Origin of the sequence: Actinomyces sp. B33 (assembly GCF_028437565.1) — a bacterium.
GTDB lineage: Bacteria > Actinomycetota > Actinomycetes > Actinomycetales > Actinomycetaceae > Pauljensenia.
Map to the genome: position 1 here is coordinate 57672 of NZ_JAMRYR010000006.1, position 55052 is coordinate 112723.

At 72.3% G+C, this 55052-nt stretch carries 54 protein-coding genes, 2 tRNA genes and 1 other RNA gene (1 of these 57 only partly in view); 16 read left to right on the plus strand and 41 right to left on the minus strand.

The genetic code is table 11. The features are described from left to right. Positions 1-171, plus strand: partial view of a TetR/AcrR family transcriptional regulator gene (locus tag M3T53_RS09440; protein ID WP_272434276.1) — the 3' end only. It extends 447 nt beyond the left edge of the window; the window shows 171 of its 618 coding nt (coding positions 448-618); its start codon lies off the left edge, out of view; its stop codon occupies positions 169-171. Positions 172-272: 101 nt separating this feature from the next. Beyond that, positions 273-1061, plus strand: a complete 789-nt coding sequence (locus M3T53_RS09445) for a hypothetical protein (RefSeq protein ID WP_272434277.1) — start codon at positions 273-275, stop codon at positions 1059-1061. Positions 1062-1259: 198 nt separating this feature from the next. Here the strand turns inward: M3T53_RS09445 and M3T53_RS09450 are convergent, their stop codons facing one another. From M3T53_RS09450 to tadA, 5 genes are all read right to left on the minus strand, one after another. Further along, the gene (locus M3T53_RS09450) at positions 1260-2015 is read right to left on the minus strand and encodes an iron ABC transporter ATP-binding protein (RefSeq protein WP_272434278.1); all 756 of its coding nucleotides are present in this window, start codon (positions 2013-2015) and stop codon (positions 1260-1262) included. After that, the gene (locus M3T53_RS09455) at positions 2012-3073 is read right to left on the minus strand and encodes an iron chelate uptake ABC transporter family permease subunit (protein WP_272434279.1); all 1062 of its coding nucleotides are present in this window, start codon (positions 3071-3073) and stop codon (positions 2012-2014) included. Before M3T53_RS09455 ends, M3T53_RS09450 begins: the two co-directional genes overlap by 4 nt. A 1-nt stretch (position 3074) precedes the next feature. Next, positions 3075-4085, minus strand: a complete 1011-nt coding sequence (locus M3T53_RS09460; protein ID WP_272434280.1) for an iron chelate uptake ABC transporter family permease subunit — start codon at positions 4083-4085, stop codon at positions 3075-3077. An 11-nt stretch (positions 4086-4096) separates the two neighbouring features. Next, positions 4097-5131, minus strand: a complete 1035-nt coding sequence (locus tag M3T53_RS09465; protein ID WP_272434281.1) for a siderophore ABC transporter substrate-binding protein — start codon at positions 5129-5131, stop codon at positions 4097-4099. A gap of 198 nt (positions 5132-5329) precedes the next feature. Continuing rightward, on the minus strand, positions 5330-6019 hold the full coding sequence (gene tadA, locus M3T53_RS09470; protein ID WP_272434342.1) for a tRNA adenosine(34) deaminase TadA: 690 nt from the start codon (positions 6017-6019) through the stop codon (positions 5330-5332). A 79-nt stretch (positions 6020-6098) separates the two neighbouring features. Between tadA and upp the strand changes: the two genes are divergently transcribed. Further along, a complete protein-coding gene (gene upp, locus M3T53_RS09475; RefSeq protein WP_272434282.1) occupies positions 6099-6737 on the plus strand; it encodes a uracil phosphoribosyltransferase in 639 nt (212 codons plus the stop codon). Between the two features lie 79 nt (positions 6738-6816). Here the strand turns inward: upp and M3T53_RS09480 are convergent, their stop codons facing one another. From M3T53_RS09480 to M3T53_RS09510, 7 genes are all read right to left on the minus strand, one after another. Then, positions 6817-7614 (minus strand): AIM24 family protein, encoded by a 798-nt coding sequence (locus M3T53_RS09480; protein WP_272434283.1) that lies wholly within the window; start codon positions 7612-7614, stop codon positions 6817-6819. Positions 7615-7764: 150 nt separating this feature from the next. Beyond that, entirely contained in the window at positions 7765-8652 is an 888-nt protein-coding gene (locus M3T53_RS09485) for a sulfurtransferase (protein ID WP_272434285.1), read from the minus strand. A 331-nt stretch (positions 8653-8983) separates the two neighbouring features. After that, the gene (locus M3T53_RS09490) at positions 8984-9835 is read right to left on the minus strand and encodes a MetQ/NlpA family ABC transporter substrate-binding protein (RefSeq protein ID WP_272434286.1); all 852 of its coding nucleotides are present in this window, start codon (positions 9833-9835) and stop codon (positions 8984-8986) included. A 203-nt stretch (positions 9836-10038) separates the two neighbouring features. Continuing rightward, a complete protein-coding gene (locus tag M3T53_RS09495) occupies positions 10039-10794 on the minus strand; it encodes a methionine ABC transporter permease (protein ID WP_272434287.1) in 756 nt (251 codons plus the stop codon). A gap of 2 nt (positions 10795-10796) precedes the next feature. Next, positions 10797-11789: a methionine ABC transporter ATP-binding protein gene (locus M3T53_RS09500; protein WP_272434288.1), complete on the minus strand. Its 993-nt coding sequence runs from the start codon at positions 11787-11789 to the stop codon at positions 10797-10799. Positions 11790-11953: 164 nt separating this feature from the next. Further along, positions 11954-12391: a fluoride efflux transporter FluC gene (locus M3T53_RS09505; RefSeq protein ID WP_272434289.1), complete on the minus strand. Its 438-nt coding sequence runs from the start codon at positions 12389-12391 to the stop codon at positions 11954-11956. Further along, the gene (locus tag M3T53_RS09510; RefSeq protein WP_272434290.1) at positions 12388-12927 is read right to left on the minus strand and encodes a CrcB family protein; all 540 of its coding nucleotides are present in this window, start codon (positions 12925-12927) and stop codon (positions 12388-12390) included. The genes M3T53_RS09505 and M3T53_RS09510 overlap by 4 nt, the downstream gene beginning before the upstream one ends. Positions 12928-13011: 84 nt before the next feature. On the opposite strand from M3T53_RS09510, the gene gluQRS reads away from it, so the two are divergent. Both gluQRS and M3T53_RS09520 read left to right on the plus strand, forming a co-directional pair. Further along, a complete protein-coding gene (gluQRS, locus tag M3T53_RS09515) occupies positions 13012-13989 on the plus strand; it encodes a tRNA glutamyl-Q(34) synthetase GluQRS (protein WP_272434291.1) in 978 nt (325 codons plus the stop codon). Between the two features lie 238 nt (positions 13990-14227). Then, positions 14228-14602 (plus strand): hypothetical protein, encoded by a 375-nt coding sequence (locus M3T53_RS09520; protein WP_272434292.1) that lies wholly within the window; start codon positions 14228-14230, stop codon positions 14600-14602. A gap of 125 nt (positions 14603-14727) precedes the next feature. On the opposite strand, the gene M3T53_RS09525 is transcribed toward M3T53_RS09520, so the two are convergent. The 6 genes from M3T53_RS09525 to M3T53_RS09550 all read right to left on the minus strand — a co-directional run bounded on the left by M3T53_RS09525 (position 14728) and on the right by M3T53_RS09550 (position 19503). Next, positions 14728-14800 (minus strand) — tRNA-Arg (locus M3T53_RS09525). Between the two features lie 105 nt (positions 14801-14905). Then, positions 14906-15979 carry an aldo/keto reductase gene (locus M3T53_RS09530; protein WP_272434293.1) on the minus strand — a complete coding sequence of 358 codons (1074 nt, stop codon included), beginning with the start codon at positions 15977-15979 and terminating at the stop codon, positions 14906-14908. 53 nt (positions 15980-16032) lie between these two features. Continuing rightward, positions 16033-16128, minus strand: an RNA gene (ffs, locus tag M3T53_RS09535) — signal recognition particle sRNA small type. A gap of 89 nt (positions 16129-16217) precedes the next feature. Continuing rightward, positions 16218-16301, minus strand: a tRNA-Leu gene (locus M3T53_RS09540). A gap of 83 nt (positions 16302-16384) precedes the next feature. After that, positions 16385-17245: an energy-coupling factor transporter transmembrane component T gene (locus M3T53_RS09545; protein ID WP_272434294.1), complete on the minus strand. Its 861-nt coding sequence runs from the start codon at positions 17243-17245 to the stop codon at positions 16385-16387. Beyond that, positions 17242-19503, minus strand: coding sequence for an ABC transporter ATP-binding protein (locus M3T53_RS09550; RefSeq protein WP_272434295.1), 2262 nt, complete (start codon positions 19501-19503; stop codon positions 17242-17244). The genes M3T53_RS09545 and M3T53_RS09550 overlap by 4 nt, the downstream gene beginning before the upstream one ends. A 223-nt stretch (positions 19504-19726) precedes the next feature. Here M3T53_RS09550 and M3T53_RS09555 point away from each other — a divergent pair, with 223 nt between their 5' ends. The 3 genes from M3T53_RS09555 to M3T53_RS09565 are packed head-to-tail and all read left to right on the plus strand — an operon-like array spanning position 19727 to position 23728. Continuing rightward, on the plus strand, positions 19727-21154 hold the full coding sequence (locus M3T53_RS09555; RefSeq protein ID WP_442866951.1) for an SLC13 family permease: 1428 nt from the start codon (positions 19727-19729) through the stop codon (positions 21152-21154). 1 nt (position 21155) lies between these two features. Beyond that, positions 21156-23261 carry a sensor histidine kinase gene (locus tag M3T53_RS09560; RefSeq protein WP_272434297.1) on the plus strand — a complete coding sequence of 702 codons (2106 nt, stop codon included), beginning with the start codon at positions 21156-21158 and terminating at the stop codon, positions 23259-23261. After that, positions 23258-23728 carry a response regulator gene (locus M3T53_RS09565; protein WP_272434298.1) on the plus strand — a complete coding sequence of 157 codons (471 nt, stop codon included), beginning with the start codon at positions 23258-23260 and terminating at the stop codon, positions 23726-23728. Before M3T53_RS09560 ends, M3T53_RS09565 begins: the two co-directional genes overlap by 4 nt. On the opposite strand, the gene M3T53_RS09570 is transcribed toward M3T53_RS09565, so the two are convergent. The 3 genes from M3T53_RS09570 to M3T53_RS09580 are packed head-to-tail and all read right to left on the minus strand — an operon-like array spanning position 23725 to position 25681. After that, a complete protein-coding gene (locus M3T53_RS09570) occupies positions 23725-24237 on the minus strand; it encodes a DUF523 domain-containing protein (protein ID WP_272434299.1) in 513 nt (170 codons plus the stop codon). The genes M3T53_RS09565 and M3T53_RS09570 overlap by 4 nt on opposite strands. Then, positions 24234-24884 carry a hypothetical protein gene (locus M3T53_RS09575; RefSeq protein ID WP_272434300.1) on the minus strand — a complete coding sequence of 217 codons (651 nt, stop codon included), beginning with the start codon at positions 24882-24884 and terminating at the stop codon, positions 24234-24236. The genes M3T53_RS09570 and M3T53_RS09575 overlap by 4 nt, the downstream gene beginning before the upstream one ends. Before the next feature lie 11 nt (positions 24885-24895). Further along, positions 24896-25681, minus strand: coding sequence for an NADPH-dependent oxidoreductase (locus M3T53_RS09580; RefSeq protein WP_272434301.1), 786 nt, complete (start codon positions 25679-25681; stop codon positions 24896-24898). 335 nt (positions 25682-26016) lie between these two features. Here M3T53_RS09580 and M3T53_RS09585 point away from each other — a divergent pair, with 335 nt between their 5' ends. After that, positions 26017-26436 carry a hypothetical protein gene (locus M3T53_RS09585; RefSeq protein ID WP_272434302.1) on the plus strand — a complete coding sequence of 140 codons (420 nt, stop codon included), beginning with the start codon at positions 26017-26019 and terminating at the stop codon, positions 26434-26436. Positions 26437-26524: 88 nt separating this feature from the next. On the opposite strand, the gene M3T53_RS09590 is transcribed toward M3T53_RS09585, so the two are convergent. The 4 genes from M3T53_RS09590 to M3T53_RS09605 all read right to left on the minus strand — a co-directional run bounded on the left by M3T53_RS09590 (position 26525) and on the right by M3T53_RS09605 (position 29724). Then, positions 26525-27286 (minus strand): amino acid ABC transporter ATP-binding protein, encoded by a 762-nt coding sequence (locus tag M3T53_RS09590; protein WP_272434303.1) that lies wholly within the window; start codon positions 27284-27286, stop codon positions 26525-26527. Then, a complete protein-coding gene (locus M3T53_RS09595) occupies positions 27286-28158 on the minus strand; it encodes an amino acid ABC transporter permease (protein ID WP_272434304.1) in 873 nt (290 codons plus the stop codon). Before M3T53_RS09595 ends, M3T53_RS09590 begins: the two co-directional genes overlap by 1 nt. Positions 28159-28252: 94 nt before the next feature. Next, positions 28253-29131, minus strand: coding sequence for an ABC transporter substrate-binding protein (locus M3T53_RS09600; RefSeq protein ID WP_272434305.1), 879 nt, complete (start codon positions 29129-29131; stop codon positions 28253-28255). A 140-nt stretch (positions 29132-29271) separates the two neighbouring features. Beyond that, complete coding sequence (locus M3T53_RS09605; protein ID WP_272434306.1) at positions 29272-29724, minus strand: cupin domain-containing protein; 453 nt, start codon at positions 29722-29724, stop codon at positions 29272-29274. Positions 29725-29966: 242 nt separating this feature from the next. On the opposite strand from M3T53_RS09605, the gene M3T53_RS09610 reads away from it, so the two are divergent. Further along, a complete protein-coding gene (locus M3T53_RS09610) occupies positions 29967-30797 on the plus strand; it encodes a formate/nitrite transporter family protein (protein ID WP_272434307.1) in 831 nt (276 codons plus the stop codon). Between the two features lie 46 nt (positions 30798-30843). Here the strand turns inward: M3T53_RS09610 and M3T53_RS09615 are convergent, their stop codons facing one another. Together M3T53_RS09615 and M3T53_RS09620 are read right to left on the minus strand one after the other, a co-directional pair. Continuing rightward, a complete protein-coding gene (locus tag M3T53_RS09615) occupies positions 30844-32142 on the minus strand; it encodes an amidohydrolase family protein (RefSeq protein WP_272434308.1) in 1299 nt (432 codons plus the stop codon). 25 nt (positions 32143-32167) lie between these two features. Next, complete coding sequence (locus M3T53_RS09620; RefSeq protein ID WP_272434309.1) at positions 32168-33763, minus strand: adenosylhomocysteinase; 1596 nt, start codon at positions 33761-33763, stop codon at positions 32168-32170. Positions 33764-34038: 275 nt separating this feature from the next. On the opposite strand from M3T53_RS09620, the gene M3T53_RS09625 reads away from it, so the two are divergent. Then, positions 34039-34920 carry an HAD hydrolase family protein gene (locus M3T53_RS09625; protein ID WP_272434310.1) on the plus strand — a complete coding sequence of 294 codons (882 nt, stop codon included), beginning with the start codon at positions 34039-34041 and terminating at the stop codon, positions 34918-34920. A gap of 268 nt (positions 34921-35188) precedes the next feature. Here the strand turns inward: M3T53_RS09625 and M3T53_RS09630 are convergent, their stop codons facing one another. Beyond that, on the minus strand, positions 35189-35887 hold the full coding sequence (locus tag M3T53_RS09630; protein WP_272434311.1) for a hypothetical protein: 699 nt from the start codon (positions 35885-35887) through the stop codon (positions 35189-35191). A gap of 148 nt (positions 35888-36035) precedes the next feature. On the opposite strand from M3T53_RS09630, the gene M3T53_RS09635 reads away from it, so the two are divergent. Together M3T53_RS09635 and M3T53_RS09640 are read left to right on the plus strand one after the other, a co-directional pair. Next, positions 36036-36557 carry a peptidylprolyl isomerase gene (locus M3T53_RS09635; protein WP_272434312.1) on the plus strand — a complete coding sequence of 174 codons (522 nt, stop codon included), beginning with the start codon at positions 36036-36038 and terminating at the stop codon, positions 36555-36557. Positions 36558-36657: 100 nt separating this feature from the next. Further along, a complete protein-coding gene (locus M3T53_RS09640; protein WP_272434313.1) occupies positions 36658-37512 on the plus strand; it encodes a rhomboid family intramembrane serine protease in 855 nt (284 codons plus the stop codon). A gap of 368 nt (positions 37513-37880) precedes the next feature. Here M3T53_RS09640 and M3T53_RS09645 read toward each other — a convergent pair whose 3' ends face one another. Next, positions 37881-38144, minus strand: coding sequence for a cell division protein CrgA (locus M3T53_RS09645; RefSeq protein WP_272434314.1), 264 nt, complete (start codon positions 38142-38144; stop codon positions 37881-37883). Positions 38145-38266: 122 nt separating this feature from the next. Here M3T53_RS09645 and M3T53_RS09650 point away from each other — a divergent pair, with 122 nt between their 5' ends. Genes M3T53_RS09650 through M3T53_RS09660 form a run of 3 tightly spaced genes read left to right on the plus strand, consistent with a single transcriptional unit; the run spans position 38267 to position 40019 of the window. Next, a complete protein-coding gene (locus M3T53_RS09650; protein ID WP_272434316.1) occupies positions 38267-39079 on the plus strand; it encodes a DUF881 domain-containing protein in 813 nt (270 codons plus the stop codon). Further along, on the plus strand, positions 39072-39842 hold the full coding sequence (locus tag M3T53_RS09655; protein WP_272434317.1) for a class E sortase: 771 nt from the start codon (positions 39072-39074) through the stop codon (positions 39840-39842). The genes M3T53_RS09650 and M3T53_RS09655 overlap by 8 nt, the downstream gene beginning before the upstream one ends. A gap of 18 nt (positions 39843-39860) precedes the next feature. Further along, positions 39861-40019 (plus strand): hypothetical protein, encoded by a 159-nt coding sequence (locus tag M3T53_RS09660; protein ID WP_272434318.1) that lies wholly within the window; start codon positions 39861-39863, stop codon positions 40017-40019. Positions 40020-40433: 414 nt separating this feature from the next. Here the strand turns inward: M3T53_RS09660 and pknB are convergent, their stop codons facing one another. The 12 genes from pknB to M3T53_RS09720 form a co-directional block, all read right to left on the minus strand. Continuing rightward, complete coding sequence (gene pknB / locus M3T53_RS09665) at positions 40434-42443, minus strand: Stk1 family PASTA domain-containing Ser/Thr kinase (protein ID WP_272434319.1); 2010 nt, start codon at positions 42441-42443, stop codon at positions 40434-40436. Beyond that, positions 42416-44185 carry a serine/threonine-protein kinase gene (locus M3T53_RS09670; protein ID WP_272434320.1) on the minus strand — a complete coding sequence of 590 codons (1770 nt, stop codon included), beginning with the start codon at positions 44183-44185 and terminating at the stop codon, positions 42416-42418. The genes pknB and M3T53_RS09670 overlap by 28 nt, the downstream gene beginning before the upstream one ends. Further along, positions 44182-45636 carry a peptidoglycan D,D-transpeptidase FtsI family protein gene (locus M3T53_RS09675; RefSeq protein WP_272434321.1) on the minus strand — a complete coding sequence of 485 codons (1455 nt, stop codon included), beginning with the start codon at positions 45634-45636 and terminating at the stop codon, positions 44182-44184. Before M3T53_RS09675 ends, M3T53_RS09670 begins: the two co-directional genes overlap by 4 nt. Then, entirely contained in the window at positions 45633-47024 is a 1392-nt protein-coding gene (locus M3T53_RS09680; RefSeq protein ID WP_272434322.1) for an FtsW/RodA/SpoVE family cell cycle protein, read from the minus strand. Before M3T53_RS09680 ends, M3T53_RS09675 begins: the two co-directional genes overlap by 4 nt. Continuing rightward, positions 47024-48331: a PP2C family protein-serine/threonine phosphatase gene (locus tag M3T53_RS09685; protein WP_272434323.1), complete on the minus strand. Its 1308-nt coding sequence runs from the start codon at positions 48329-48331 to the stop codon at positions 47024-47026. Before M3T53_RS09685 ends, M3T53_RS09680 begins: the two co-directional genes overlap by 1 nt. A 1-nt stretch (position 48332) precedes the next feature. Continuing rightward, entirely contained in the window at positions 48333-48833 is a 501-nt protein-coding gene (locus tag M3T53_RS09690) for an FHA domain-containing protein FhaB/FipA (RefSeq protein ID WP_272434324.1), read from the minus strand. Further along, a complete protein-coding gene (locus tag M3T53_RS09695) occupies positions 48830-49534 on the minus strand; it encodes an FhaA domain-containing protein (RefSeq protein ID WP_272434325.1) in 705 nt (234 codons plus the stop codon). Before M3T53_RS09695 ends, M3T53_RS09690 begins: the two co-directional genes overlap by 4 nt. A 286-nt stretch (positions 49535-49820) precedes the next feature. Beyond that, positions 49821-50783, minus strand: a complete 963-nt coding sequence (gene nrdF, locus M3T53_RS09700) for a class 1b ribonucleoside-diphosphate reductase subunit beta (protein WP_272434326.1) — start codon at positions 50781-50783, stop codon at positions 49821-49823. A 107-nt stretch (positions 50784-50890) separates the two neighbouring features. Continuing rightward, the gene (locus M3T53_RS09705) at positions 50891-51733 is read right to left on the minus strand and encodes a hypothetical protein (RefSeq protein WP_272434328.1); all 843 of its coding nucleotides are present in this window, start codon (positions 51731-51733) and stop codon (positions 50891-50893) included. A gap of 245 nt (positions 51734-51978) precedes the next feature. Continuing rightward, on the minus strand, positions 51979-53292 hold the full coding sequence (locus tag M3T53_RS09710; protein WP_272434329.1) for an alpha/beta fold hydrolase: 1314 nt from the start codon (positions 53290-53292) through the stop codon (positions 51979-51981). Between the two features lie 161 nt (positions 53293-53453). Continuing rightward, positions 53454-53783, minus strand: coding sequence for a branched-chain amino acid transporter permease (locus M3T53_RS09715; RefSeq protein WP_272434330.1), 330 nt, complete (start codon positions 53781-53783; stop codon positions 53454-53456). Then, a complete protein-coding gene (locus tag M3T53_RS09720; protein ID WP_272434331.1) occupies positions 53780-54577 on the minus strand; it encodes an AzlC family ABC transporter permease in 798 nt (265 codons plus the stop codon). Before M3T53_RS09720 ends, M3T53_RS09715 begins: the two co-directional genes overlap by 4 nt. Positions 54578-55052 lie beyond the last annotated feature (475 nt).

The window sequence follows — 55052 nt, forward strand, 5'->3', positions numbered from 1 at the left end:
GCCGAGCAGATCGAGGCCGCCATGGCGATGATGTACGGCATCGCCGTCATGCGCTACCTCGTGCGCCTCGAACCCCTCGCCTCCATGCCCCGCAAGCGCCTCATCTCCCAGGTCGCGCCGATTCTCCAAGAGCGCATCGATCGGATCTTCGCCCACGCCCACCGCCCATGAACCGCCGACTCGCGGCACATCGCCGCCCCAACGGGACTCGAAAGGAACGCACACCTGCAATAATCCTGGGCACCCGACCGGTTCCTCTTCGAAGGATGATGATGAACACCACCCCCGCGACCCTCGACCTCGTCGACATGTTCACCGCCCTTGGAAGACTGACCCCCGCACAGCAGTCCCTCTTCCGTCAGATCGGATCGCACCACGAACCCGTGACCGTCTCCACCCTCGCCCGCGAGCTCAGCCTGCACACCTCGTCGATCCGCGAGACCCTCGACGGACTCCTCGACTCCCGCGTCGTCATCGCCCAGCCCCTCGCCCCCCGCGGGCGGGGCCGCCCCGCCGTCGGCTACACGACGACCCTCCCCTCCGACCCCCTCTTCCCCGTCTACACGATCCACCACCTGTCCAGCGCCCTCTTCGCCTGGCTGCGCGACGCCCACCCCGACGACGCCGAGGCCTGCGCCTACGCCATCGGCGAGCAGTGGGCCCTGAGGGCGATGGCCTCCCTGCGCCTGACCGACCTGTCCGAACTCGACGAGCTCCCCGACGGATTCGACCTCCCCCTCCACCTCAAGGAGGTCCGCGGGTTCCTCAGGATGCTCGGATTCGGGGCGGTCCGCGTGAGCGACTCCCCCAAGGCCCTGCGCCTCCTCGCCTCCCCCCTGCGCGGCGGCCAGTGCCCCGAATCGCTCGTCGAGCAGATCACGCTCGGCCTCGTTCAGACGGTCTTCCGCCACGCGGTCGGTCCCTTCGCCCAGTGGAGCACCGTCCTCGATCAGGACGAGGCCGGGCCGACCATCGTCATCACCATCCCGCCCGACCCCGGCCATTACAGGGACGAGGAGAATCCGAGCTTGGCGCCGGCCGCACCGCCTGCGGGCCAGTAGTCCCCCGGATCCTCGCGGCGGCCCCGATCCGGCGCCGGCCGCACTCCCGCAAGAGCCCGCGCCGCCTCGGGCCGCCGCGCCGGGGCCTCATGCGGATGCGCAGTCGCCGATGCTTCTGCACGCCCGACGGCGTTCGGGGGCGCACCTGGGCCCAGATTTGGGCAATGTCATTGGTGGTGGGCGTTCGGGGTCGCAGCCCTAGCAGTAGCAGGCGACGGGGCCGTCGGGGCCGTCGATGACGCGCACGCGGGTCTCGAAGATGTCGGTGAGGACGTCGTCTCGCATGATCTCGTCCGGGGTGCCGACGTGGACGACGCGCCCGTCCTTCATCGCGCAGATCCGGTCGGCGTAGCGGGCGGCGAAATTGATGTCGTGGAGGACGACGACGATCGTCCGGTCGAATTCGACGGCGGCGCGCGCCAGGTGGCGCATCATGTCGACGGATCGGGCGATGTCGAGGTTGTTGAGCGGCTCGTCGAGGAGCACGTAGTCGGTCTCCTGGCACAGGACCATGGCGACGTAGGCGCGCTGGCGCTGCCCGCCGGAGAGCTCGTCGAGATAGCGGTCCTGCAGGCCGGTCATCCCCAGGAAGTCGATGCACCGGGAGATGACGGCCTCGTCGTCGGCGTTCAGGCGCCCGCGCGTGTGGGGGAATCGTCCGAATCCGACGAGCTGGCGGACGGTCAGCCGCGAGACGTAGTGGTTCTCCTGCCGCAGGATCGACACGACCCTGGCCAGGTCGGCGGACTTCGTCCGGGCGACGTCCATGCCGGCGACCTCGATGACCCCCTCGTCGATGCCCAGGAGGCGCCCGATCATCGTCAGGAGCGTCGACTTGCCGGCGCCGTTGGGGCCGACGAGGGCGGTGATGCCGCCGCGCGGGATGTCGAGGGCGACGGGGCCGATCCGCACGGTCTCGGAGTAGTTCTTGGCGGCGTCGCGGAGGCGGATCACAGGCGGCCCTTCGTGAGGACGACGGCGATGAAGGTCAGGCCGCCGACGAGTTCGATGATGATGGAGACGACGCCCTGGGCGTCGAAGACGTGGTTCATGATGAAGTAGGCGCCCGCGAGGACGGCGACCGCCAGGGCGACGGACATCGCGAAGATCCTCCGGTGGTCGTAAGTCGCGGAGAACTGGTGGGCGAGGGTGGCGACGAGGAACCCGAGGAACGTCATGGGGCCGACGAGCGCCGTCGACGTCGCCATGAGGATCGACACGAGGACGAGGACGACGACGCTCGTGCGCCGGTGGTCGACGCCCAGGCCGATCGCGGCGTCCCGGCCCAGGGCGAGGACGTCGAGACGACGGGTCATCAGGGCGAGCCCCGTCGCGCACGCGAGGACGAGGGGGACGGCGACGGGGTAGTACTCGGCGTCGGCGTTGGCCACCGACCCGAAGAGCCGGGCGGTGAGGACGTCGAACTCGCTGGGGGTCAGGAGCCGCTGCATGAGGGAGGACACGGATCCCAGGCCGGTCCCCAGGACGACGCCGATGAGGAGCATCGCGTGAAGGGAGGCGCTGCGACTGGTCAGGAGCCACGTGTACAGGACGAGGCACATGGCGACCATGAGGACGAGGGTGACGAGGAAGGTCTCGATGGTACGGGCGGCGGTCAGGCCGGAGACGCCGAAGAAGAAGACGGTGGAGGTGTGGATCGCCCGGTAGAGGGACTCGAACCCGAGGATCGACGGGGTGATGATCCGGTTGGCCGCGACCGTCTGGAAGGCGACGGTCGCCATGGACTGGCTGACGGCGACGACGCCGATGGCGACGACCGCGATGGCGCGGCGCTTGGCGATGAGCCAGAATCCGCGGGTGCCGGGCTCCATCGGGTTGTTCCAGACGAGCAGGCCGACGCACATGACGAGGCCGACGAGGGCGACGGCCGAGAAGATCAGCCACCACCGTCGCGAGGCGGCGCGGGTCGGGAAGGCGCCGGACGAGGGGGGCCGGGGCTCGGGCCGGTCGGCGCGGGCGGGGGGCGCCGCGCAGGGGGCGAGGGCGGTCATGTCAGCCCCTCCTCGTGCGCAGGAGGACGAGGCCGAGGAAGACGGCGGCCCCGAGGACTCCCAGGACGACGGCGACGGGGATCTCGAAGGGGGAGATCGCGGTGCGGGCGATGAGGTCGCAGGCGGTGACCAGGCCGATCCCGCAGACGCCGACCCATGGCAGGTTCGAGCGCAGGTCGTCGCCTCGGAGCATAGAGACGATGTTGGGGACGACGAGGCCGAGGAACGGCAGGGAGCCGACGACGACGGCGACGACGCCGGTGGCGATGGCGACGAGGCCGGTGGCGGCCAGGACGGTGAGCCGGTAGTTGAGGCCGAGGCTGGTGGCGATGTCCTCGCCCAGGCCGACGGCGGTCAGCCGGTCGGCGAGGAGGACGACGGCGACGACGACTCCGGCGACGATCCACAGGATCTCGTACTGGCCGGTGTACACGGAGGTGAAGGACCCCTGGAACCAGATCCCCAGGGATTGGAGCATGTTCGTCTCCAGGGCGACGAAGGTGGAGATCGCCGAGACGACGGATCCGAGCATCATGCCGACGATGGGGACGAGGAGGGAGGAGCGCAGGGAGAGGCGGCTCAGGAGGAGGAAGAAGAGCATGGTCCCGACGAAGGCGGCGACGACGGCGCCGACCATGCGGGTGTGGACGGAGGCGCCGGGGGCGATGGCCATGACCGTCAGGAGGCCCAGGCCCGCCCATTCGGTGGTCCCGGTGGTCGTCGGCTCGGCGAATCTGTTCTGGGTGACGAGCTGCATGATGATCCCGGACATCGACATGGCGGCGCCCGACAGGATGAGGGCGATGGTTCGCGGGACGCGCACGCCGAGGAACAGTTCGCGCCCGGCGTCGCCGGTGAGGATCGAGTACTCGCCGGTTGCCAGGCTGACGAGGAGGAGCGCGACGACGACGAGGGAGGCGACGGCCAGGCCGGGGGTCAGGAGGCGGGCGCGGGTGCGCCCGGGGCCGCTCGCGCGCGGCTCCGGGCGCACCCGCGTCGGTGACGACGTCATCGGAAGGGGTCTCAGCGCTGGGCGCCGGCGGCTTCGAAGGCGTCGGCGAGGGAGTTGAGGATCTCCGTGTAGGTGATGATCGATTCGTTGGTGTAGGTGTCGGCGGGGGCGACGATCACGTGCTGGTCGGCGACGGCGGACACGCCGGACAGGGCGGCGTTGGCGGCGATGACGTCGGCGGCGGGGGTGTAGCCGGCTTCCTCGGCCTTGATGGCGCCGTCGCGGTCGAGGACGAGGATCCACGCGGGGTTGGACTCGGCGATCGCTTCGACGGAGATGTCGTCGCCGGTGTGGGAGTCGGTGCCGGCGGGGACCTCGAGGGCGGGGGTGAGGCCGAGGAGGTCGAAGAGCGGGCCCCACGTGCGTCCGACGGACGGCGCGACGTAGCCGATCTCGCCGCCGGAGACGTTGACGGCCATGACGGTGGAGGAGCCGTCGTAGGCCTTCTTGGCGCGGTCGAGGGCGGTGGTGAAGTCGTCGACGAGTGCGGCGGCCTCCTTCTCCTTGCCGAAGATCGTCCCGAGGGCCTCGACTTGGCGGATGAGCTCGGCGTCGAGGGGCTCGCCCTCGCGGGGTTCGAGGTCGATGAGGGGCGCGTCGGTCAGGGAGGCGATGGCCTCGTTGTGCTGGGTGAAGCGCTGGCCGGAGATGATGAGGTCGGGCTCGGCGGCGACGAGGGCCTCGAGGTTGGGCTCGCGGTGGGTGCCGATGTTGGCGACGTCCTCGCCGGAGTAGGCGGTGATCGTCTTGGGGATGAGGTTCTGGGGGGCGGCGACGAGCGGGACGCCCCAGGAGGCGAGGACCTCGAAGGTCCGGTTGTCGAGGGAGGCGGCGCGTTGGACGGGCAGGGCGATCTCGACGGTACCGAGGTTGGACTCGATGGTGGCCGAGGCCGGGGCAGCGTTCGAGGCGGAGGACTGGGCGATGGCCTCGGCGCTGCTCTGGGCGGCGGAGGGGGCTGCGGCGTCGCCTGCGCCGGAGCAGCCGGCGAGGAGGAGGGCCAGGGCGGCGGGGGCCGCCAGGAGCGACGCGGTTCTGCCGTTCATCGTATTCCTTCGGTCGGTCGGCGTCGGGGGCGCGATCGGCTCGACACCGGTTCAGATTAAGAGCCTAGGCTTACCTAAGCGAATATGAACATACAGAACCCTGCAAAATCGAACAAGCAGGAGACGCGAATGAGCGATTGACGTCACACACAGCCCTCGTTGCTCCTATCACGAGGTCTGCCTTCGGGCCGATCGAGCCTACGAGCGGCGCCTGCGCACGGGGATCCCGGCGACGACGCGGGCGGGTACCGCGGTGTCCGCGGTTGGCGAGGGGAGGACTCCCGACGGATCCGCCTCGTCCTGGAGGCCAGTCGTTTCCTCGACGGGCTGCCCGCCGTGCGACGGATCGTCCGCCCACCGCGACACGACCTCGAAGCGCGGCTCGTCGACCGGGGCGCTCGCCAGAGCCGCGCGCCCCGTCGCCTCGGACGCCGATTCCCGGCGCGACTCGAAGAACGCGGTGAGCTGGACGGTGGCCTCCTGCCCGAGGACCCCGCCGACGACCTCCACCCGGTGATTGAGGCGCGAATCATGGAGGACATCGCGCAAAGAGCCCGCGGCCCCGGCCTTCGGATCCCACGCGCCGAAGACCACCCGGTCGACGCGCGCCGCGATGGCCGCCCCCGCGCACATCGTGCACGGCTCCAGGGTGACGACCAGGGTGCAACCGACGAGATTCCACCGCTTGAGAGTCCGCCCCGCCTCGCGCAGCGCGACGATCTCCGCGTGCCCGGCCGGATCATGATCGGCCTCGCGCACGTTCCACCCCTTGCCGACGATCCTCCCCAGGGAGTCGATGACGACCGCTCCGACGGGCACATCACCGGACTCCCGGGCGCGATTGGCCAAGAAGAGGGCGCGACTCATCGCCTCGCGATAACGGTCCATGGGGGGCACGTGACGAAGTGTAATCGGACCCCGGCCCCGTCGGGGCCGCCGCGCCGGCCCCACGCGGTAGCCTTGACCCATGCGCCTTCACATCGCCGACCACCCGCTCATCGCCCACAAGCTGACCGTCCTGCGCGACCGCACGACGCCCTCGGCGACCTTCCGCCAGCTCGTCGACGAGCTCGTCACCCTCCTCGCCTACGAGGCGACCCGCCACGTTTCCGTCACCGACAAGCGGATCGACACGCCCGTCGCCCAGACCGTCGGCGTCCAGCTGTCCGAGCCGCGCCCCCTCGTCGTCCCCGTCCTGCGCGCCGGCCTGGGCATGCTCGAGGGCATGACCCGCCTGCTGCCGACCGCCGAAGTCGGCTTCCTGGGGATGCGCCGCGACGACGACACCCTCGAGATCGAGACCTACGCGAACCGCCTGCCCGACGACCTGTCCGGCCGCCAGTGCTTCGTCCTCGACCCCATGCTCGCCACCGGGCACACCATGGTCGCCGCCACCGACTACCTCTTCGAGCGCGGCGCGAAGGACGTCACCTGCGTGTGCCTGCTCGCCGCCCCCGAGGGCGTCGCCACCCTGGAGGGGGCCGTCGGCGACCGGGCCGACGTCACCGTCGTCGTCGCCGCCGTCGACGAGCGCCTCAACGAGAAGTCGTACATCGTCCCCGGCCTGGGGGACGCGGGCGACCGCCTCTACGGCATCGTCGACTGAGCTCCCCGTCGACCCATTCGGGGGAGGGCCGCCGGAACTTTTCCGGCGGCCCTCCCCCGAATCATCGGGTCGTCCCCGATCAGGCGGTCGTCACGGCCGAGACCAGCGCGCTCGTCGGCCCCACCGGCGAGAGGGCGACACGGCCGGTGCCCCGGTAGACGTTGACGAGTCCCTCGCCGCTCGTCATCGAGCCGATGATGCTGCGCGTCGATCGCTCCACGGTGAACTGCAGGCCCGGCGACCACATGACGGCCAGCGGCCCGTCGATCTTGAGCTCGTCGTCGGTCAAGTCGACGTACACGAGCTCCTGCGCCGGGACGGCGCTCTCCAGGGCGACGACGCCCGCGCCGAAGAGACCGAGGTTGAACAGGCCCTCGCCGCCGCCGATCGCCGACGACAGGTTCGAGCGGGCGATGACCTTCTGCTGGACCCCGCCCTCGCACGCGAGGAACATCCCGTCCTCGACGACCAGGCCCCCTCCCCACTCGGCCAGGTCGACGAGGAGCAGATGGCGGGTCGTCGGCTCGAGGACGACGAGGCCCGTGCCCGTGTACTCGGGCTTGACGGCGCTCTCGCCGGTGACGGCGCCCCGGAACATCTTCCCGACGAAATCGCCGGCGCCCTTCACCCCGGAACTGGCGCCGACCCGGCCGACGGTCCATTGCATCGCTCCGGCCTGGACGACGGCCGAGCCGCCGGTGAGCTCGATGAGGAGCTGGCGGCGGCGCACGTTCATCTGCGATTCGAAGAACGCCTGCTGGGCCGAGGCCGAGTCGACCGACAGGTCCTTGGTGAACTCGACGACGGAGAAGCTCCCCCTCCTCGCGATGACGTCGATGTCGTCGTTGTCCGTGAAGTTGTGGATCTGGAAGGGCACTGCGAACTCCTTGTCCTCGTGGCGGGCTCCCCTGGCCGCTGTCGTGACCGAACCTACCAGGCCGGGCCGCGCCCCCGGGGCAGGGCCCGGCCGATGATGGGAGCCGGGTCGGCGGGGCCGGTCGCCACGGCCGCCGCGCCCCCGGTCCCGTCAGCCTCGCGCGGCCTCGGCTCCGCGACCCCCCTCGCCCGTCTCGACGCCGCGCGCCGGATCGGTGATCCATTCGCTCCACGAGCCCGCGTAGACGGCCGGGGAGGGAACGGCGCCGGATGCCTCGGCGGCCAGGGCCGCGTGGCACGCCTGGATGCCCGAACCGCAGTAGACGCCGACCTCGACCCCGGCCACCGCCCCGACTGCGGCGAAGCGCTCGGCGAGGACCGGGGGCGCCAGGAAGCGCCCGGCCCCGTCGACGAGGGAGGCCGCGGGCAGGGAGCGCGCGCCGGGGATATGCCCGGCGACCGGGTCGATCGTCTCGTCCTCACCGCGGAATCGCGCGGCGGGCCGCGCATCGAGGAGGACCCCCTCCCGGGCGATGCGTGCGGCGCCCTGCGCATCGACGACTCGCAGGGCCCCCTGAGCGGCCCTGAAGTCCCCGGGAGCCGGGAGGGATTCGCCGGTGTCGACGGGGCCGCCCGCACGAGTCCACGCGGACCATCCGCCGTCGAGGACGCGCACGTCGACGTGGCCGGCGCGGCGCAGGAGCCACCAGGCCCGGGCCGCGGCGATGGACAGCCAATCGTCGTAGACGACGACGGGGCGGTCGTCGCTCACCCCGGCGGCGCGCATCGCCTCCTCGAAGACCCCCGGGTCGGGCAGGGGGTGGCGGCCGGTGACGCCGGGGACGTGCGGGGCGGCGAGCGCCGTGTCCAGGTCGACGTAGGCGGCGCCGGGGATATGGCCCGCGAGGTACTGGGCGCGCCCGTCCTCGTCGGAGGCGGGGCCGGGGTAGCGGACGTCGAGGAGGACGGGGCGGGGCCCGTCCGCCGAGTCGAGGAGGGCGGCGAGGTCGTCGGCGTCGATGAGCGCAGCGGTCTGCATGCCCCGGATTCTAGGGCTCGACGAGCGGGGGCGCCCGGCCGTCGGTCGGCCCCTGGATTCGCGCAGCGCGGGCCCAGGCAGAGGCGCTGCTTTGGCTCGCCCCGATCGCGTCCCGGCGGCCGCGCGCACGCTCCCCTCGTACTCGTCGATTCGTGCTCATCGATCTGCGCGAACGCCGCCTGCACGCTCCTCGAACGACACGGTCCTCGCGCCCCCGGTGATCTCCGGGAGTCGCGAGGACCGGTAGAACCCGGCGATCAGCGACGGGCCCCACTCGAAGAGGCGGATCCGGCGCCGACCCGCTCGTCCCCGACGGCGGCGCCGACTCCGATCAGAACGCCGGGATCACGGATCCGTCGGTCCAGGTCTGCTCGATGTACTGCTTGACCTCGTCGGAGTGGAGGAGCTTCTCCAGCTCGGCGATGGCGGCGCTCTTCTCGGAGCCGGCCTTCCACGCGAGGATGTTGACGGAGGGGTTGTTCTCCGGGGATTCGGTGACGAGGGCGTCGCCGGACAGGGACAGGCCGCCCTCCTGGGCGTAGTTGCCGTTGATGACGGCGGCGTCGACGTCGGCGAGGGAGCGGACGAGCTGCGGGCCGTCGACCTCGGTGAAGGTGAAGTCCTTGAGGATCTTCACGTTGTTGACGTTGGCGTCGGAGCCGTCCGCGGGCAGCTCGACGAGCCCCTGGTCGGCAAGGACTTTGAGGGCGCGCGCCTGGTTGGCGGTATCGGAGATGATGCCGATGGTGCCGCCGGCGGGCAGTTCGTCCAGGGACGCGATCTTGTTGGAGAAGACGGCGAGCGGCTCAAGGTGGATGCCCTTGCCGGCCTCGAAGTCGTAGCCGTTCTCCTTCTCCTGGATCTCCAGGTAGGGGACGGTCTGGAAGAAGTTGGCGTCGAGCGACCCGTCCTCCAGGGCGGAGTTCGGCTGGATGTAGTCGGAGTACTCGACGATCTCCAGGTCGAGGCCGGCGCCGGCGGCCAGGGTGTCGTCGATGTACTGGAGGATCTTCGCGTGCGGCGAGGGCGACGCGCCGACGGTCAGGGTGACGAGGTCGCCCGAGGCGGCGTCGGGCGCGGCCGGGGACGCGGCGTCAGGGGAGGAGCCGCCCGAGCAGGCGGACAGGACGAGGGCGAGGGCGGCGGCGGCCGAGACGGCGCCGAAGGAGCGGATGGAGCGCATGGGTCTTTCCTTTTCTGCGAGTGTCGGACCCTCATGGGCCTCAACCGGATGCCCCCATTGTCGGCGGGCGCTCCGGGTCGGCGCGAGCGACGACGGGTGCCGGGATTGTGTAACACGCCGCCGGCCGGGGCCGCGTCAGGGCCGCGTCCGCGCGGGGCGGCGCCCCCTCCGAGCGGGCAAGACCGGCTCTAAGCGGCGGGATGTCAGCGGTGATCGACCGCCCGGGCGATGACGTCGCCGATCATCTGGACGACCTGGACGATGACGACGATCGCGATGACCGTGGAGATCATCACATCGTCCTGCCAGCGGTTGTAGCCGTAGTTGATCGCCATCTGCCCCAGGCCGCCGCCGCCGACGGCGCCGGCCATCGCCGAGTACCCGATGAGGGTGATGGCCAGGGTCGTCGTCGACTGGACGAGCATCGGCATCGCCTCTCGGACCTGGACGCCCCACCGGATCTGCCGGTTGGAGGCGCCCATCATCTGCGCGGCCTCGATCTTGCCGGCGTCGACGGCGAGGATGTTGGACTCGACGAGTCGGGCGAAGAAGGGGACCGAGAGGATGACGAGGGGGACGACGGTCGCCTGCCACCCCAGGGAGGAGCCGACGATGAGCCGGGTGATGGGGATCAGCATGATGATGCCGATGATGAAGGGCAGGGAGCGGATGATGTTGACGATGAAGCTGATCGTCTCGTAGACGGGCCGGTTCGGGGTCAGGCCCGTCTTGCCGGTCTGGACGAGCACGAGGCCCAGGGGCAGTCCGAGGAGGACGGAGAACGCCGTGGAGAAGCCCATCATCAGGAGGGTCTGCCCGATGGCGGGGAGGAACTGCTTGGTGAGCGCCGGGTTGTCGAGCCACGTGGGGTCGTTCTTGCCGGCGGCGACGAGGCCGCCCAGGTGGGAGGCGGCGTCGACGAGGACGGGGGCGGCGTCGTGGAGGATCGGCAGGATCATGCTCACAGGCTCCTGACCTCGGCGTGGACGTGGTGCTCGCGCAGCTGCGCGATGATCTTGTCGGCGTGGTAGGCCGGGACGGACAGGGCGAGGCGCCCGACCTGGGTCGTGCCGAGGGACTCGAAGGTGCCGGCGGTGACGTCGGCGCCCATGGAGGCCGCGAGGTTGAGGACGGTCGCGCCGGTGGGGACGCCGGGATGCGACGTGAAGATCACGTCGAGGAGGGTCGAGTCGGGGCGCAGGTCGGCCTCGTCGACGCTGGGGGCGGGGACGAGCTCTCGGGCCAGGGGGCTGGTCGGGTCGGAGACGACCGATTCGACGGTCCCGGTCTGGATGACGCGGCCGTGGCCCAGGAGGGTGACGGAGTCGCATATCTCCCGGACGACGGCCATCTCGTGAGTGATGATGACGACGGTGACGCCGGCGACGTCGCGGACCTGCCGGAGCAGTTCGAGGATCTGCCGGGTCGATTCGGTGTCGAGGGCGGAGGTCGGCTCGTCGCACAGGAGGACGGCGGGCCGGTCGGCGAGGGCCCGGGCGATGCCGACGCGCTGGCGCTGTCCGCCGGAGAGCTGGGAGGGGTGGGAGCCTCCGCGCCCGGCCAGTCCGACGAGGTCGAGGAGCTCGTCGACGCGCTGCGAGATCTGGTCCTTCGGGACGCCGGCAAGTTTGAGGGGGTAGCCGATGTTGGCGGCGGCGGTACGGGCGTCGAGGAGGTTCGCGGATTGGAAGACCATGCCGATGCGCCGCCGGGCCTCGCGCAGGTCGCGTCCGCCGAGGCGGGCGAGGTCCTGCCCGTCGACGACGACGGATCCGTCGGTGGGCCGTTCGAGGGCCGTCAGGCAGCGGATCAGCGTCGACTTGCCGGCGCCGGACTGGCCGACGATCCCGTGGATGGAGCCGCGTTCGACGTGCAGGGTGACGTCGTCGAGGGCGACGACCTCGGCGCCGCCGGTGACGGGGTAGACCTTGCGGACCCCGTTGAGGTCGATCATCTCGCTCCTCCGGACAGTGGCGCCCCCGGGTCCGGGGGCTGGTGCCGTCCAGCATAGGGGCGGCGGGAATCCGCCCCAAATCATGTGTTACACGGCCTCGCATCCTGGGATCGGCGCTCGTGGGGATCCGTCGTACCGGCGACCCGCCCGCGAGCCTCGTCCTCTCACAGGCCCGCCCCGACCCCGATCCCGGCGAGGCCCGCCCCGACCGCCAGCGCCCACCCGCCCACGAGCAGCCCCACCGAGGCCGGGCGCCTTCCCCGCTCCCACAGGGAGCGGGCATCGGCGACTGCCGTGGAGAACGTCGTGAAACCGCCGAGGAACCCGGTGGACACGAGGGCGGAGCCGATCGGGTGGTCGGCGAGCGCCCCGGAGGCCAGTCCGACGAGGAAGCACCCGACGACGTTGACGACGACGATCCCCAGGGCCGAGGGCAGCGGATCGGGATGGTCGTCACCCTCCCGGCCCCCGCGCCCCCCGATGCGGGCGTCGACGATCCGGGCGACACGCGAGCCCAGCCTCCACCGGGCGAGGGCTCCCGCCGCGCCCCCGACGGCGACGAGGAGGGAGAGGACCACGGGCGAGTCGACGAGCCCACTCATCGCCCGCCTCCCTCGGGAGCGCCTTTCGACCGGGCGGCGCGCGGCCCACGGTCGCGCCCCCATCGGACGAGTCGCGCACCCCATCCGGCGGCGGCCGCGCCGATGAGGAGCAGGACGAGCGACTGCCCCAGCCCCCAGGCCAGACGGGCCCCGGAGGCCGCACGGCCCTCGTCCGACACGGCGCCGACGACCACCGTCCCATAAGTCGTCAGGGCCCCGGTGAATCCCGTGGCGGCCAGCAGCCGCAAGCGGCTGAGCGCCGCCGACTCCCGATGCTCCGCGAGCGCCTCCAGGACCGCGCCCAGCAGGAGCGCCCCCACGAGGTCGACGACGACAGTCGACCACGCCACGGCCCACGCGCCGTCCCACGGGCGGGCGGCGGCCGCGGCGTCGAGTCCTCCGCGCAGGAGCGCCCCGAGCGCGCCGCCGGCGGCGACGAACGCCCACGGGGGCGCGCCCGCGATCCTCCCCGCCCGGTCCTGCGAACCGGGCGCCCCCGACGACGAGGCGGGGCTTCGGGGCGCGGGGGCGTTCACCCGCTCAGGGTACGACCCCTCGGCCTCCTCCACGCGCGCCCGCCGCGCCCCCGGTCGCGACGGCCCGACTCCTACACTGGCCCCATGCCCCCGCTCCCCCACCGGTCCGCCGACGGCGCCGACCGCCCTGCCGCGGCACCGGCCTCGTCCATCGGCGCCGGGCGCTTCGCCCCCTCGCCCACCGGCGACCTCCACCTGGGGAACCTGCGGACCGCGATCCTCGCGTGGGCGTGGGCGCGGCTGACCGGCCGGCGCTTCGTCATCCGCATCGAGGACATCGACCCCGACCGCTCCGGCAGCGACACCGCCGCCCGACAGCTCGCCGACCTCGCGGCCGTCGGCCTCGACTGGGACGGCGAGCCCCTGGTCCAGACCGGCCGCGCCGACGCACACGAGGCCGCCCTCGCCGACCTCGCCGCGCGCGACCTCGTCTTCGAGTGCTACTGCACGCGCCGCGACATCCGCGACGCCGCCTCCGCCCCCCACGTGCCGCCCGGGCACTACCCCGGCACGTGCCTCGACCTGACCGACGCCGAACGCGACGCCGCCCGCGCGCGACTCGCCGACGCGGGCCGTTCCCCCGCGCTGCGCCTGCGCGCCCCCGCCCCCGAGTGGACGGTCGTCGACGAGCTGCACGGCGAGTGGACGGGGCCCGTCGACCACTTCGTCGTCCGACGGGCCGACGGGGTGCCCGCCTACAACCTCGCGGTCGTCGTCGACGACGCCTTCCAGGGCGTCGATCAGGTGGTCCGGGGCGACGACCTGCTCCCCCAGGCTCCCGGCCAGGCGGCTTTGGCGACGCTGCTCGGAGCCCCGGTCCCCGTGTACGCGCACGTGCCGCTGGCGGTCTCCCGGTCGGGGGCGCGCCTGGCCAAGCGCGACGGGGCCGTCACCCTGCCGCAGTTGGGGGCCGCCGGGGCGGGCGCGAAGGAGGCCGTCGGGCTCATCGGGCGCTCCCTGGGCGTCGAGGGCGCGGCGTCGGCGGCCGACATCGCCGACTCCCTGGGGGTCGAGGGCCTGCGGACGATGAGCCTGGCGCCCTGGGTGGTCGTGCGGGGCTGAGCCCGCGGCGCTCATCGGCGGCTCGATGAGCAGCTCGGCTCCACTCGTCATGGGGGAACGGACACCGGACGCGAACGAGGCGCCCGTCGGGGAGCGCCTCGTGTCGAGTCGGCGGCGGATAGGCGATGCGACGGGAGGAGCATCCAGCCGGATCGCCGTGCGGCGGGACGGCACGCACCATCGCCCCTCCTCGCCGCGACCGGGGATGTCGGCGGACGGGGCATGGCAGACTGTGAGCGTGGACATCATTCAGAAGCTCTTCGGCTACAAGGAGCCGACCCTCATGGTCATCGAGTCCGAGCGCTGGCTCGACCTGGCCCCGTCGGCGGATATCGACGCCGCCGTCGAGAAGCGGTGTCGCAAGGAGGGATGGACGGACCACCGCGAGGAGCCGGGCCACGAGTTCCGCTGCATGGCGATGATCCAGGGCGGCGGCATGACGGGCGTCCTCGAGATCCACAGCCTCGGACTGGTCCTGGCGACCCTGTCGCGCGAGGAGTCGGAGCCGGCCATGGCCCAGATGCGCGAGGACAACAACCTGCGGGCCACCGGGGTGCGCGCCCGCGGGCTGCTCGATGCGGACGGGCGCTGGCGGATCAGCCTCAACCTGTGAGCCGGCGCCGCGCCTCACTCGCGCGCGGGACGATTCCTTGAACAGGGCCGGGTCGCCCGCGGACGCCGAAGAGGCCGGAGAAACGCAGAACCCCCGCCGGTGGATCGCACCGAGGGGGGCCGCTGCGCGCCCGAAGGGACTCGAACCCCCAACCTTCTGATCCGTAGTCAGATGCTCTATCCATTGAGCTACGGGCGCATCGCCGTGTGGCTGAGGACAACTGTACGCGGAATGCCCCGTCAACACCAAAACGGGCCCTGGGCGATGAGTCACACGGACCCGGCGCCCAGGGCGAGCCGTCGTTCAGAAGGTGACCGCCGCCGCCCGCGAGTGCTCGTCGATGACGGCCAGCTCATCGTCGGAGAATCCGAGCTTTTCCAGCGCGCCCACCGAGTCGCGCAGCTGCCCGGCCGACGAGGCGCCGACGAGGACCGTCGTCACCCTCTCGTCGCGCAGGAGCCAGGCGAGCGCCATCTGCGCGAGCGTCTGCCCCCGGTCGGCGGCGAGCGCGTCGAGGGCGCGCAGGTGCTCGATGCGCTCGTCGGTGAGGACGCCGATGTCGAGGTAGCGCTGCTCGGAGGCCCGGGACCCGGCGGGGATGCGGGTCTGGCCGAGATACTTCGAGGTGAGCAGGCCCTGGGCGAGCGGGCTGAAGACCGCCATGCCCAGGCCGAGTTCCCCGCAGGCGTCGAGGAGGCCGTCCTCGACCTCGCGGAAGAGCATCGAGTAGCGGGGCTGGTGGATGACGAGGGGCAGGCGGGCCTCGCGGGCGAGCTCGACGGCCCGACGGGTCTGGTCGGGGTCGTAGGAGGAGATGCCGGCGTACAGGGCCTTGCCGGAGCGCACGGCCTGGTCGAGGGCCCCGATGGTCTCCTCCAGCGGCGTTGTCTCGTCGAAGCGGTGCGAGTAGAAGATGTCGACGTAGTCGACGTTCATGCGGCGCAGGGACTGGTCGAGGGAGCTCAGCATGTACTTGCGCCCCGACCCTCCGGCGCCGTAGGGGCCCTCCCACATGTCGTAGCCGGCCTTGGTGACCAGGACGAGCTCGTCGCGGTAGGGCTTGAGGTCGTGGGCCATATGGCGCCCGAAGTTCTCCTCGGCGCTGCCGTAGGGGATGCCGTAGTTGTTGGCCAGGTCGAATTGGGTGATGCCCAGGTCGAAGGCGGTGCGGATGATGTCGCGCTGGCCGGCGATCGAGTGGTCGTCGCCGAAGTTGTGCCACAGTCCCAGCGAGATCGCGGGCAGGTCGAGGCCGGAGCGCCCGCAGCGCCGGTAGACGGCCCCCTGGGCGCGGTAGCGGTCGGGGTCGGCCCTCCACACGGGGTCGAACTGCTGCTGGGGGATGGGGGTTCCGAGGTCATCGGCGGTGGACGTCATCGTCTCTCCAGGGTGCGGGGCGCGGACCGACGCGGTGCGGCGCCGTGGGCGGATGCGAGGATCCTCCGCGCACCCGGCAGCGCACCCTTATCCTTGCTGCCTTCCGGCCCTGGGGAGGTTCGGATGATACCGTCACGCGGAGGATCGGTTCTTAGTCTACACGGTCGGCGCGACGCTGGGCGCGGCGGCCCCGGACAACAGAAGCGGGAGGCCGTGTGGGCCTCCCGCTTCCTGCTCGTGCGCGAGGGGGGAGTTGAACCCCCACTCCATCACTGGAACACGGACCTGAACCGTGCGCGTCTGCCTATTCCGCCACTCGCGCGTGCCCCGAAATCCTACGGCCCCGACCGCGCGAGCGTCAAACCGGCGGAGGGACGGCCCGGCCGCGCATGCGCCGGGAGCCCTTCATCCCCAGACGAGGATCGCCGCGGACGCGGCCGCGCACGCCGCCGACACGACGAGATCGCGCCATCCCGCGCCCACCGGTTCGCGCTCGATCGGCCCGAGCCCTCCGCGCATCGACATCGCCCTGCCCGTGTCCGCCGCGCCCCGCGACGCCGCCGACAGGGCGGCCGTGACGATATCGACGCCGAGCCGGATCGTCTCCCCGGGCGAGAGTCGAGCGAGCCTGCCGCCCAGGCGCAGTTTCACCGTGTCGGTGACCGCCGTCGTCTGATCGCGCAGGACCGGCAGCGCCCTAAGCGCGTGCCGCATGATCCGGGCCCACTCGTCGACCGGGGCGCCGACGAGGCGCAGCGGCCCCAGGAGCCGGTGGAGGGCTCCGGCGAGCCTCGTCGTCGGCACCGTCCACAGGATCAGCGACGACCCCCACAGGATGACGAGCGCGACGAGGCAGGCCCGGACGAAGATCCAGAAGCCGCCTCCGAGGGAGGCGCCGATGAGGGCTCCGACGAGGCCCGCCCAGAACCAGGCGGGCGGGCGGGGCGCGGCCCGCGGGGGGACGCGCGCGAGGAGGGTCCCGGCGAGCAGGAGGGAGCCGACCGCGCCGAGGGTCGTCCACGACGGGCGGATGAGGGTCAGGGTCGTCAGCGCCGTCCACCAGGCGATGAGCGTGCCCGCCCAGGCGCGCGAGAGGAACGACTCCCAGGGCAGCGGGCGCGGGACGGCGAACCCGGTCGGGCGTCGCGGGCGGCGTCGGGCGGCGCGCCCGGCGGCCTCCGCGGGCCCGGCGGACCCGCTCGTCGGGGCGACGGCGGGCGCCGACTCGGCGGGGGCCGAGCCCGAGTCGGAAATCCGGGGCGTCATCGCAGCACCCCCTGGTCGAGGTTCATCCGCTCGTCGCACAGGGCGCCGAGCCCGTCGACGTCGTGGGAGATCACGAGGACGGACAGTCCCGCTCGTCGCCGGTCGACGAGGGCGTCGACGAGGAGGGCCCGGGAGTCCTCGTCGAGCCCGGCCATGGGCTCGTCGAGGATGAGGGCGGCGGGGTCGCGGGCGAGGAGGCCGGCGAGGGCGACCCTGCGCATCTGCCCGCCGGAGAGCTCGTCGATGCCGCGCGAGGCGAGGGCGGGGTCGAGGCCGACGAGGCGCATCGCGTCGGCGACGATCCCGTCCCGCTCGTCGCCACGGCGCGGGTCGCCGGCCCCGCGGGGACCGGGACGGGAGGATCCCGGTCGGCGCCCGCCCGGGCGGCGACCGGTTCGATTGCCGACGGCCGCCCCGAATCCCGCCGCCGACAGGATGTCGGAGCGCACCGAGGGCCGTTGGAGTTGGAGGCGGGCGAATTGCATCGACAGGGCGACGTCCCCGATTCGACTGGTCATCGGGTCGCCGCCGAGGGTGCACGACCCCCAGGTGGGGGCGAGGAGCCCCGCGGCGATGCGCGACAGGGTCGTCTTGCCGGAGCCGTTGTCGCCGGTGATGAGCAGCCCGCAGCCGGGCTCGAGGATGAAGGTCGCGTCGTGGAGGACGTCGTGGCGCCACGGGGTCGACACGTCGTAGGCGTGGGCGACGCGGTCGACCCACAGGGCCCCGGTGCGGGCGGGGCGGTAGGCGGGCGCCCGGAGCCGGTCGTCGGGGGCCGGGGATCCCGCCGGCGCGAGGGCCCCGTAGCGCGGGGAGGGCCGGGGGTCGGCGGCGGTGGGGACTACCGGCGCCGCGGGAGCCTCGCGAGGGTCGGTCGCGGGCCCCGCCGCGCCGTCGGGGGCGTCGGAGTCCGACACGATGCGCCCCGCCGCCATGCGGATCAGCCGATCGGCGCCCGCGGCCTCGGAGGGGTCGTGGGTGATGTGGACGACGGTCGTCCCCCGTTCGGGCAGGCGCGCGAGGACGCCGATGAGATCGGCGCGGCCGGCGCGGTCGATCATCGCGGTCGATTCATCCGAGATCAGCAGGGCGGGCCGGCGCACGAGCGCCCCGGCGAGCGCGAGGCGCTGGAGCTGGCCGCCGGACAGGTGACGGGTCAGGGCGTCCTCCCGGCCGTCGAGGCCGACGAGGCGGAGGACCCCGTCGAGGTCGACGCCGTCGCGCTCGTCGGGGGCCAGGCCCCACAGGACGTCCTCGGCGACGGTCTCGCCGAGGATCTGGAGCTCGGAGCGCTGGGCGACGAGGGCGGTCCCGCCGACCTCTCCCAGGCGCGCCGCTCGGCGCCCGGCGCCGCCGGGCCTGCGGATCTCCCCGCTCGTCGGGTCGGCCCCGGCCAGGAGGAGGGCGAGGGTCGATTTGCCGGATCCGTTGGGGCCGGCGATGACGGTGAAGGACCCCGCGTCGATCGTCAGGTCGACGCGGTCGAGGGCGGGAGCGGCGGCCCCGGGGTAGGAGAAGGAGGCGGCCTCGAGGCGCAGCGGCAGCGGCGGGTCATCCCCCCGATGGGGCGCGGCCGGAGCGGCAGACTGGGGGTCGGGGACCGCGTCGGCCCGGTCGCCGACGAGCGGGTCCCATCCGGTCGCCAGGTCGATGCGCGCGAGGACCGCGCCGACGAGCCAATGGGCGACGAGGACGAGGAGGGCGAGCGAGACGAAGGAGACGACCGGCACCCACAGCCACCAGTGGTCGATGAGGGAGGAGACGAGGCCGGAGGCCCGGGAGGCCGACTCCTCCAGTCCGGGGACGCGGGCCAGGAGGGACAGGTAGCCGTCGATGGAGGTCCTCGCCGATTCGAGGGAGAGGGTCCGCAGGTCGTCGAGGAGCCAGAGGAGGCCGGTGCCGGCGGCGGCGCCGAGGCCGGCGATCCCGGTCGTCGCCAGGGCCAGGCCCGTCCTGCCGACGCCCGCCCGGTGGAGGGCGCCGATGACGGCGCCGACGACGGCGGCGACCGCGGCCGAGCGCGCGGTCATCGCCCCGCCGACCGCGAGGGCCATGAGGACGGTCGTGGCGAGGGCGGCGACGGCGGCTCTGGGGCGCATCCTTACGGCGATCATCGCCAGCGGGACGGCGGAGGCCGCGCGGATGAAGAGCCCGAAGACCGGGGTGACCGAGCTGATGAGCCCCAGGGCGACGGCCAGCGCCGACAGGGCGCCGCAGGTGGCGATGTCGATGGGCCCCAGGCCCGGCCGTCGTGTCATGGCGCCAGGGTGCCACAGCGCCCCGGCCGGGTCGATTCCGGGCGGCGCGGAGGGCGAGCCTCCGTGTGTCAAGACGCGGGCTGTCGATTCCGGACGGATCCGAGAGGGCCCGGGTCGAACCACGGGCGGCGAATGTGATTCATGACATAGGATGGGATCTGTTGGCAACCGCGACGACGAGGTCCTGCACCCCATGGCACACGCACCCAAGAGCCAGTTCACGATCAATTCGCGCTCCGCTCAGACGATGACGACCCGTCAAAGGCGCGACCACCCGACGATCAGCCCGGTCAAGCTCGTCGGCCAGATCGGCGGCGCCCTCGTCGTCCTCCTCAGCCTCTTCATCGAACTGCCCGGCCTGGACGCCGCCGGCACCCGGATGTTCGGCATCTTCCTGGCCGCGATCCTCCTGTGGGTCACCGAGGCCATCCCCCTGGCGGCCACCGCCGTCCTCGTGATCTTCCTCGAGGTCCTCCTCGTCTCCAACAAGGCGCTCCTGCCCGTCGCCGAGGACGCCCCCGCGTACACGTCGTTCTTCGGCGCGCTCGCCAACCCGGTAATCATCCTCTTCCTCGGCGGTTTCATGCTCGCCGACGGCGCCGCGAAGTACCGGGTCGACCGCGCCCTGTCCGCCGTGCTCCTCAAACCCTTCCTCGGCAAGCCGCGCCTGACCGTCATGGGCGTCATGCTCATCACCGCGATCCTGTCGATGTTCATGTCGAACACGGCGACGACCGCGACGATGTTCGCCGTGATGATGCCCGTCATCATGGGGCTGCCGGAGGGCCGGGCCCGCACCGGCATCGCCCTGTCGATCCCCGTGGCCGCCAACGTCGGCGGCATGGGCACGCCCGTGGGCACCCCGCCCAACGCCATCGCCCTGGGGGCCCTCGACGCCGCGGGGATCTCGGTGACCTTCCTCGACTGGATGCTCGCCGCCGTCCCCCTGATGCTCATCGTCCTGGCCGTGTCCTGGGCGTTCATCTCCTGGCGCTACATCCCCGCCGACGCCGCCTTCGACATCGACACCTCCGCCCGATTCGACACGAGCCGCAACGCGAAGATCTTCTACGTCACCTCGGTCGTCACGATCCTCCTGTGGATGACCGAGGCCCTCCACGGGATCTCCGCGAACATCGTCGGCTTCCTGCCCGTCGTCGTCCTCCTCATCTTCAAGGTGATGAGCGGCGACGACCTGCGCGCCCTCGACTGGCCCGTCCTGTGGCTCGTCGCCGGCGGCATCGCCCTCGGCTCGGGCGTCGGCGCGACCGGCCTCGACGCGTGGATGCTCGGATCGATCCAATGGTCCGCGATCCCCGGCGTCCTCCTGATCCTCGTCCTCGCCCTCGTCGGCTGGGTGACGTCGAACGTCATCTCCCACTCGGCCTCCGCGAACCTCCTCGTCCCCATGGGCATGGGTCTGGCCGCCACCGTGTCCACGTCCGCCGCCGAGATCGCCATCGTCCTCGCCCTGGGCTGCTCCCTGGGCATGTGCCTGCCGATCTCCACCCCGCCCAACGCGATCGCCTACTCGACGGGCACCACCCCCACGCGGGAGATGGTCGTCGTCGGCGTCGTCGTCGGCCTCACCGGCATCGTCCTCCTCGCATTCGTCGCCCCCCTGACATGGGGCCCCCTCGGGGTGGTCTGAGATGCCCGAGGCGGGACGGCCCGGGCCGTCCCACTGGTGGACGCGGGGCCTGGGGGCCAGCCGCGACGAGGAGGTGTGGAGCCGGACCGACGTCCGCCGCTCCGGCCACCGGCCGGGTCACCACGTCCACGTCCTCGTCATCGGCGACGACTCCCACGGGATCGCCCACGCCCTCGCCGAGGACATGGCGGAAGCCTTCCCCAACCTGTGCCTCGACCGCATCTCCGGGCCCCACCGCCTCGGCGAGTACGACGCGACCCTGGGGCCCGACGACCACGTGGTCCTCGCGATCGCGACCTGCGAGGTCGCCGACATCGACGAGACGATCCGCCTGACCGACTCGATGCCGATCCTCGCGTTCACCCGGTGGCTCGTCGTCACCGACCGCCCCTCCCACACCGACCTGACGCGGGCCACCCAGTCGGGCCGACTCGCGTCGGTGACCAACGCGCCGTGGAGCGTGCCCCTGCTCATCGGCCAGTGCTACTCGACGATGGTCCGCCACCTGCGCGGCGAGGGGCGCTCGACCGACCAGATCATCGCCCTCATCGGGGACCCCCCGCCCAGCGCCGTCCAAGGGCCCCTCGTCGAGGGCCTCGGGTTGAGCGAGCACCAGGTCGTCCTCGACCTCCTCGCCGGCGTCGAGAGGGTCCTGGGGCGGCGGCCCCGGATCGTCGTCCCCGCCGGGACGCGCCTCGTCGCCCAGGGGGAGCCGGTCGCCGCCGTCCACCTCGTCCTCGACGGGGACGTGTCCCTCCACCGGGACTCGGCCCGCGGGGAGGTCCTCGCCCACCACGCCAGCTCCGGCCCCCTCATCGGCCTCGTGTCCCTGGCCCGCGCGGAGGAGGCGTTCTTCACCGGCGTCACCACGTCGGAGACGACGCTCGTGCGGCTGACGACCGAGCAGCTCCAGATCGCCCTCCACGAGGACCCGTCCATCGGGTCGACCCTGACGGCGCTGGCGATCCGCTCGTTGACGCGCCGCCTGATGAGGGCCGAGGACCTCCACCTGGAGAACGCGATGCTCGCCGACGACCTCGAGGAGCAGAAGGAGCAGCTGGCGGGGGCCCTGGAGGACCTGCGCCGGACGCGGGCCGAGCTCGTCGACCGGGCGCGCTTCGCGATGCTCGGCGAGCTCAGCGCCGGGATCGCCCACGAGCTGAACAATCCGGTGACGGCCCTCACCCGGTCGGCCGAGCACCTGGCCGAGGATGTCGACGCCCTCCTCGGGTCCTCGTCGCAGACCTCCCGGGCCCGGCGGGCGATGACCCAGGCCCTGCACGCGGCGCCGATGTCGACGGCCGACGAGCGCGCCCTCGTCGCCCGGATCCTGGGGGCCGCGGGCGGCGACCGGGGTCTGGCGCGGCGCCTCGTGCGGGCCGGCGCGAGGGACGAGGAGGAGGCGCGGCGCCTCGTCGAGGCCGATCCGGGGCTCCTCGGGTCCGTGGAGTCGGGGGCGCGCGTCGGGTCGTCCCTCCGGGCGATCCTGTCGGCCTCGGACCGGGTCGTCGAGCTCACCCAGTCCCTCAAGGGGTATGCGCGCCCCGACGCGCACGACGCGCGGCCCGTGGACGTGCGCGTCGGCGTCGACGACGTCCTGCGCCTGACCCGCCATCGGCTGCGCGACATCGAGGTCGACTGCGACTACTGCGACGCCCCGCCCGTCGTCGCCCATCCCGGCAGGCTCGAGCAGGTGTGGACGAATCTCATCGTCAACGCCGCCGAGGCCATCGAGGACGAGGCCGCCGACCTGCGAGCCACAATGGGCTCCGATGGGAACGGCGGGGCCCCATTGCCGGCGCGGGGGGACGAGCCGGCGCGCATCCGCGTATCCGTGCGGCACGAGGGCGACCGGGTCGTCGTGTCGGTCTGCGACAACGGGCCGGGCATCGACCCGGCGATCATCGAGAAGATCGTCGAACCGCGCTTCACGACGAAGGCCGGTCGGGTGCGGTTCGGATTGGGGATGGGGATGTCGATCGTCAGGTCGATCGTCTCCGACCACGGGGGCTCGCTGTCCATCGAGTCCCGTCCGGGCGACACGGCCATCCGCGTGTCGCTTCCGACGGCCGGCACGCCCACCACCGATGAGGAGGAACACCCATGACTTTGACGATCCTCTCCCTCGAGGACGAGGCGGACGTCCGCGACGCCCTCGAACGCGACTTGGAGGACCTGTGGGGGCGGATCCGCCTGGAGACCGCCGAGGACGTCGACGACGCGTGGAGCGCGCTCGAGGCGGTCGCGGCCGACGGCGACGAGCTGGCCCTCGTCCTGTCGGATCATCGGCTCCCCGGGCGCACCGGCGTGGACTTCCTCGTCGACCTCGTCAAGGACCCGCGTTTCGCCCGCGCCCGCACGGTGCTCGTCACCGGGCAGGCCGACCAGGACGACACGATCCGCGCGGTCAACGAGGCGGGCCTCGACTACTACATCGCCAAGCCGTGGGAGCCGCAGGCCCTGCGCGCCGTCGTGCGCGATCAGCTCACCGAGTACGTGCTGGCCGCCGGCGTCGACCCCCTGCCGTACATGCCCCTCCTCGACGGCGTCCGCGTCATGGAGTCGCTCCGCTAGGAGCCGGCCCGGGCGGGGCCGTCCGGCCCCGCCTCGACGTCGATCCCCCGGCGGATCAGGGCGGCCGCCAGGACGCCCGCCCCGTCGGCCAGCGCCCCCGAGTGCGTCCCGTCGTAGACGCTCGTGCACCCGCACGACGGACTGCGGTCCTGCAGGACCGCGCGCGCCACGCCCAGCTGCGCCGCCTCGTCGGCGACCCCCCGCGCGCCACGGACGAAGGCCTCGGTGACGTCCCGGCCGTCGGCCGTCACCACCCGCGCCCTCCCGTCGAGCACGTCGAACCCGTCCCCGCCGACGATCTCCGCAGGCGGCCTCGGGATCCCCAGCCCGCCGAGGACCTCCGCGCACCGGGGCAGCGCCCGACCCGCCTCGACCTCCTCGACGACCCGCGGATCGGTCTTCGCCCGCCCGTCGTAGCGGCACGCGACTCCCGCCAGGCACGCGGAGACGAGGACCGGGGCGGGCCCCGCCGGCGACCCGCCCGGACGCCCGGCGCCCCCGTCCGTCACAGCGCCTCTCCCCCGGCGTTCGAGCAGAACGTCGGGCCCTCGAACCCGGCCTCCCCCAGCACTTGGAAGATCGCGTCGAGGATGCCCGCCGGGTCGGCCGCTCCCGCCGCGAACTCCGGGTGCGCGATCTCGATGGCCGCCATCCCCGACGGCCCGCCCACCGGCGCCGTCGAGAAGCGCCCCGACAGCAGGGCGTCCGCCCGCGCCAGGTCCGCCGGCGCCCCGTAGACCCACGAGACGGCCTCGTCCCCGTCGGCGCCGCGCCGCAGGAACATCCGCGTCATGACGACGCCGCGCCCCTCGCGGGGGAACGCGTCCCCGACCCGGGTGAACAGGGCCAGCGACTCGCCCCCGATGTCGTCCTCCAGGAGCGCGTACGCGTACGCCCCGATGCCGCGCAGCGTCAAGGAGTCGGCGATCACCCCGAGGACCTCGTCGCCGAAGGGCTCGTCCTGGAAGTACACGCCCTCGCCGACCTGCGGCGCCCCCGGGCCGATGACGCTGATCCCCAGTCCCGCATCCGCCAGGGCGTCGCGGACCAGCCCGATGTCGTGCTCGGGGAAGGGGTGCAGGGCGGCGGCGTTGCGGCCGATCCTCTCGACGAACACGTAGGTGGCGAACCCGGGCCCGCGGGACTGGGGGTCCATCGTCATCCCCTTCAGCGCAGGGCGAAGCCCTGCTCGTGCAGGACGTCGAGGATCGGGGACACGTGGGCGCCGCCTCGGCCGATCGACGTGCGCACGAGCGTCGTGAACGACTCGACGCGCCGGGCCGCATCGCGCAGGTCGTAGTACTCGGTGACGAGGGCGTCGTAGTCGACGAGGGCCTCGGAGTAGGAGTCGAGCCTGGGATACGTGTTCTCGCCGGTGATGACGCTCAGCGGCAGGCGCGGCTTGTACTGGGGGTCCTGGGCGGGGCGGCCGACGAGCAGGCCGACGACGGGGAACGTCAGGGGCGGCAGGTCGAGGGCGGCGATGACGCGGCGCGGGTCGGCGAGGATCGATCCGAGGTAGCAGGTGCCCAGGCCCATCGACTCGGCGGCGACGACGACGTTCTGAGCCGACAGGAGCGTGTCGTGCAGGGCCGTGAGCAGCAGGTTCGTGCGCTCCAGCGGCTCGTTGTCGACGCCGCCCTCGGCCCGGATCCGCGAGTTGCGGTACTGGTCGGCGATGAAGACGAGGAGCTCCCCGCGCGTGCCGCCCACGTAGGGCTGGCCCGACGCCAGGTGGAGCTCCTCGCGGATCGCGGGGTCGGTGACGCGCAGGATCGTCGTCTGCTGGAGGAACGAGGACGAGGCCGTGTGGCGGGCCACCTCGTACAGGGTCGTCAGCACGTCGTCGCCGAGGGGGTCGTCGGTGAAGGCGCGGATCGTGCGGTGGCCCATCTGGGCGCGGATCGTGTCGTTCTCGACGGGCGCGGTCTGCCGGTGGGTAAGGGGGGACATCACGGGGCCTTTCGACGACGGCGGGGCTGCCCCCATTGTGCGCCGGGGGCGCGGCCGTGTCATGCGGGTCGGGCCCACCGGGGCCCGGGACGGGAGGACCGCGTCGTCGGTGGCCGCGGTCCCGTCCGATCGGTTCTCCCGGGGCCGGGGGAGGGACGAGGGGAGGGCCGACGAGGCCGGAGCCGATCCTCCCGGACCGGAGGGCATCCGGTTTCCGCCTCGGCGCCGGACGCACCGGGCCGCACGGCCCCGCCGGCGGAGCCGGTCGTTGCGGGATGGTCACGATCCCGGGGCAGAATCCCGGGTCCTCGGCCGCGCGGGTCTACCATGTCGCCGTGAATACGCGAATCATCCTGGCCCCCGTCCTCGTCCTCGGCCTGGCCGCCTCGGCCCTGACCGGATGCTCCTCCTCCGGCTCCGCCTCCGACCCGGCGCCCGCCCAGTCGGCGGCCTCGACCCAGGCCCTCGGCCCGATCACCAAGGACCCGACCGTCCTGGACGGCACTACCGTCACCGTCCCCGTCAAGCGCGAGCTCGTCCTCGACGTCCCCGACGACTCCGACGTCACCGCCTGGAGCGCCGTCATCGACGACCCCGCGTCCGCCGAGTTCGTCCCCGGGACCGCCGACGGGTCGATGACGACCAACCCCGGCATCCACCCGCTCGCCGAGACCGAGGGCGTCGACGTCGCCATCACCGACCCCGAGGGCCGGACGGTGACCTTCACCCTGCGCATCACCCCCGGCGAGCGCTGACCCTCCCCTTCCCTAGACCCTCCCGCCCCCGGACGACCTGGTCGTCCGGGGGCGGGTTCGTCCGACGGCTCCGGGGCCGCGGGCCGCGTCAGTGGAGGATGCGCGAGAGGAACTCGCGCGTCGACGCCTCGACGGGCGCGTCGATGACCTGGCCGGGAGGGCCCTGCTCGACGATCCTGCCGTGCTCGAGGAACACGACCCGGTCGGCCGCGTTGCGGGCGAAGCCGATCTCGTGGGTCGCCATGAGGATCGTCGACCCCTGGTCCTTGATCTCGCGGACGAGGTCGAGGACCTCGCCGACGAGCACCGGGTCCAGCGCCGACGTGATCTCGTCGAGGAGGAGCAGCTCCGGGTTGGTCGCCAGCGCCCGGACGATGGCGACCCGCTGCTGCTGGCCGCCCGACAGGCGGTCGGGGTACTCGTGGGCCTTCGCGTCCAGCCCGATCCGGCCGAGCAGCTCCATGCCGCGGGCCTGCGCCCGCTCGGGCTCCCACCGGTGGACGATCCGGGCCGCCAGGGTGACGTTGTCGAGGACCGACATGTGGGGGAACAGGTTGTAGTGCTGGAAGACGACGCCGATGCGCGCGCGGATCGCGTCGGCGTGGGCCGCCGGGTCGGTGATGTCCTCCCCGGACAGGAGGATCTGCCCGTCGTCGACCCGTTCGAGGAGGTTGACGCAGCGCAGCAGCGTCGACTTCCCCGACCCGGAGGCGCCCAGGAGGACGACGACCTCATGGGCGGCGATGTCCAGGTCGAGGCCGCGCAGGACCGTGTTATCCCCGAAGCGCTTGACGACCCTGCGGGCCGACAGGACGGGAACCTGGGCGTGGGGGATCGGCTCGATCGGCATCAGACGACGCCTCCCATCTGCTCGCGCCGGCGCAGCCGGGCCGTGTACCAGTCCGACAGGCGGATGAAGGGGAACGACAAGATGACGAAGAGGACGCCGGCGACGACGTAGGACGTGAAGTTGTAGCTCGTCGCCTGATAGATCTGCGCCGATCGGATCGCGTCGACCGCGCCGAGGACCGAGATCAGGCCGACGTCCTTCTGCATCGAGATGAAGTCGTTCATCAGGGCGGGCGTCACCTTGCGGATCGCCTGCGGGACGATGATCCGCCGCAGCGTCTGCCCGTGCGTCAGGCCCAGGGACCGGGCCGCGTAGCGCTGCGACGGGTGGACGGATTCGAGGCCGGCGCGCAGGACCTCCGCGACGTACGACGTGTACGTGAGGATCAGCGCGACCGTCCCCAGGACGGCCACGGGGATGCGGGTCGTCGGGGTCAGGGCGGGGACGCCGAAGCCGATGAGGTAGAGGACGACGAGGAACGGGATCCCGCGGAACACGTCCGTGTAGGCGGCGGCGAGGAACCGGATCGGGAAGAACACGGGGCCGCCGAGGGTGCGCGCCGCGGCGAGGAGGGTCGCGCACACGGCGACCCCCAGGGCGGCGACGACGAGGATGCGGATGTTGAGCCACAGGCCCTCGGCGACCCTGGGCAGGGAGGCGATGAAGTGCTCGCCGGAGAAGAACGTCCGGCGGGTCAGCTCCCAGCCCGGCGAGTTCGTGACGACGAGCCACATGACGGCGGCGAAGACGAGGGTCGAGACGATCGACACGAGGATCGACCGGGTGGCCTTGCGGCGGCGAACGGCGCGTCGGCCGAGTTCGAGGTCCGAGACGGGAAGGTCGTCCGTCAGGGGTGCGGGGGCGGGGGGCACAGTCAGTCCTTATCGAAGAGCCGGGCGGGCGCCGCGCCTGCGGGGGAGCGGCGCCCCGCTCCGGGCCGACGGGCCCGGAGCCGTCCCGGCACGGTCACTTGAGGACGGGGATCTGCGCGCCGTCGTCGGCCGTCAGCCACTTCTTCTGCAGCTCGTCGAGGACCCCCCGGTCGCGCAGGGCGTCGACGGCGGCGGTGACGGCGGCGGTCAGCGCCGAGCCCTTGGGCAGGACGATCCCGTAGGAGTCGCCTCCCGTCGTCTCCGCGAACTCGCCGACGATGACGCCGTTGTCGATCTGGGTGGCGACCATGTTGAACGCCGTCGGCACGTCGACGACGATCGCGTCGACCTTGCCGGTCTGCAGGGCGAGGACCGTGTCGTCGGAGGAGTTGAAGATCTGCGGGTCCTGCGTCAGGGACTCGGCGAGGGTCCCGGTGACGAACTGCTGGGAGGTCGTGCCCGCCTGGACGCCGATGAGGACGTCCTTAAGATCGGCGATGGAGGCGGCGCCGACGGCCGGGGAGTCGGGCGAGGCGATGATCGCCTGCGACGTCGTGTAGTAGGGGCTGGAGAAGTCGACGGCGGCCTTGCGCTCGTCGGTGATGGAGAACTGCTGGAGGTTGAGGTCCCAGTCCTTGGCGCCCGGGGCGATCGACGAGTCGAAGGTGGCGCGCGTCCAGACGACGTCCTCGGCCGAGTAGCCGAGCTCCTCGGCGACGGCGTAGGCGACGGCCGACTCGTAGCCCTCGCCGGAGGCGGGGTCGTTGTCGAGGATCCACGGCGAGTACGCCGGGTCGGAGGTCGCGAAGGTCAGCTTGCCCTCCGTGATCGTCGGCAGGGCGCCGGCCGCGGCCGACTGCGGGTCGGACGGGGTCGACTCGGCGGTGCCGGTCGGGCCCGAGCAGGCGCCCAGGGCGAGGACGGCGGCCGAGGCTGCGGCGACGGCGGCGAGGGGGCGGAAGGAGCGGCGCATGATGGGCCTCCGGGGGATTCCGAATGAGGGACGGTGCCCGCCCCGGCCCGTTGACCGGGGGCGAACGGTTTTCAGCGTATCGAGGCCGCTGCGCGGCGTCTCGTCGACTTCCGGGACCTGGGACTGCGTAACGGGACGCCTCACGCGTTTTCCGCGAGTTCCCAATCGTCGTAGGTGAACTCGGGTGAGACAACGCACGTCGCGAGGACGGGCGCCCGCCGGGCGAAGGCCCGCTGCCACGTGCCCGCGGGGATGAGGACCTGCACGGGGTTCGCCCCGTCCGAGGCGGCCGTCGGACCCGACGGGGAGTCGAGGACGACGACGCGCGGATCGGCCGCGGGCGTCGGGCCCGATCCTCCCAGGTGGATGTCGAGGGAGCCGGGGCCGTGCCACAGCCACAGCTCGTCGGATCGGACGACGTGCCACCGGGCCTCCATCCCCTCGTCGAGGAGGAAGAGGATGCCCGAGGCCGTGGCGCGGCGGCCGCCGGGGGTGTCGATGCCCTGCGGGGCCGTCCACGTGCGGCGGAACCACCCGCCCTCCGGGTGTGGTTCCAGGCCCAGGGTGGCGACCATCTGCTCGACGCTGCTCATGGGGACACCCTATGCGGGCCCGGCGGACGCGGCCCGCGGGGCGGGGGCACCGCGCAGGAGCGCCCCCGCGGTCGCGGATGTGCGCTGCATGCCCGCGCCCACGGCCTGCCCCCTCCTCCCGGACGGGGGCGGCCGTCGGCCTGAAACGGCTGCCCGCCCCCGCCCACGGCTTACTCGTGGCCCGAAGCGCCCCCGCGGGCGCGGATGTGCGCGCGGGCCGCCCGACCGGGCATCATTCCCCTATGCGATCCCTCACCGCGAATCTCGACTACCAGAGCGTCTACGCCGTGACCCGCACCGGCGGCCAGCGCCGCCCCCTCGGGTTCCTCGTCGCCTCGATGCTCGGCGGCGCCTACATCGGCCTCGCCGACATCTTCATGATCGCCGCCGCCGGTCCCCTCAAGGCGGCGCACAGCCCGTGGGCGCCCCTCATCAACGGCGCCGTCTTCGGCATCGGCCTGATCCTGTGCGTCTTCGCCGGAGGCGAGCTGGCGACCAGCGCGATGATGACGTACACGATCGGCGCCGTCCGCCGGTCGATCACGTGGGCCCGGGCCGCGGGGGGCCTCCTCCTCATGCTCGGCGGCAACCTCGTCGGGTCGGTCGCGCTCGCGGGCCTCGTGCGCGGGTCGGGGATCGCCAAGGCCGGCACCGACCCGGGGACCGCCCTCGCGATGATGATCGAGGGCAAGGGCCACTACGGCGCCTCGGAGCTGTTCTTCCGGGGGATCCTGTGCAACATCCTCGTGTGCCTGGCGATCTGGTGCGTGACGCGCACCGACAACGAGATGACGAAGATCGTCGCGATGGCGTGGTGCCTGGCGGCCTTCGTCGGCTCCGGGTTCGAGCACGTCGTCGCCAACATGACGACCTTCTCCCTGGGGATCATGCACGGTGTCGACGGCGCGACCCTCGTCGCGATGGCCCGCAACCTCCTCCTCGTCGGGGCCGGCAACATCGTCGGCGGGGCCGTGTTCGTCGCCGCCGCCTACCTCGTGTCGTCGACGACCGAGGACGGGGCCGCCGAGGCGAAGGCCGAGTACGCGGCCCGCACCGGCGCCGACGCCCACTGACCCGCGGCCCGACACGCGGCCCCGCCGCGCGGACGGGGCCGGGCGCTCACCCCCGCGCCGAGTAGCGGACCCGCCCGGCGACGACCGTCTCGATCTGGCGGCCGGCACCGCCCCTGGCGACATCGTCGATCGTCCCGACGATGTCGGACACCGGGACGTCGACGACGACCATGTCGGCCACCGCCCCCGCCTGGAGCTGCCCGACCCGGTCCGGGCCCGTCGCCAGTCCCATCGCCCACGCCCCTCCCAGGGTCGCCGCGTGCAGGAGGCGCCGCCCCAGGTCCGAGGAGCGGTACCCCTGGGCGCGCGCCAGGTCGAAGAGGACGGCGACGTCCTCGAGGACGTCGAGGGACGGCGACGACGACAACGAGTCCGTGCCGACGGCCAGGAGGTTCCCCTCGGTCAGGTAGGCGGCGACCGGCGGCGCGTCCAAACCGATGACGCGGTTCGACCGGGGGCATAGGGCCACCGCCGTCGACCGGGCCCGCAGGCGCCTGCGGTCGTCGGCCGTCATGTAGACGCCGTGGGCGATGTGGCAGTCGGGGCCCAGGACGCCGAGCTGGTCGACGAACTGGGTCGCGGAGAACCCCCCGCCGCGGGCCCGCATCGCCGTGAACGACGAGGACTCCCCGCTGCGCCACAGGTCGGCGAGATCGCCGGTGCGGGCCTCCGCCCACTCGGCCTCCGAGTGGGACTCGCCGAGGTGGAGGTGCAGTCGCATCCCCCGGCGCCGCGCGAGGTCGGGCAGGTCGAGGAGGGGCTGGGCCTCGAGGGAGTAGGGTGCGTGCGGGGAGACGCCGATCGCCGGGGGCGTCGGCATCGCGTCGAGGGCATCCTCGACGGCCGCGGGGCCCCGTTCGAGCCAGTCCTCGTTCGACCAGCCCATGACCTCCCAGTAGGCGATGCCGTGCAGGCCCGCGTCGTGCAGGGCGCTCGCGGCCTGGGGGTCGGTGACGACGTCGGCGGCGCAGGTCGTCCCGGCGCGCAGGAGGGCCGCTGCTCCCTCGGCGGCGTGGGCGCCCCAGTCGAGGCCGCCGCGGTCGTAGACCTCGTCGAAGGCGCGGATCCAGTCGGGGAACCCCGTGTACTGGCGGGCGCCGACCTCGGACATCCCCGTGTACTGGAGGTGGGTGTGGGCGTTGACGAGGCCCGGCATGAGGACGCCGTCGAAGTGGCGCTCGGTGAAGGACAGGCCGCGCTCGGACAGGGTGGCGACCACCCAGTCGCGCGAGCCGACGTGCTCGATGCGGCCGTCACGGACGGCGACGGCGCCGTCCATGACGGACGGGGCGGTGATCGGGATGACCAGTGCTGCGGACCAGACCTGGACGTCGGTGGTGCTCATCGGTTCCTCCGGGTGGGTGCGGGCGTCAGCGTAGTGCGTCCAGGGCGCGCGACGCGACGAGGGCGTCGGCGTCGGCGGGCAGGGCGTGCAGGCCGGGGGCCAGGCCCGTCCCGCGCGTCAGGAGCTCGCGCAGCGCCGCCGTTTGCACGCCGAAGCTCATGTCCATGATCTCGATGGGGTTGCCCTCCCCCGCCGTGCAGTTGACGCACCCGCCGCGGTCCATGAGGAGGAGCCCCTCCTCGGGGCTGGCCCCGGGGGGCGCGAGCACGTGAACGGCCCGTCGATCCGGGTCGTCGGCGATCGTCCAGCCGCGGGCCAGGGCCTCGTCGACCTCGACTTCCCCGAAGACGCCGCCGGCGACGGCGATCACCCCGCCCGGATGCATCGCCTCCAGGTCCTCGACGCGGATCGTCGAGCGCTCCCCGGTGGCCGAGACCAGCCAGTCGCAGTCGGCGGCCGCCTCGGCGATCCCGGAGGTCTCGTGGCCGTCCATTCGGGCGCGCAGCTCGCGGACCGGGTCGAGGTCGACGACGCGGACGGCGGCCCCGCAGGCGCGGGCGAATCGGGCGAACCCGGTGCCGACGTCCCCGTAGCCGATGACGCCGACGCGCCTGCCGGCCAGGTCGACGCCGGTGCCGTCCGGGTCGAGGAGGTCGAGGACGGTCAGCAGGCACGATTGGCCGGTTCCGTAGGCGTTGTCGAAGAGGGTCTTGGAGCGCGCGTCGTTGGAGGCGATGACGGGCACCCGCAGGTCGAAGCCCCGCAGGGGCCGCAGTCCCGAGGTCGTCTCCTCGGCGGCCCCGATCATCCGGTCGAGGGCGCGGGGGGCGCGGACGGGGTCGTGGGCCATGCGGATCAGGTGGGATCCGTCGTCGAGGAGGATCTCCAGCCCCTCGGCGAGGAATCCCCGGGCGAGCTCCTCCTCCCGTTCGGGGGTCGCATCGGCCTGGGCGAAGACCGTGAGTCCTCGGGCGCGCAGGGCTTCGGCGACGTCCTCGCGGGTCTCGTCGGCGTGCCCGAAGACGGCGACGCGGGCGCCGGCCTCGTGGAGCATGAGCGCCAGTGCGGCGGTCTTGGGCTCGAGGACGAGGGCCAGGCCGATCGAGCGGCCCGCGAGCAGCCCGTCCTCGGCGAGGCCGGCGACGGCGCGGGCGGTGACCGGCATCCGCGTGCGCGCCCAGTCGATGCGGCGCGGCCCGTAGTCGGGGCCGTTGCCGGGCCGGTGGGGGCCGGTCAGGGGCCGTCCGTCGGGGTCGAGGACGCGCGCCCGGCCGGTGGCGGGCGCGTCGACGAGGACGGCGCCGGGCGCGGCGGCCCGCGCCCGGTCGAGGAGCGGGGCGGGGCCTCCCGCCGGCCTGTCGGCTCCGGCGACGATGACGACATGGGGTCCCGGGCCCGGGGTCGGGGCGAGGCCGTCGGGGGCGGTCGGGGCGACGAGGGCCCCGAAGCGGTCGAGGAGGTCGACGAGGGCGAGGGCCCGTTCGGCGCCGATGTCGCCGGTGATGAGGAATCGCCGGCCGGGGATCAGGAGGTTCGTCGCGGCGGCGAAGGAGCGCAGCGCCGTTTGGGCCCACAGGCGTGCCTGGCGGCCGCGTCCGTCGGATGAGCGGGGAGGGGTCATGCCCCGACGCTAGCAAGGGCGCGGCACCGCCGCCCCGGGCGCACGCCCGTGCGGCATCGGTCCGCGTCTGCCCGGCCCGCTGCCGTCTCCATCCGCGCGGCATGGGCCGATAGTCGGACGGGCGCACGCGAATGCCGGGGATCGGCTCTCGCCCGGGCGACGCCTCGCCGGCGGTCCGCCTCTTGTCGTGAGTCATGCGGATTCGCGACCACTCCCACGAGCTCCCGCCCGGCCTTCTCTTTGTCGTGCGGGCACGAGTCGGAGACAATCGCGGTATGCCTCTCACCGCAGACCCGACCCCCGTCGACCGGCTCCCCGTCGGCGCCGATATCCGCCTCGTCGCCGTCGACATGGACGGCACGCTCCTCGACTCGCGCAAGAACCTGCCCGCCGCACTGCCGGCTCTCCTCGACCTCCTCGACGAGCGGGGGATCGTCTTCGCCCCGGCCTCGGGCCGACAGGCGTGGACCCTCCTCGACATGTTCCCCGACCGCCCGGGGCTGACCGTCATCGGCGAGAACGGCGCGATCGTCATGCGCGACGGCCGGGAGCTGTCCTCCTCGCCTCTCGACCATGCGACGATCCACCGGGCCATCGACCTGGTCCGGGAGGCGAACGCTGACGGGATCGGAGGGGGCCTGGTCATGTGCGGCGCGCAGTCGGGGTACGTCGAGAGGGTCGACGACCCCTTCGTGGAGGAGGTCTCCCAGTACTACCATCGGACGGCTCGGGTCGCCGACCTCCACGAGGTCGTCGAGGCGATGGGGTCGGGGGACGTGGACGACGAGGTCGTCAAGCTCGCCGTGTGCTCCTTCGACCATCCGGTCGACGAGTTGGCCGAGCGGACCCTCGCCCGCTTCCGGCGGACCCACCAGTACGCGGTCTCGGGCCGGCTCTGGGCGGACCTGCAGATCCGGGGCGTCGACAAGGGGGGCGCCGTCCGGGCCCTCCAGGAGGCGCTGGGCGCGACCCGCGCGCAGACGGTGGTCTTCGGCGACTTCCACAACGACCTCGCGATGCTCGCCGAGGCCGATCTGGCCTTCGCGATGGCGAACGCCCACCCGGACGTCGTCGCGGCCTGCCCCTACATCGCGCCGTCGAATGACGAGGACGGGGTCGTCGTCACCCTGCGCCGCCTGCTCGGCCTCGGCGCCTGACGCACGCCGCCGCCCCCTCGGCCTCGCCCCCTCTGCGCCGCCTCCTCGGCCTCGCCGCCCCTCCCCCTTCTCTTTTCCCCCGAAAACGAACATTTCCCCGCGTATTCGCATCGATTTTTTCGCTTTGCGGGGAAATGACCGCGGCCTCTGCGCGGTCGGGCCGCCGCACACGGGCACCGCGAGCGTCCGGGCACGACAATGCCCGGACGGGACGAACCCACCCGGGCATCACGCCGTTCGCGTCCGGGGCCTCAGCCCCGCAGGCGCCTCACTTCGCGTCGTCGGCGAGGGTCTCCTCGAGGGCGTCCTCGCGCAGATCGGCCTCGGAGATCTCCTGATCGAGGGCCGGGGCGTCCGACGCGGCCTCGGGCAGGGCCTCGGGCAGGGCCTCGGGCGCGGTCTCGGGAACGAAGGAATCGGTCTCCAGGTCCGCCCAGTACTCCTCGGCCCACGGGTCCTCGATCGGCTGGCTGCGCTTCCACAGGACGTAGCCGGCGCCGGCGACCGTCCCCGCCAGGGCCGTCCAGCCGATGGCCCGCAGGAAGCGGTGCTTGCGGACGACCTTCGGTGTCGGCGTCGTCAGGGCCGCGGCCGACACCTCGCCGGCCTTCCTCGCCCGGTCGGCAAGACTGCCCTTCCCCTTGAGGGCCTCCGACCCCTCGGTGACAGCCCGGTCGACGCGCGGCAGATAGTCGTCGACCACCGCATGACGGGCCTGCTCGATCGCCGGGCGGGCGCGATCGACGGCCGACTGGGCGCGGTCGGCAACCTCCTCGACCATGGGGGTCGCGCGCTCGATCGCATTGTTGAGCGCCGCCTGGGCTCGGGGCGCGGCCCAATCGACGCCCTGCTCAGCCAGATCGGCGGCCTTGACGGCGGCCCTTCCGGCGTAAACGGCTGCCGCATCGAGCAGCTGCTGCGCCTCGACGCGCAGCTTGTCAGTGTCAAAACCCTGCGTGTTGGCCATGATGTCTCCGCATCCGTCCTTCCAATGGCGCCGGTTGCGCCGATCTTCATGCCATTGTGCAACGAAACCGTGTGATCTGCAGCCCACAAGAGGCCCCCAATCTCCACGGGCGAATGCCCCGCGGCCCGTTTTCTGGGACGATGGGGGCATGAACGCAATCATTCACACCTCCATGGGCGACATCGTCGTCGAGCTCTTCCCCAACCACGCCCCGAACACCGTCGCCAACTTCGTCGCCCTCGCCAAGGGCGAACGCGAGTGGACCGATCCGGCGACCGGCCAGAAGACCTCGCGGCCCCTCTACGACTCGACGATCTTCCACCGCGTGATCCCCAACTTCATGATCCAGGGCGGGGACCCGCTGGGCACCGGCACCGGCGGCCCCGGCTACCAGTTCAACGACGAGATCCACCCCGAGCTGACCTTCGACAAGCCCTACCTGCTCGCCATGGCCAACGCCGGCAAGCGCATGGGCAAGGGCACCAACGGCTCCCAGTTCTTCATCACCGTCGCCCCGACCCCGTGGCTCTTCGGCGCCCACACGATCTTCGGCACGGTCGTCGACGACGCCTCCAAGGCCGTCGTCGACGCGATCTCGACGACCGCGACCGGCGCGAACGACCGTCCGGTGGCCGACGTCGTCATCTCCTCCATCGAGATCGCCGACTGACCGGCCTCGATCACCGCGACGCGGGGCGGGGCCTTCGGCTCCGCCCCGTACCCGTACCCGGGCGGCCCCCGCCCGTCGGCCCCCACCGGAAGGACCCGTCATGAGCATGCCCGTCTACGGCCAGCGCTCGAACGCCAACGCCGCCCCCGAATGCCCGCGCCATCCGGGCGTCCGCTCGGTCGACTACTGCAAGCGCTGCAACCGGCCGATGTGCGTCGAGTGCGTCGTCCCGACCGAGGTTCGGTCGATCTGCGTCGACTGCTCGGGGCGGGCGCGCCGCCCGATCTCGCGCCGGGGCCCGGTCGTCACCTACGCGATCATCGCCGCGTGCCTCCTCGCCTTCCTCGTCGGCTTCGGGTCGAACAGCGCGTACTCGGCGATGCTCTTCACCCCGGGCCTGGGCCTCGCCGAGCCGTGGCGCTTCCTGACGACGGCATTCCTCCACTCGGGGATCTTCCACATCGTGTTCAACATGGTCGCCCTGTACTCGGTGGGCACCGTGCTGGAGCCCGTCCTGGGGCACTGGCGCTACGCGTTCCTGTACGCGCTGAGCGCCGTCGGCGGGTCCGCCGCCGTCCTCGCCTGGGGGATCGTCGAGCCCGCGACCCTCATGGGCGGCACGGTCGGCGCGTCGGGCGCCGTCTTCGGCCTGTTCGGAGCGGTCTTCGTCCTCCAGAAGGCGTCGGGCGCCGATACGCGGGCGATCATCGGGCTCCTGGTGGTCAACCTGCTCTACGGGTTCATCGGCGCGAACATCTCCTGGCAGGCGCATCTGGGCGGCCTGATCACCGGCGTCCTCGTCTCCTGGGCGTTCCTCCGTCAGGGACGGCCCCGACCGGGGGTGACGGCGAAGTCCCAGCAGCGCCGCGAGGTCCTCGTGACGGCCGCGATGGGCGCGGCGATGCTCGCCCTCATCGCGCTGATCTACCGGGTGATCTTCGAGGTCGTCGGCTGAGCCGGGCCCTCGGCCCCGGCCCGCTCCCGGGGCGGGGCCTCATGCGTCTTCGACTACACGAGGCGTTGGACGAGGTCGGGGCGAAATGACACCGATGTAGTTCTCCACAGGATGATCCACACCTGTGGATGGAACCTCCGGGTCGGCCCTCAGGAGCGGTTCGTCTCGATACGACCCGGCCCGTGGACGGCGGTCGCCCCCGGGTCGGCCCCCGCGAGGCGCGCGACCCCACCCCGACGGGCGTCGCCGACGCTCAACGACCGGCAGCGGCCCGGGCGATCGAATCGACGCGAGCGAATCGAGAGGGCTCCGGGACAGTCATGGCGGAGAATCGGAGAAGGCGCGCGATCCGCGCCGCATCGGACCGGTCAGCGCCACCTGAGGGTCATGAGGAATCCGACCATCATGATCCCCAGACCGATGACGAGGTTCCACCAGGAGACGCCCGGGATCGGGTACGCGCCCGACGACATGTAGTAGACGATCAACCAGATCAGCCCGATGATCAACAAGGAGACGAACGCGGGAGCCCACCAGCTCGGGCTCAGCGGGATCCCATCGGTCCACATGTGGATCTCGGTGTCGTCCGAGACCTCCCGGTTGTTCTTCTTGCGCTTCTTCGACTCGGCCACCTCGGCCCCTTCCTGACGGTACGGGACGCCGGTCCCGGGACGCTGCCGCGGAAACGGCACCCCCTTAGCGTAATCTCGGACCTGGAACCCGCCAAAGCGACACGGACGAGGAGAAGCGGTCGATGAACAGCGCCGACGACGCGCCGACGACGCCGTCCCCCGAACCCCCGCCCGCGCGCACGCCCGCCGCCCGCGCATCTCGGCCCCGGACCGTCCCGACGGACGCCCCGAGCACGGCCCCCCGGCGCAGGCCCTCCCCCCGCTCCGCCGTATCCGTCCTCGCCGTGACGATCGCCTCCGGACTCCTCTTCACGGTCTCCGCCCTGACGAGCCGCCAGGAATCCGCGCCGGCCGACCTCGTCGCCCTCGTCCACGAGTCCCAGGCCCGCGTCGGCGACCTCGAGCAGCAGACCAGCGGGCTGCTCGCCAGGATCGACTCCTACGCCGACGCCGAGGCCGCTCCCCCGATCGACACCGTCCCGGCCCTCGCCGTCGCCGAGGTTGCCGGACCCGGCGTCACCATCACCTTGACGGACGCCCCACCGGGCTCAGCCCCCGACAACGCCACCCCCAACGACCTCGTCATCCACCAGCAGGACATCGAGGACGTGATGAACGCCCTGTGGGACGGGGGCGCCGAGGCCCTCGCCGTCCAAGGAGTCCGCATCACCAGTCGCACCGTGATCCGATGCATCGGCAACGTCATCCTCGTCGACGGGGTCTCCTACTCCCCGCCCTACGTCATCGACGCGATCGGCGACCCCCAGGCCCTCGCGCAAAGCGTGAGTTCCAACCCACGCATCGTCAACTACCAGCGCTATGTGGCACTCTACGGACTGGGATGGGACATGAAAACGCGTGACTCCCTGATCCTGCCTGCCAGCGCGCAGGACCAGACGACGACCTATGCACAGGTGGTGAACGCCGATGGGTAAGCACATCAGCCCCCAATCCGATCCCCGTCGTTCCCGATCGCTCCTCTCGGCGTTCCTCGGGGTCGTCGGCGAACTCCTCATCACCGCGGCCGTCGTCGTCGGCCTCTTCGCCGTCTGGCAGCTCTACTGGACGACCTACCAGGTCCAGGGCCAGGTCGCCCAGACCATCGAGTCCTACGCCGCCGAGCACCAGCCCGCGACCAGCAAGACCGGGGAGATCCGCACCGACGCCCCCCCGGAATTCGCCCAGGACCCGGGCGACGGGGAGGTCTACGGGCTGCTCCACATCCCCTCATGGGACTGGATGAGGACCCCGCTCGCCGAGGGCACCACCAGTCAGGTCCTCGACCAGGGGTGGGCCGGCCACTACGAGGACACCGCTCAACCGGGCCAGATCGGCAACTTCTCCGTCGCCGGCCACCGCCGGACCTACGGGAACAACTTCCGATGGATCGACCGGCTCGGCCAGGGAGACGCCGTCGTCGTCGAGCTCGACGACGTCTACATGGTGTACGCCGTGGAGAACTGGGAGATCGTCTCGGCCGACGACCCCGACAACATCCGCGTCATCGCCCCCGTCATCAACGACCTGACGTTCTCCCAGCAGCCCACCGAGCGGTGGATGACGATGACGACGTGCCATCCCGAGTACGGCAACTCCGAGCGGTACATCGTCCACCTCAAGTTCCGGTCGTGGACCCCCAAGAGCAGCGGCGTTCCCGCCGAGCTCGTCGACGAGCCGTCCGACGGCGCGCAGAACTGAGAACACGGAGGCGCATCAATGTACGCGTGGATCTTCCGCCACCTGCCCGGACCCACATGGTTCAAGGTCATCGAGGCCCTCGCCCTCATCGGCGTCGCCGTCTGGGCCCTGTTCACCTGGGTCTACCCGTGGGTCCAGGCCACCTTGGAACTCGGTGAGACCTCGGGCGTCGGCTGATCGCGGGCTCCCCGGCCGCGCCTGATGCCGCGCCCGCCGTCCTCACGTCGTTCCCGGTCCGAGAGGCCGTTTCGTTCAGTCCTGCGGCGGGAGTCGTTCAGTCCTGCGGCGGGAAGGACCGTCGCCGGCCCGTCCGCCGGGATGAGCCGCGCACGGGCGGATCCGTCCTCGGCGCGGGTCACGCGGCGCCTCCACAGCCGGCCCCGGTTCCTCGCCCGCCACGGGAGGAGGCGAAAGCCGGCACTCGCCCGTCGGCGGCCCCGAGGGAGCGCCACGACGGGAGGGAGGGACCGAGGGCCCCTCCCGGCCGCGCCTCGCGTGCATCGAAACGATTCGTCGCACCAGATGCGGAGAGCGGGGATAGCGGATCCGGCGTTCATGTCCGCGAGCCGGCATCCACCCGGTCAGTCGGGATCAGCCCCCCGCATTGCCGCCGCCGGCCCCGCCGTTGCCGGGATTCGGATTCCCGTTGCCCGCCGGGGTCGCCGGACCGCTCGACACGGTGACCGTGACCGTCGCCCCGCCCGGGACCAGCGCCCCCTCGCTCGGGCTCACCGCGATCACCGCCCCCGCCGGCACCGAATCCGAGTGCTCGGTCTTCGTCACCACCGACAGCCCCAGCCCGGACAACTGGCCGGTGACGTCCTCCTCCGGCTGACCGGCCAGGCCCGTGGGGATCGGGATCTTGCCCGACGCGATCGTCAACGTCACCGAATCGCCCTTCGACACCTCGGACCCCACCGCGGGGTTCGTCGAGATCACGCGACCCGCCGGCTGGGAGGCGTCGTCGACGACCTCGACGGACCCCACCTGGAGCTTCTTGCCGATCAGGGTGTCGCGCGCCTGCTCCTGGGTCATCCCCGTGACGTCGGGGACGGTGATCGTGTTCGTCCCCGACGACACGAACCCCTTGACCTGCGAGCCCGCCGGGACCTTCGCGCCCGGCGACGGGTTCGTCTGGGCGACCCTCCCCTCCTCCACGGTGTCGGAGGCCACCGGCTCGTCGGACAGGACCCACGTGAGCCCGAGCGCCTCGACCGCCTTCTGCGCGTTCTGCGGCGTCATCCCGACGAGATCCGACGGGAGCGTCACCGTGTCCGGGCCGCTCGACAGGTAGGCGGTGACCGTCGACCCGGGTTCGACCTGCGCGCCGGGCGCCGGATCCGTCTGGGCGATCCTCCCCTCGGCGACGGTGTCGGAGGCCACCGGCTCGTCGGCGACCGCCCACACGAGCCCCGCCCCTTCGACCGCGGTCTTGGCCTCGGCCTGCGTCATCCCGACGAGGCCGTCGGGCACCGCCACCATCTGCGGCTTCTCATTCGCGGCGTTGATCAGCGCCCAGCCGATGCCGGCCATGATGAGCAGGGCGACGACGACCAGGCCGGCGATCAGGCCCTTGCGGGATTTGCGCGGCTCGTCGTCCTCCTCGTCGGAGGCGGCGACGGGGGCGATCGTCGACGTGCGGGTCGGCGAGTAGCCGGGGGCCGCGGCCGACAGGGGCATCGTCTGGGTCTGCTGGGCGGGCGCGGACGCCCACACGCTCGTCTCCGGCGCGTTGACGGCGGCGCCGCGCGACGCCCGCATGAGGTCGGCGAGCATCGACGAGGCCGACGTGTACCGGTCGTTGCGGTCCTTCGCCAGGGCCTTCATGACGACGCGGTCGAGGGCCTCGGGGACGTCCGGGGTGATCGACGAGGGGGTCGGGGCGATCTGCTGGACGTGCTGGTAGGCGACGGCGACCGCCGAGTCGCCGGTGAAGGGCGGGCGGCCGGTGAGCAGCTCGAAGAGGACGACGCCGGTGGAGTACAGGTCGGATCGGGCGTCGACCTGCTCGCCGCGCGCCTGCTCGGGCGACAAGTATTGGGCGGTGCCGACGACGGCGTTCGTCTGGGTCATCGTCGCCTGCGAGTCCGTCAGGGCCCGGGCGATCCCGAAGTCCATGACCTTCACCTTGCCGTCGTTCGTCAGCATGATGTTGCCGGGCTTGATGTCGCGATGGACGAGGTGGGCGGCGTGCGAGTACTCCAGGGCGGACAGCACCCCGGTGATGATCCCCGCGGCCTCGTCGATCGGCACGGGCGTCCCGTCGGAGATGAGCTCCTTGACGGTGTGCCCCTCGACGTACTCCATGACGATGTAGGGGACGAGGACGGTGCGCCCGTCCGGCGCGGTCGTCGACTCCTCGCCGGTGTCGTACACGGCGACGATGTTCGGGTGGTTGAGGGAGGCGGCGGACTGGGCCTCGCGTCGGAAGCGCGCCTGGAAGATCGAGTCCTGGGCGAGGTCGGTGCGCAGCATCTTGATGGCGACCACCCGCGACAGGCGCGTGTCGAAGCCCATGTGGACTTCGGCCATGCCGCCGCGCCCGATGAGCGAGCGGACCTCGTAGCGGCCGGCTAGACGGCGGGCCATGGGCTCTGCCATGTCAGTGCCTCCTCAGTGGTGCTGGCGCCCTGAGCGGTGCTCGTCAGGGCTCCGACAATCGTACGGATCGTGAACAGTGCGGTGACCGCCAGGACGGCGACGAGGACCACGACGACGGCGATGCGCGCGATCCTGCGGCCCGTCGACGGCGGCGGCGCGACGGCGGACCGGTTGTAGGCGGTCGCCGCGGGGGGCCGGTCCTCGCCGCGGGGGGCGGGGGCCGCGTCGAGGGGGCGCCACGCGGGCGCGGAGGCCCGGCGCGCGGACGCGGGGGTCCGTGGGACGGGCGCCCCGTCGGTCGTCGTCGTGGACCCGGGGGCGGGGTCTGCGAGGGGGGCGCGGGCGGATCCGCCGGACTCCCGGGAGGGGCCGGAGGCGGGGCGCTCGTCGCGTCGGGGGCGCGGGTCGTCCGGACGCGGCGCCCTCGGGGCGGCCGGTCGCGGCTCGCCGGCGTCGGCGACCGGGATGGGCGCGTCGGGGACGCGGGCCGCGGGAGGCGCATCGTCTGACGGGGGGGCGGGGGCCTCGGCGGCGCGGGCCTCGGCCCTCTCCTTGAGGCGGGCGGCGAGCCGGGCGCGCGGAGACGCATCGGACTCGGGCGCCCCCGTCGCCTCGGGATCTCGCGCCTGCGCGGCTCCTTCGACGGCCGGAGGGGCGGCCGGACCCGCACCGGTCGGCGCCTCCGCATCCGCGGCGACGGGACCCGCCTCGGTCCGGGCGGGCTCCTCCCGCGGCCCGGCGCCGACCTCGTCGAGCCCCTCCGGGGTGCGCAGGAGCTCCTCGGGCAGGACGCGCCTGGGCGTATGGCGGACGGGGGCGACCGGTGCGACGGCGCGCTGCTCGCGGGTCGACGGCGACTCCTCACGACCCCCCTCGGGCAGGGGCACGGGTCGCGGCGCCACGGGGATCCCCAACTGGTGTGCGGCCGTCACGAGCTCGCGCACCAGCGCCGTCCCCGACTCGGGACGCAGCGCCGGGTCCTTCTCCAGGAGGTGGAGGATCACCTCCGCGAACGGACCGGGCACGTCCGCGGGCAGCGGCGGCACCTCCTCGTTGACGTGGGCGAAGGCGATGTCGACCTGCGTCTCCCCGGTGAACGGGCGGCGCCCGGCGGCGGCCTCGTAGGCGATGACGCCCAGGGCGTACAGATCCCCCAGAGCCGTCGCCGTCTCCCCCATCGCCTGCTCGGGGGGCAGGTACTGGGCCGTCCCCATGACCATCCCGTCGGCAGTCAACGACACCTGGTCGGAGGCTCGGGAGATCCCGAAATCGGTGAGCTTGACCATCCCGTCGGGGCGGACGATGACGTTCGCCGGCTTGATGTCGCGATGGACGACGCCGGCGGCGGCCGCCGCCCCCAGCGCCATCGCGACCTGCATGAGGACGGGCAGCAGGTACTCCGGCGCGATCCGCGCGCCCTGGGCGAGATAGTCGGTCAGCGGGTGGCCGTCGACGAGCTCCATGACGATCCAGCCGCTCCCGTCGTCCTCCCCGGAGTCCTGGACGTTCGCGATGTTCGGGTGCTGGACGCTCATCGAGTTGCGGGCCTCCAGGCGCAGGCGCGACAGGGGCAGCGCCTCGCCCGACAGCTCGGGACGCAGGACCTTGGCGGCGACGATGCGCCCCGTCACCCGGTCCCGGGCCTTCCACACCTCCCCCATGCCGCCCTGGGCGATGGGGGTCAGGAGCGTGTATCGGCCGCCGAGGACCCGGCCGGTTCCGGAGGTCGTCCGAGGAGTCATCGCAGCCCCGCTTCCAGGAGGGCCCGGGCGACCGGCCCGGCGACGGCACCGCCGTGGGGGACGGGATCGGTCTCGTCGCCTTCGACGACGACGGCGAAGGCGATCCTCGGGGCGTCCGCGGGCGCGAACCCGACGGCCCACGCGTTCGCCCGCCCGTCCTCGCCGGTCTCGGCGGTGCCCGTCTTGGCGGCGACCCTGACGTCGGGCATGGCCATCGACGTGCCCGATCCGTAGGGCTCGGAGACGACGGCCTCCATCATCTGCGTCAGCTGCGCCGCGATCTGGGGGGACACGGGGGTCCCGGCCTTCTCGGGCGATGTCGTCGAGCGGACGACGAGGTCGGCGTCGACGACCTCGTCGACGAGGTAGGGGCGCATCATCGTCCCCCCGTTGGCGATGGCCTGGGCGACCTGCGCCATCTGCATCGGCGTCGCCTGGACGGTGTACTGCCCGATCGACGACAGCGCGAGCTGGGCGGGGTCCGTCCGGTCGGGGAACACGGACTCGGTGACCTCCAGGGGGATCCTCTGATCGCTCCCGAAGCCGAAGCGCTCGGCGACGTCGGCCACCTGGTCGTGGGTCAGCCGCTCGGAGGCGAGGACGAACGTCGTGTTGCACGAGCGGGCGAAGGCCTCGGTGAGCGTCGGATTCCCGTCGCCGCACGTCGACTCCTCGATGTTCGCCACCGTCGTCTCGGTGCCCGGCAGGACGGTGGACACCGGGGACTCCATGAGCGTGTCCGGGGAGGCGACGCCGTTCTCGAGCAGGGCGATCGACGTGAGGATCTTGAACGTCGACCCGGGCGCGTAGCGGTCGCCCCCGATGGCCCGGTTCGTCAGCGGCGAGTCCGGGTCCTCGATCAGCGCGTCGTAGGCGGTGTTGACGGCCTCGGAGTCGAAGACCGCCAGCGAGTTCGGGTCGTAGGAGGGCGACGAGTAGAGGGCCAGCACCGCCCCCGTCGTCGCGTCGAGGGCGACGACGGCGCCCTTGCGGTCGCCGAGGGCCTGGGCCGCGGCCCGCTGGATCTGCTCGTCGAGGGTGAGGACGACGCCGCCGCCCTGACGGTTCGCCCCGGTGAAGAGGTTGCGCAGGCGCTGGGCGAGGAGCGCCTCGGACTCGCCGTCCAACGTGGCCTCCGCGGCCGCTTCGAGACCGGTCGCGGAGAATCCGGAGGCGGAGAAGTAGCCGGTGACGGGCGCGTAGAGGGGGCCCTCGACGTAGGAGCGCTGGTAGCGCTGGGAGCCGTCGATCTTCGTCGACGAGGCGACGGCCGTCCCATTGACGATGATCGGGCCGCGGTCGATCTCCGCGGCGTGCAGGATCGTCCGCTCGTTGCGCGCATCGGCGTTGAGCGAGGGCGCCTGGAGGAACTGGGTGTTCGTCAGCCCCAGGCCCAGGAGGGCGAACATCGTCAGGATGACGATGAAGAGTCGTCGGATCTGCCGGTTCATGCGCCCCCTCCGGACGGCACGCGCGGGTGGATCCCCGAGGTCCACGGGGCGGGGGCCGCGGCGGGGCGGCGGGCGGCGTCGGAGACGCGGATGAGGAGGGCGACCGTCAGCCACGAGGACACCATCGAGGAGCCGCCGGCGGCGAGGAACGGGGCGGTCAGGCCCGTCAGCGGGATGAGCCGCGTGATGCCGCCGAGGACGACGAAGAGCTGGATGGCCAGGGAGAAGCTCAGGCCCGTCGCCAGGAGCTTGCCGAACCCGTCGCGCACGGAGATGGCGGCCCGCAGGCCCCGTTCGATGAGGACGAGGTAGAGGACGAGGATCGCCGCCATCCCGGTCAGCCCGAGCTCCTCAGCGAGGGACGACAAGACGAAGTCGGAGTTCGCCAGGGGGACGAGCTGGGGGTACCCGCGTCCCCACCCGGTGCCCATGAGGCCTCCGGAGGCCTGCCCGAAGAGGGATTGGACGACCTGGTAGGAGCCCCCGACGGAGGAGTACACGTCGTCGTCGAGGGCGCGGATCCACACGGTGAAGCGGCGGGCTACGTGGGGGAAGAGGCGGATCGCGCCGAGGACGGCGGGGACGAACATGACGAAGCCGATGACCAGCCACGACACGCGGTTCGTCGCGACGTACAGCATGGCAACGAACAGGGAGAAGAAGAGGAGGGAGGTCCCCAGGTCCCGTTGGGCGACGAGGATGAGGATCCCGATGATCCACACGACGAGGATCGGCCCGAGGTCGCGGGCGCGCGGCAGGCGCATCCCGAGGATCTTCTTCCCGCCGATCGTCAGGTTGTCGCGGTTCGTCACGAGGTAGCCGGCGAAGAACACCGCGAGGGTGATCTTGACGAGCTCGCCGGGCTGGAACGTCATCGAGCCGACGCGGATCCACACGCGCGCACCCATCGTCTCGTAGCCGAGCCCGGGGACCATCGGCAGGAGCAGGAGGACGAGCGACAGGGCGCCGAAGGTGTAGGTGTAGCGCCGCAGGGTCTTGTGGTCCCGCAGGGCGATGAGGCCCCCCGCGGCCAGGGCGATGGCCAGGCCGACGAACATCAGTTGGCGCAGCCCCACCGTCGGCTGGTCGAGGAGGGCGTAGGACTGGTCGAGCCGGTAGATCATCGCCAGTCCCAGACCCGTCAGGGCGACGGCGATCGGCATGATGACGGGATCGGCGTAGGGGGCGAGGACGTGCACCCCGATCTCGGCGACGAGCGCGAGCCCCAGGAGGATCGCGAGGTGCTGCATGAGGTTGCCGGGCAGCTCCCCGGTGCGGTTGATCGAGGTCAGCGCGTAGCCCCCGACGCCGATCGCGAGCGCGAGGAGCATGAGGACGATTTCGAGGAGCCGACGGGGACGGGCCGGCGCGATGGAGACGGTGGCCATCAGGGCGTCCCCGACTGCGGTAGGGCGCCCGCGGACTGCACTCCCGACTGGGGGCCGGACTGGGGCGCGTCGGACTGCGGCCCGGATTGGGCGTGGGCGGCGGCTGACTGGGCGGCGGAGCGGATGAGGCCGGCGACGTACTCGTCGACCTCCTCGCGCGACGAGCGGATCACCGGCTCCGTCAGGCGCTGACGGTCGACGGGCGTCAGGTCGGTCAGGGCGATGCCGGTGACCTCGACGGGATGGGACAGGTCCCACGAGCCGATGCTCTGGGGGATGCCCTGGTGGATGACGACGTAGCCGTCCTCGCCGAGGGCGTAGTACTGGGTCTGGCTCCACGCCCAGGCGAGCCACCCCCCCGCGGCGACGACGATGGCGGCGACCAGGAGGAGGAGCGGGGCGCGCCAGCCGACGCGGGCGGCCTCGTCGGCCTCGTCCTCGTCGAGGGGCGGCCTGGGCTTGGAGTTCAGGGAGGCGGCCTTGGCCGCGGCCCCGGTCCCCCCGCGGGTCTGGGCGTTGCGGTCGATGGCCGCGGCGCCGACGATCTGGGGGGGCGCGGGCGGGAACGATCCGGTGGGGACGATGTCGCAGACGACGCACGTGATGTTGTCGGGCCCGCCGGCGAGCAGGGCGAGGCGGATCAGCTCCTCGGCGCATTCCCCGGGATCCTCGTGGGAGGAGAGGACGGAGCCGATGGTCTCGGGGGAGACGACGCCGGACAGGCCGTCGGAGCACAGGAGCCAGCGGTCCCCGACGACGGCCTCGCGGACCGTCTCGTCGGGGCTGACATCGGCGTGGGAGTCCCCGAGGATCCTGAGGACGACGTTGCGATTCGGGTGGTGCTCGGCCTCGTCGGGGCTGATCTGCCCGGTGTCGACGAGGTATTGGACGAAGGAGTGGTCGGTCGTCACCTGGGTGAGGGTCCGCCCGCGCAGGAGGTAGGCGCGCGAGTCGCCGATGTGGACCATGGCGAGCTTGTTGCCGGTACGCATGACGGCGATGCACGTGGTCCCGAGCCCTTCGAGGTCGCGGTCCCTCGAGGACCGTTCGGAGAGCTCGTCGTGGGCGTCCATCAGGGCCTCGCGCAGGAGGGGGAGCATCGAGTCGGCGGGGTGGGCGTCGGTGTCGAGGGGGACGAGGTGGGCGAGGGCGACGGAGGAGGCGATGTCGCCCCCGGCGGGGCCCCCCATGCCGTCGGCGAGGATGAGGAGGTTGGCGCCGGCGTACCCCGAGTCCTGGTTGTTCGAGCGGACGAGGCCGACGTCGGACCGCGCGGCGCAGTGGAACTCGATGGGCTCGCCGACCATGTCACTTCACCAGCTCGAGCGTGGTCTGTCCGATGCGGATGATGTCGCCGGCCTTGAGGGGGCGCGGCTCGGTGAGGCGCTCGTCGTCGACGAAGGTGCCGTTGCGCGAGGACAGGTCCTCGATCCACCAGCCGTCGGAGCCGGGGGACAGGGCGGCGTGCCGGCTGGAGGCGTACTCGTCTTCGAGGACGAGGGTGCACGCGGGTGAGCGCCCGATGACGATGGGGGAGGCGCCGAGCGGCAGGGCGGTGCCGACGAGGGGGCCGCCGGTGATGAGGAGGGTGTTCGGGGCGGCGGCGGCCGCGCCCTTGACCCGGGCCGCCCTCCGGGCGCGCCGGTTGGCGCGCCGGCGCTCGTCGGCCTCCTTGCGGCCCTTGCCGCGGGGGGTGACGACGGTGCCGAAGACGTCCCGTCGCAAGGTGGCGACGGCGGCGAGGACGAGGAGCCACAGGAGGATGAGGAATCCGAACCGGAAGAGGGTGAAGGCGAGATCGCTGGTCATGGGGCGTCGACCTCCTCCGGGTGGGTCCAGAAGAGGATCCTGGTGCGGCCGATGACGATCTGGTTGCCGTCGAGGAGCGTGGCGGCGTCGATGCGGTGGCCCTCGACGAAGGTGCCGTTGGTAGAGCCGAGGTCGGTGGCGATGACGCCGGTGGGGGTGATGCGGATCTCGAGGTGGCGGCGCGAGACCCCGGTGTCGTTGACGACGATGTCGGATTCGGAGCCGCGGCCGATGACGGTGACCGGCTCGGTGAGGAGCCAGCGGTCGCCGTCGACGTCGAGGATCGGGTGCTCGGGGGAGGCCGCGGAGGCGGTGGCCGGGGCGGCGGCCCCGCGCTTGTTCGCCGCGTCGACCCGCAGGGTGCCGGTCATCTCGTCGGAGTCCTCGACGAATTCGACCTCGACGGGGCCTAGGAGGGAGTAGCCGTTGGCGACGGCGTGCTCGGTGGCCTGCTGCGTGAATTCATCGGCGAGGACCGCCAGGTCGGCTTCGAGGGCGTCGAGGTCGGCTTTGGCGGCGTGGACGGTGAAGCTGTTGGCGGCGATGATCCGGTCGGCGGAGACCTCCTGGACGGAGTCCTCCATCGAGCGGCGGATCGCGGAGGTGACGTCGACGGGCTTGATCCTCGACCGGAACACGCGGGAGAAGGCGCCGTTGACGCCCCGCTCGACGGCGTTCTCGAAGCGGTCGAAGATGCTCATGGTCACTCCTCGGTCCGGCGGGCCTCGGGGCGGCCGGACTGCTCGGCCCCGCGCAGAAGGGGCTGTTCGTCGGATGCGGGACGCATCCGACCCGGGCCAGTTTAACCGTCAACGCCAGGGTGAGGGATACGGAGGCCCCCTCGGACCCGTATTGACCGGATGTGCGCGGTTCGGCCGGGGCGGCCGGTCATTGATCGCGCCGGGCGCCCGTCCCCCCGTCCGACGCAGGGTGCGGGAGCGCCTCTGCTCGGCGGCCCCGCCCCCCTCCTCGGCGTCCTCGACGGGGTCAGAAGTCCCAGTCGTCGTCCTCGGTGTCGACGATCTCGCCGATGACGTACGACGACCCCGATCCGGAGAAGAAGTCGTGGTTCTCGTCGGCGTTGGGGCTCAGGGCCGCCAGGATCGCCGGGTTGACGTTGGTCTCGTCGGAGGGGAACAGGGCCTCGTACCCGAGGTTCATCAGCGCCTTGTTCGCGTTGTACCGCAGGAACTTCTTGACGTCCTCGGTCAGGCCGAGCGGGTCGTAGAGGTCCTCCGTGTACTGCTCCTCGTTCTCGTAGAGCTCGTACAGGAGCGAGTACGTGTAGTCCTTGAGCTCATCGCGCCTGGAGGGCGACGACTCGTTGACCGCCAGCTGGTACTTGTAGCCGATGTAGTAGCCGTGGACGGCCTCGTCGCGGATGATCAGGCGAATGAGGTCCGCGGTGTTCGTCAGCTTCGCGTGGGCCGACCAGTACATCGGCGCGTAGAACCCCGAGTAGAACAGGAAGGACTCGAGCATCGTCGAGGCGACCTTGCGCTTCTCCGGGTCGTCGCCCTGGTAGTAGGACTTGACGATCTCCGCCTTGCGCTGGAGGGCCGCGTTCTCCTCCGACCAGCGGAAGGCCTCGTTGATCTCCTCGGTGGACAGCAGTGTCGAGAAGATCGACGAGTACGACTTGGCGTGGACGGACTCCATGAACGCGATGTTCGTGTACACGGCCTCCTCGTGGGGGGTCCGGGCGTCGGGGATCAGCGACACGGCGCCGATCGTCCCCTGGAGCGTGTCGAGGAGCGTCAGCCCGGTGAACACGCGGTTCGTCATCAGCTGCTCATCGGGGCGCAGCGTCTTCCACGAGGGGATGTCGTTCGACAGCGGGATCTTCTCGGGCAGCCAAAAATTACCGGTCAGGCGGTCCCAGACCTCCAGGTCCTTCTCGTCCTCGATGCGGTTCCAGTTGATGGCCTCGAAGACCGGCTCGGTGCTCAACGCGTCCTCCTGAATCGGGTGCCGCCGCGGCGGGGTACCCGCTCAGCCTAATCGGATCGGGGCGGCCCGTCAGGGGCGCCGCGCCCCCCTCGGGCGCCGGGTCCTCCTCACAATCCCGACGGGTCGTCGCCCGGGAGGGCTCCCCGGGCGCACGAACCGGCGCCGGTCCGATCGGACGTCAGGCGGCGCGGGTCGTCGACGCACAGCGTCACGGCCTCGACGACGCCGGTGAGGAGGGCGAGGGGCAGGGCCTGACGCAGGTGCGCGCCGGGGATTCCGGCCGCGCGTCGGCGCTCCCCGCGCCGGAAGATCCACTTCTCGACGGCGACGGCCGAGCAGACGGCACCGACGACGACGGCCCCGAGGACCGCCAGCTCCTTCGGGTCCGCCTCGGTCACACCCTCCAGGGGGTCGGGCCCGTCCGAGGCGCCGGCCTCGTCGTCGGGGGCGAAACCGGTGTCGTCGGCTTTCGAGCAGGGGTGCTCGGGGTCGACGATCGGCTCGATCTGGGAGAAGCCCTCCGTCTCCTCGAACGCGCCGGCGAAGGACCACAGCAGCGCCCCGATCAGGCCGGTCTTGAGCACGGCCCGCAGACCCCGCGAGCGCACGAGGTCGGGCAGCGCGTACCACGCGAGCGAGGCCCCCGTGGACAGGGCCGCCGAGGCGACGGCGCGGGGGCGCTCCTCGATGAGGCCGCGAGCGCAGGCGCGCGCGTCGGCCCGATTCGCGCAGGCCCATGCGTCCGCGGCCCGCTCCCGCAGGCGGGTGGCGCCGCGGACTGTGCGGTCGCGCAGGTCGGCGATGGTCCCGGCCGCGTCCTCGCCGAGGATCTGGGCGTTGAGGACCGCGTCCTGGGCGGCCTCGGGAATCGCGGGCATCGCGTCGGAGACCGATTGCGCCAGGTTCGCGGCGGCTCCAGCGGCGTCGAGGGGGGTCTTCTGGTCGGTCATCGCGGCCTCCTCAGCAGGGGTGTTCGTGGACCCACCCTATCGGCGCCGGCGCGCCCGTGCTCGCCGCGCGCAGGACGGCGGCCATCCCCGTCTCCTCGGTCCCCTCGTCGAAGGCCGCGCCGAGCACTCGGGGGAAAGCGGGGCGGGACCTCTGCGCTCGGCGGCGAGGGCGAGAACCTCCCGGGCTCACCGAGCGGGCGCCCGCCGGCCTCCACGGCCGGCCTCGAGCAGGCGGTCCCGGACGGTCAGTCGTGGAGCATGTCGAGCAGGCGTCCGAGGACCTTCCCGGACGAGGCCCTGAGCCCGTCGTGCTGGTATTCGTTCGTCACCCAGACGCGGGCCCCTCGTACCGCTGCCGCGGTGTCGAGGGACAGGTCGCGGGGGACGAACATGTCGTCGTAGTAGACGGCGGCGACGACGGGGGTCTCGACGGCGGCGAGGGCCTCGGGCAGGTAGACGGCCGGCCAGTCGCTCCGCTCGGCGAGCGCGTCGGCGACTCCTGCGAGGGGCGCCAGGCCCGGGTCCTCGTCGAAGACGCGGCGCATCATGTGCTCCCCGGTCAGGTGGTACGGCTCGGACGTGTCGAGGGGGTCGGCCCCCTTGGCGAATCCGGGGGTCTCCTCGGCGAGGCGGTCGGCGCTCCAGGCGGTCGCCGTGCCCGCGAGATCCGGGGTCGCGCCGGCGTAGATCGCCTCTTGGAGGACGCCGTACATCGGGGCCATGGCGACCTCGGCGGCGACCTCGTCGAGGAATTCCGAGGACAGGCGTCGTTCGCCGCGCACGTGGGTCCACGGCCCTTCGAGGAGGAAGTGGAGGAGGTCGGTGCGGGTCTGCATCCCCAGGCCCATGCCGATCATCCGGAATCTTTCGGGGGACAGGCGCTCACCGGTGGGCAGGAGCTCCTCGGTGCCGTGGAGGTGGGCGGCGATTTCGCGGATGGTCTGCTCGTCGCCGGGGTGGCGGGCGAGGTAGGCGCGGTTGCGGGCGGCGGTCGCGGCGAAGGTCTGCCGGTAGATGTCGTCGACGTGGACGAGGCCGGGCAGGCCTCCGGTGATGAGGGACGCTTCGAGGCCCTCGGGGGCCAGGGACAGGTAGGACAGGGTGATGAATCCGCCGAAGCTCTGGCCCAGGGTCGTCCATGTGGCGCCTCCGGTGATGTGGTGGCGCAGGGCCTCTGCGTCGCGGACGATCTGGTCCTGGCGGAAGAGCATCAGGCGGTCGGCGCGCGCCCGATCGTCGGGCAGGTCGGCGAGGGCCTGGGCGTCCATGCGGGTGGATTGGCCGGTCCCGCGCTGGTCCATGAGGACGACCCGGTAGTCCTCCAGGGCGCGGCCGATCCATCCGTCGCGGAAGTCCCCCTGGCGGGGGGATTTGCCGCCGGGGCCTCCTTGGAGGAAGAGGAGGTGGGGCAGCTGCTCTCCGCCGGGGCGCACGATCTCGCGGGCGAAGAGGCCGATCGTCGGGTTGTCGGGCCCGAGGGGGCGGGCGTGGTCGAGGGGGACGTCGAGGCGGTGCTCGTGGACCGTGCAGGAGTGCTGGGTGTACGTCGTCGTGCGCATGGCCCCAGGGTATCGCCGCGGGCCCCGGGACCCCACCGCAGACCCTCGTCCCTCCCCCCTCGTTTCCCCCGAAAACGAACATTTCCCACCGAAAACAGGCCCCGGATTTCGTTCCGGTAGGAAACGCCCGCATCGACACGGCCGAACGGACGCCCCGCCGATCACACGAGGGCGAGGAGGCCCACGTAGGAGACCGTCCCGGCCGCCACCGACACGATCAGACGCCTCCCGCACGCCAGATGAGTCGCCGCCGTGACGGCGCTCGCCACGAGGGCGACCCACCAATCCGGCGACGACTGGCCGATCGCATCGCGCATCGTCGCCGCCACGAGGACCACCATGATCCCCGCCAGCATCCACACCGCCATGTCCCGCACGAAACGCGACTCCCGCAACGGCTCGAGAACGACGAAGGGGATCGCGCGCAAGGCGAAATCGATGACGAACACGATGGCGAGAACCGCCACGAGGTACCACAGCGAATGCGTCATCCCCCCGCCCCCGTCCCGGCCCGAGCCACCGGCCCGCACCCACGAGGCCGCTCGCCCTCCCCGGGCGCCCGTCCCCCGCCGCCGCGCCCCGCCACGAGGTGACGGACCACGAGCATCCCGACGAAGATCAGGAGAGCGACGAGCAGCGAATGACCGGGCATGATCGCCAGGGCGACGAGATACGACGCCCCGCCCATCAGGACCGACGGCACCGACTCCACGCCTCGAGCCGCATCCAGGGCGAGCGTGATGAACATCGCGCACAAGGCGAAGTCCAGGCCCTCGATCGTTTCCGGGATCATCGCCCCCGCCGCGACGCCGACCATCCCCGACACCACCCACGTCACCTGGAACGTCACCTGCATGGCGAGCAGGCGCGGCTTCGTCCACCCCTCCGGCCTCGCCGCGGTCAGGGCGAAAGCCTCGTCGACCAGCGCGTACATCGAGTACAGGCGGGACAACCTGCCCTCGACGACATGGAGGGGGAAGGAGAACGCGTAGAACACGTGCCGGAAGTTGACGAGCAGCATCGTCACGGCGATGACCGACAGCGGAGAGGACTGAGCGGCCAAGACGATGACCAGCAGCTCGGCCGAACCGGAATAGGCGGCGAACGACAGGGCCGGCGCCATCCACCACGGCATCCCCACCTGCATGACGAGCACCCCGTACGCGATTCCCAAGGGGACGTAGCCGGCCGCCGCCGGCAGCGTCGTCGTCACGCCCGCGGCGATCTCCTCGCGGACGGACCGCGCGGGGACCGGTCGGTGCGCGGTCCGCGGCAGTCCTGTCATGGGGTCAATTGTCGGCTTATCGGCGAGGGAGGGGCTGAGCCGGTTCGTTGAGCGGACATCGGCGACGGGACGGGACAGGGGCCGCGTCGCCGAGGTCGCCCCGCCCGAGCGCTTCTTCGATCGCCCGCGGTCGCCGAGGGCCCAGGAGCTCCTCGACGCGTTCCGATTCGACTGATCCCCGAGCGGCGCCGCCGCCTCCTGCCCGGACGGGACGTCGCCGCCCGGGGAGAGCCTTGGAACGCGGACGGGCAGCGGGAAGGATGGGGAGGACCGGCCCGCGAGCGCGCGTCCGAACAAGGACATCAAAACCTGCTGAGAACCCACCGCGGAATGCCCGAACACCACGCCCGCCAAGCCGTCGAACGGCTCCTCAGACTCCCTCGCAGAACACCCCACCAGATCAACGACCTCGCAAAGGAGAACCACTGGAGGCAATCGCGAACCCGACCCGCACCCACCGAACCCACCGACCCAC

Excerpts from the sequence above, each read along its gene's own strand:
- M3T53_RS09485 (WP_272434285.1), bottom strand. The coding sequence starts at position 8,652 with ATGCAGACCGCTGCGCTCATCGACGCCGACGACCTCGCCGCCCTCCTC.
- M3T53_RS09715 (WP_272434330.1), bottom strand. The coding sequence starts at position 53,783 with ATGACGCATTCGCTGTGGTACCTCGTGGCGGTTCTCGCCATCGTGTTC.
- M3T53_RS09455 (WP_272434279.1), bottom strand. The coding sequence starts at position 3,073 with ATGACCGCCCTCGCCCCCTGCGCGGCGCCCCCCGCCCGCGCCGACCGG.
- M3T53_RS09505 (WP_272434289.1), bottom strand. The coding sequence starts at position 12,391 with ATGAGTGGGCTCGTCGACTCGCCCGTGGTCCTCTCCCTCCTCGTCGCC.
- M3T53_RS09705 (WP_272434328.1), bottom strand. The coding sequence starts at position 51,733 with ATGACCGACCAGAAGACCCCCCTCGACGCCGCTGGAGCCGCCGCGAAC.
- M3T53_RS09460 (WP_272434280.1), bottom strand. The coding sequence starts at position 4,085 with ATGACGTCGTCACCGACGCGGGTGCGCCCGGAGCCGCGCGCGAGCGGC.
- M3T53_RS09650 (WP_272434316.1), top strand. The coding sequence starts at position 38,267 with ATGAACAGCGCCGACGACGCGCCGACGACGCCGTCCCCCGAACCCCCG.
- M3T53_RS09630 (WP_272434311.1), bottom strand. The coding sequence starts at position 35,887 with ATGGCCAACACGCAGGGTTTTGACACTGACAAGCTGCGCGTCGAGGCG.
- M3T53_RS09530 (WP_272434293.1), bottom strand. The coding sequence starts at position 15,979 with ATGACGTCCACCGCCGATGACCTCGGAACCCCCATCCCCCAGCAGCAG.
- tadA (WP_272434342.1), bottom strand. The coding sequence starts at position 6,019 with ATGGACCGTTATCGCGAGGCGATGAGTCGCGCCCTCTTCTTGGCCAAT.
- M3T53_RS09560 (WP_272434297.1), top strand. The coding sequence starts at position 21,156 with ATGCCCGAGGCGGGACGGCCCGGGCCGTCCCACTGGTGGACGCGGGGC.
- M3T53_RS09590 (WP_272434303.1), bottom strand. The coding sequence starts at position 27,286 with ATGCCGATCGAGCCGATCCCCCACGCCCAGGTTCCCGTCCTGTCGGCC.
- M3T53_RS09655 (WP_272434317.1), top strand. The coding sequence starts at position 39,072 with ATGGGTAAGCACATCAGCCCCCAATCCGATCCCCGTCGTTCCCGATCG.
- M3T53_RS09635 (WP_272434312.1), top strand. The coding sequence starts at position 36,036 with ATGAACGCAATCATTCACACCTCCATGGGCGACATCGTCGTCGAGCTC.
- M3T53_RS09615 (WP_272434308.1), bottom strand. The coding sequence starts at position 32,142 with ATGAGCACCACCGACGTCCAGGTCTGGTCCGCAGCACTGGTCATCCCG.
- gluQRS (WP_272434291.1), top strand. The coding sequence starts at position 13,012 with ATGCCCCCGCTCCCCCACCGGTCCGCCGACGGCGCCGACCGCCCTGCC.
- M3T53_RS09465 (WP_272434281.1), bottom strand. The coding sequence starts at position 5,131 with ATGAACGGCAGAACCGCGTCGCTCCTGGCGGCCCCCGCCGCCCTGGCC.
- M3T53_RS09550 (WP_272434295.1), bottom strand. The coding sequence starts at position 19,503 with ATGACACGACGGCCGGGCCTGGGGCCCATCGACATCGCCACCTGCGGC.
- M3T53_RS09600 (WP_272434305.1), bottom strand. The coding sequence starts at position 29,131 with ATGCGCCGCTCCTTCCGCCCCCTCGCCGCCGTCGCCGCAGCCTCGGCC.
- M3T53_RS09610 (WP_272434307.1), top strand. The coding sequence starts at position 29,967 with ATGCGATCCCTCACCGCGAATCTCGACTACCAGAGCGTCTACGCCGTG.
- M3T53_RS09575 (WP_272434300.1), bottom strand. The coding sequence starts at position 24,884 with ATGGACCCCCAGTCCCGCGGGCCCGGGTTCGCCACCTACGTGTTCGTC.
- M3T53_RS09565 (WP_272434298.1), top strand. The coding sequence starts at position 23,258 with ATGACTTTGACGATCCTCTCCCTCGAGGACGAGGCGGACGTCCGCGAC.
- M3T53_RS09720 (WP_272434331.1), bottom strand. The coding sequence starts at position 54,577 with ATGACAGGACTGCCGCGGACCGCGCACCGACCGGTCCCCGCGCGGTCC.
- M3T53_RS09640 (WP_272434313.1), top strand. The coding sequence starts at position 36,658 with ATGAGCATGCCCGTCTACGGCCAGCGCTCGAACGCCAACGCCGCCCCC.
- M3T53_RS09685 (WP_272434323.1), bottom strand. The coding sequence starts at position 48,331 with ATGGTCGGCGAGCCCATCGAGTTCCACTGCGCCGCGCGGTCCGACGTC.
- M3T53_RS09605 (WP_272434306.1), bottom strand. The coding sequence starts at position 29,724 with ATGAGCAGCGTCGAGCAGATGGTCGCCACCCTGGGCCTGGAACCACAC.
- M3T53_RS09680 (WP_272434322.1), bottom strand. The coding sequence starts at position 47,024 with ATGGCCACCGTCTCCATCGCGCCGGCCCGTCCCCGTCGGCTCCTCGAA.
- M3T53_RS09500 (WP_272434288.1), bottom strand. The coding sequence starts at position 11,789 with ATGATCGACCTCAACGGGGTCCGCAAGGTCTACCCCGTCACCGGCGGC.
- M3T53_RS09695 (WP_272434325.1), bottom strand. The coding sequence starts at position 49,534 with ATGAGCATCTTCGACCGCTTCGAGAACGCCGTCGAGCGGGGCGTCAAC.
- M3T53_RS09490 (WP_272434286.1), bottom strand. The coding sequence starts at position 9,835 with ATGCGCTCCATCCGCTCCTTCGGCGCCGTCTCGGCCGCCGCCGCCCTC.
- M3T53_RS09445 (WP_272434277.1), top strand. The coding sequence starts at position 273 with ATGAACACCACCCCCGCGACCCTCGACCTCGTCGACATGTTCACCGCC.
- upp (WP_272434282.1), top strand. The coding sequence starts at position 6,099 with ATGCGCCTTCACATCGCCGACCACCCGCTCATCGCCCACAAGCTGACC.
- M3T53_RS09675 (WP_272434321.1), bottom strand. The coding sequence starts at position 45,636 with ATGAACCGGCAGATCCGACGACTCTTCATCGTCATCCTGACGATGTTC.
- M3T53_RS09660 (WP_272434318.1), top strand. The coding sequence starts at position 39,861 with ATGTACGCGTGGATCTTCCGCCACCTGCCCGGACCCACATGGTTCAAG.
- pknB (WP_272434319.1), bottom strand. The coding sequence starts at position 42,443 with ATGGCAGAGCCCATGGCCCGCCGTCTAGCCGGCCGCTACGAGGTCCGC.
- M3T53_RS09545 (WP_272434294.1), bottom strand. The coding sequence starts at position 17,245 with ATGACGCCCCGGATTTCCGACTCGGGCTCGGCCCCCGCCGAGTCGGCG.
- M3T53_RS09690 (WP_272434324.1), bottom strand. The coding sequence starts at position 48,833 with ATGACCAGCGATCTCGCCTTCACCCTCTTCCGGTTCGGATTCCTCATC.
- M3T53_RS09620 (WP_272434309.1), bottom strand. The coding sequence starts at position 33,763 with ATGACCCCTCCCCGCTCATCCGACGGACGCGGCCGCCAGGCACGCCTG.
- M3T53_RS09580 (WP_272434301.1), bottom strand. The coding sequence starts at position 25,681 with ATGTCCCCCCTTACCCACCGGCAGACCGCGCCCGTCGAGAACGACACG.
- M3T53_RS09710 (WP_272434329.1), bottom strand. The coding sequence starts at position 53,292 with ATGCGCACGACGACGTACACCCAGCACTCCTGCACGGTCCACGAGCAC.
- M3T53_RS09625 (WP_272434310.1), top strand. The coding sequence starts at position 34,039 with ATGCCTCTCACCGCAGACCCGACCCCCGTCGACCGGCTCCCCGTCGGC.
- M3T53_RS09670 (WP_272434320.1), bottom strand. The coding sequence starts at position 44,185 with ATGACTCCTCGGACGACCTCCGGAACCGGCCGGGTCCTCGGCGGCCGA.
- M3T53_RS09495 (WP_272434287.1), bottom strand. The coding sequence starts at position 10,794 with ATGATCCTGCCGATCCTCCACGACGCCGCCCCCGTCCTCGTCGACGCC.